This window comes from Actinoplanes lutulentus (assembly GCF_003259845.1).
Classification (GTDB): domain Bacteria; phylum Actinomycetota; class Actinomycetes; order Mycobacteriales; family Micromonosporaceae; genus Actinoplanes; species Actinoplanes lutulentus.
Genome location: NZ_QLMJ01000021.1, coordinates 115344 through 171480 on the forward strand (window position 1 = coordinate 115344; position 56137 = coordinate 171480).

The following is a 56137-nucleotide window of genomic DNA, read 5'->3' on the forward strand; positions in this document are numbered from 1 at the left end:
GCGCTGAACCCCGCCCACTCCCGGTTCGACGGAGACGCCGTGGTGGCCCTGGCGACCGGCGACGTCGAGGCGGACCTGGACCTGCTGAGAACCGTAGCCGCAAACGTGACAGCCGAGGCGATCCGATCCGCGGTGTCGCACTGATCGCGTCAAGACCAGACGGCGACGCGGGTGGACAATTTCGGAGAGCGCGAGAACTCGCGCCTCCGTGAACCCAATCCTCACGGCGATTTTGTATTTCTTGAGCGAATTTCTTCCGCACTCTTCCCCGTGAATGCGGCGCGTGTGAATCGACTCTTTGGAAAGTGGCGCGGTGTTTCGCATTCATTGGCCGTCGCCTGCTGGCAAGCGCCGGTTGCGCCACGCAATCCGGAGAGCCGCCGCGCCCAGGATCGACGGCTACGACCGGCAGGGAATCGTCCGGTTCGGAGCCGCCTGGCCCGGGGCCGGCTGGTTCAGGAGCAGCCAAGGCCGGGCCGGTCAAGGCCGGGCCAGCCGAAACGGGGCCAGCCAAGGCCGGGCCGGTCAAGGCCGGGCCAGCCGAAGCCGGGCCAGCCAAAGCCGGGCCGGCAAGAGCTGGGCCTACCGATGGAGGGCTAGCCGGTTGAGGTGCGGCGACTTGGTCGCCTGCGGGTTCTGGGCTTTGGCTTGCGGGCTGGGTTGTGGTCGGCGGGTCGGTGGGGGCGGCCTCGGGGTGGTCGCGCGCCTCGTGGATTTGTCGTAAGCGTTCGGCATGCCGGCGCTTGAGTCCCCACGCGCGGTGGCGCTCATGGCGGCGGCGGAATTCCTCAGCCTCGGCCGAATAATTGCGCCTCGCGGTACGGTCGCGCCACGATGCCAAATCGGCCCTGCTGAACAATCCCAACTGCCCCATACCCGCAATTGTTCCAGCCCTCGGAAGCGACAGATAAGCGTTCGATCACGCCAATCCGAAGCCCGAAATTTCAGCAGGTGAAGAAAAGAACTTGCCGACATTCTCCCTCGGCGAGGAACTCACGGGCGGGGCACCGGCCCCGACCGCGAAGGCCCGCGCACCCCGAGGCGGCAAGCAACCCGGACGGTGGGCACAAACAGGCGGGGGCGGCCTAGGCAAGCGGGGTGGCGCAGGCAGGGCAGGGTGGCGCAGGCAGGGCAGGGTGGCGCAGGCAGGGCGGCGAGGTGGCACAGACAAGCGGGGTGGCATAGGCAGGCGGTGGGTAGGGGCGGTGACCCGCCGCCGGAGCCGGCGGCGGGTCGCGCCGGGCCGGGATCGGCAGGGGCGGAGCAGGCGCCGGCGTTTTAGTTGTGGTTGGGGCGGCCTCGTGCGTACCCATGGTGGTAGTCATTAATGATGTTGGTTGACTTCGCCGCGCCGGTCGCGGCCTCACCGGCCGAGGCTGAAACCGCGGCCGTGTCGGCGGAGCAGGTCGGATATGACGGATTTCTGGCCGCTGAGACCCGGCATGACGTCTTCACCACGCTCGCCCTCGTCGCGCGCGCGACCTCGCAGATCAGTCTGCAGAGTGCGATCGCGGTGGCTTTCGCGCGGAACCCGATGAATGTCGCGATTCTCGCCAACGACCTTCAGCTGATCAGCGAGGGACGGTTCCGACTGGGGCTCGGGTCGCAGGTCAAGCCGCATATCGAGCGGCGGTTCGCGATGCCGTGGGGGCAGCCCGCGAAGCGGATGGAGGAGTTCGTCACCGCGATCCGCAAGATCTGGCAAACCTGGGCGACCGGGGAGCGGCTGATGTTTCGCGGGGAGTTCTACAAGCACACGCTGATGACCGATTTCTTCAACCCGGGGCCGAACCCGTTCGGCAATCCGCCGGTGGAGCTCGCGGCGGTCGGCGAGCGGATGATCGCGGTGGCCGGGCGGGCGGCGGACGGGCTGCTGGTGCACCCGCTGACCAGCGCGGATTATCTGCGCGAGCGGATCCTGCCGACTCTGATGACCGAACGAGGCAACCTCGACGGTTTCACCCTGCAGATGAGCGCCATGGTGGTGCTCGGCGCGGACCCGGCACAGCGGGCCCGCGCCGAACAGGCAGTGCGTGGTCAGATCGCCTTCTACGCGTCCACTCCCGCCTATCGACCCGTCCTTGACCTGCACGGATGGGGCGATCTGGCGGATCGGCTCAACGTGTTGTCGCGCCGGCAGCAGTGGACCGAGATGGCCGCGGAGATCACCGACGACGTGCTCGGTGCGTTCGCGGTCGCGGGAGACCCAGCGGCGGTCGCCGCCGGCTTGAAAGACCGATTCGGTACGGCAATCGACCGCATCTCGCTGTATGCGCCCTACGAGGCCGACCGCTATCAGCTGGCCGCCGTCCGATCCGCCTTGCGCACCTGACAAAGCGCGGGCAAAGCGGGCAAATCGCGGACAAAGCGCGGGCAAAGCACGGACGGCACCAGGATCAGGCGAGCGTGACCTCGATCGAATCCACCCGGTCCGGATAGAACGCGACATGGTTCACGATCGGAGCGACCGCGTCAAAGGGCGCGGTGTACTCCCAGAGCGCGTCGACCGATTTGTCCCCGCCGACCGGGATCGAGTAATACCCGGCGTCGCCCTTGTACGGGCAGTAGGACGACGTCTCGGAGCGAGACAGCAACGACTCGTCCACGTCGGTCAGCGGCAGATACCGCACCGGCGGATAGTTCGCCTCCTGCAGGACCAGCGCGTTGCGGGTGTCGGCGACCACCTTGCCGGCGACGGTCACGACAACCCGGTCGGTGCTGGCCTTGATCGTGATCGGGTGCTCCGGCCCCGGCAGCAGCCGTGGTTTCTCGGCCATGGAAAGGCCCCTCTCGTCGATATCCGCGAAGCTTATTACGCTGATCTTGTGACGACCCCAGCGATCGACGCGGTGACCGAGGCCGGAATCTCCTACGACGTTATCCGGCACGGGCCGGTCAGCAGCGTCGAAGAGGCGGCCCAGGTGCAGGGCGTCGAGGTTCGTGACCTGGTGAAGAGCCTGGTGGTACGCCGGGCCGAGGGCGAGTACCTGTTCGTGCTCGTCCCCGGCGACCGGTCGATCTCGTGGCCGAAGCTGCGTGCCCTGCTCGGGGTGAGCCGGCTGTCCATGCCGGACGCGGCCACCGCGAAGGAGGCCACCGGTTACGAGCGGGGGACGATCACCCCGTTCGGCTCGGCCACGGCCTGGCCGGTGATCGCCGACGAACGTACCCGGGGGCGGACCATCAGCCTGGGCGCGGGGGAGCGCGGCGTGGGCCTGAGGGTCGCGGCCGATGCCGCGGTCGCGGCCCTTAAGGGTACGTTCGCCGACGTCACTGATTAACCCTTCAAAACCGCCGCGACAGCGGAGGTCAGCGGCGTCACCGGCCGGCCGATCAGCTTCGCCAGAACCGCGCTGTCCGTGTCCAGGTGCCCGTCGACGATCTTGGCGTCGGTGTCGGCGAGCAGCCCCGCGTACCCCTCCGGCAGACCGACGCCGACCAGCACCTGCTGGTAATCGGCGACCGGCAGATCCGTGTACGCGACGTCCTTTCCGGACTGCTTGGCCACCTCGGCGGCCAGCTCGGCCATGGTGAACGCCTCGCCGCCCAGCTCGTAGACGCCGGCCTCGCCGGACAGCAGCACGGCGGCCGCGGCCTCGGCGTAATCGGCCCGGGCGGCGGCCGCGATCTTGCCCTCGCCGGCGCTGCCCGCGATCGCGCCGGTGTGCAGCGCGCCCGCGATGCTGCCGGCGTAGTTCTCGGTGTACCAGCCGTTGCGCAGCAGCGCGTGCGGGATCTCGGTCGCGGCGATGACCTGCTCGGTGGCGAGGTGCTCGGGCGCGAGGCCGATCGGCGTGCTGTCGGCGCGCAGGATGCTCGTGTACGCGATGAAGCCCACGCCGGCCGCCTTAGCGGCCTCGATCACGGCGGTGTGCTGGGGGAGACGCTTGCCGACCTCGTTGCCGGAGACCAGCAGGAGACGGTCGACGCCGGCGAAAGCAGCGGCCAGCGTCTCCGGGTGGTTGTAGTCGGCAACCCGGACCTGTACGCCGAGCGCCGCGAGGTCGGCGGCCTTCGCGGAGTCGCGGACCGTGGCGACGATCTCGCCGGGTGCGGCGCCCCGCGCGATCAGCGCGTCGACGACGAGGCGGCCCAGCTGGCCGGTGGCACCGGTGACGGCGATGGTGGTCATGATTCGGCTCCTGACGATGCGATGCAGTGAAGTGCTGCCCAGAAGACTGCACTAACTTTTCGAAAGTGCCAACCCCGAAGTGAGTGCCATCACGAAGCTCAGCGCTGTCAGGCTGGGTATTCTTCGATCCATGACGGAACCGGACGACGACCTGATACCGAGCGTCTTCGCCCGTGACTGCGCGTCCCGGGGCGTGCTCACCGACGTGACCGGCCGCTGGGGCACCCTCGCCCTGGCCGCGCTGCACGAGGGGTCGTTCCGGTTCAACGCGTTGCGCCGCAAGGTCGACGGGGTCAGCGAGAAGATGCTGGCCCAGACGCTGCAGTCGCTGGAGCGTGACGGCCTGGTCCGCCGCGAGGTGCAGGCGACGATCCCGCCCCGGGTGGAGTACAGCCTCACCGATCTCGGCCAGCGAGTCGCGACCCAGCTGGTAAACCTGATCGAACTCCTGGAGGGTGAGATCAACACCATGCGCGCGGCGCAGGAGGCGTACGACGACCTGAGATAGGTTTCGAGGCGTGACTGAGCCGATCCAGCCCGACGTCCCGCCCTCCGGCACCGGATGCGCCGAATGCCTCGAGACCAGCGGATGGTGGTTCCACTTGCGCCGGTGTGCCGAGTGCGGCCACATCGGATGCTGCGACACCTCCCCGTCGCAGCACGCGACCGCCCACTACAAGAGCACCGGCCACCCGGTCATCCAGTCGTTCGAGCCCGGTGAGGACTGGTTCTGGGACTTCTCGACCGAGCAGGCCGGCAACGGTCCGGAGCTGGCGCCGCCGTCCAGCCGGCCGGAGAGCCAGCCGGTTCCGGGTCCGTCGGGTGCGGTTCCGCCGGATTGGCGCAACAAGATCCACCGCTGACATAAACTCGATAGGTCAAACCGGAAGCGGATAATCCGCTTCCGGACTTCCTGTTGACTGAAACTTCAGTCCTCAGATGCATTCGTGTACGGCCGATGAAACGTGCGTCGGACCACGGATGGAGGGCAGGATGCGCGGCTTACAGAACATCGGCACAGCCAAGAGGCTGGGTGCCATCGTCGCTACGGGCGCCATCGCCCTCAGCGCGATGGCGGCTATCACGCTGACCGGGCAGGACAGCCTGGCGGACCAGGCGGAGGAGATCCGGCGCCTGGAAGCGGGGCTCGCCGCGCTCAACCACCTGAACAACCGCCAGAGCGAGCTCAAGGTCGACGCGTACCGGTCGGCTCTCGGGCACGACGTGAGCGGTGACGTCGTGGACGACGTCCAGTCGTCGGTCGACGCGGCGGACGCCGTGGTGTCCTCGGGCCTGCCGGCCTCGATCATCACCGAGTTCAACGGTTATCGGCCGGACTTCGAGGACTTCAACACCTTCATCACCGCGTTCGTCACGGCCGGTGTCGCCGACCCCTCCTCGGTGGTGAACCGCACCGACGAGATCTCGGAGCGCAACGACACCACTGATGGCGAGCTGGATACCCTCACCGAGACGGTGGAGTCCCAGATCGTGACGCAGAAGGCCGAGATGGCCAGCACCGTCACGTCGGTCCGCAACACCGCCATCGCGGTTGTACTGGCCGCGCTGGCGCTGCTGATCGGCATGGCGATCCCGATGGTCCGCTCGATCCTCGGCCCGATCCGCAAACTGGGCGTGGTGATCGACGCGCTGGACCGCGGCGACCTCACCGTGCGCAGCGGCATCACCAGCCGCGACGAGCTCGGCACGATGGCCGCCGGCCTGGACCGCTCGCTCGACAAGGTCCGCGCCTCGATGGAGACCATCGCGGCCGACGCCGACAAGCTGGCCGCCGCGTCGACCGAACTCGCCGCCGTCTCCAGCGAGATCGCCAACGCGGTCGACAACACCGACCGGCAGAGCAGCTCGGCCTCGATCGAGGCCGACGAGATCTCCCGCAACGTGCAGACCGTCGCGGCCGGCTCCGAGGAGATGGGCCTGTCGATCCGGGAGATCTCCCGCAACGCGGCCGACGCCGCGCAGGTCGCCTCGATCGCGGTCTCCGAGGCCGCCCGCGCCACCGACACCATCCGTCAGCTCGGCGAGTCGTCCGCCGAGATCGGCAACGTGATCAAGCTGATCACCAGCATTGCCGAGCAGACCAACCTGCTCGCCCTGAACGCCACCATCGAGGCTGCTCGGGCCGGCGACGCCGGCAAGGGCTTCGCCGTGGTCGCCAGCGAGGTCAAGGACCTCGCCCAGGAGACCGCCCGTGCCACCGAGGACATCGGCGCCCGGGTCAACGCGATCCAGCAGGACACCGGCGGCGCGGTCGAGGTCATCAACCGCATCTCCGAGGTCATCGCCCAGATCAACGACTTCCAGACCACCATCGCCTCGGCGGTGGAGGAGCAGACCGCCACCACCGGTGAGATGTCGCGCAGCATCGCCGAGGTCGCCGCCGGCTCCAGCCGGATCGCCACCAACATCAACGACGTCTCGTCGGCGAGCGCTTCCACGGTCAGCGGTGTCAACCAGACCCGCGAGGCCAGCGAAGAGGTCTCGCGTACCGCCGAGGAGCTGCGCAACCTGGTCGGCGCCTTCAAGTTCTGAGTTCTGCCAACAGGAAAGGCCGGTCGCCGATGGCGATCGGCCTTTCCTCATACCCGGGGCCGGCGTGCCGATGGTGAGCGTATGCAAACGGTGATCGACGACTCCCTGATGTCGCGTCGCCGTTCCATCGAGACGGCCGGGTTGATCTCCCGCAGCATCGGGATCCTCTCCACCGGGATCTATGCCAGTGGGCTCACCGATTACGCGCCGCACGACCTCAGCGCCGGCATGGAGCTGGCCTGCTGGTACGGCATCGTGGCGATGTTCCTGTCGAACCTGGTCGCCTACTTCGCCCGCCGCCGGCCCGGTTCCCGCTGGTACACCCCGTTCAGCGCCCTGCAGGTCGCCCTCGACACCGCGACCATCGTGGGGTTCGTGGTGATCTCATCGCTGGAGTACCCGCAGACGACCTGGCCGCTGCTCATCCTGACCATCGCGATCGCCGCGCTGCGGCACCGGCTCGTCGGCGCCCTCGCCGCGTTCACGCTGACCTCGACGGCTTTCCTGCTGATGGTGCCGGACTCACCCGATCACTCCTTCGTGATCGGGATCGGCTTCATGATCGCGGTGATCACCGGCGCCCAGTCGGCCGCGTACTCCAAGCAGCTGCTCACCCTCCAGGAAGCCCGTCAGGCGCTGCACCACCAGGCCAACCACGATTCGCTCACCGGCCTGCCCAACCGCGCTCAGCTGGCCGAATACGCCGCCGAGCGCACCGGCTCCACCCTGGCCGTGCTGCTGCTCGACCTCAACGGGTTCAAGCAGGTCAACGACGTCCACGGGCACGCCGCCGGCGACCTGCTGCTGCACGAGATGGGTGTCCGTCTCAACGGCGTGCTCAACCCCGGTGATCTTGCCGGGCGGCTCGGCGGTGACGAGTTCCTGGTCCTGCTGCCGGAGGCGGACGCCGCGAAGGCCGCGCAGATCGGCGACCGGATCCGCGACGTGATCCGCCGCCCGGTCGACATCGGCGACGGGCGGCAGGTCACTGTCGGTGTCAGCGTCGGCGTCGCCCTGCGCGCCGCCGGGTCCGATGCCACCCTCGACGCGCTCACCGCCGAGGCCGACACCGCGATGTACCAGGACAAACGCGCGCCCAAGCTCGCCGCCTGACGGTTCTTACTTCCAGAGAGCCAGGACTTCGGTCACGGTGGTCGCCTCAGGCGCGCTCGGCGCGCTTGCGGGGGTACGCGTGAAGCGAGGCGCCGGCCCCGGCTGACGTACCCCGCCGACCTCGACGAACGTCCCGCGGGCCCGGTTGTGCGGGTGCTCGGCCGCCTCGGCGGGGGAGAGCACCGGGCTCACGCAGGCGTCCAGCTCCGCGAACACGGCGGCCCACTCGTCCCGGGTCCGGCTGGCGAACCGCTCGGTGAAGATCCGCCGCAGTTCCGGCCACTCGGACCGGTTCATCTGGCCCGGCAGGCCGGCCGGGTCGAGGTCGAGACCCTGCAGCAGCGCCGCGTAGAACTGCGGCTCCAGGGAACCGACCGCCAGGTAGCCGCCGTCCTTGGCCCGGTAGGTGTCGTAGAACGGCGCCCCGCCGTCGAGCAGGTTCTCGCCGCGGCCACCCCGCCACATGCCGGCCGCGACCATGCCGTGCAGGAACGTCATGAGCAGCGCCGACCCGTCCACCATCGCGGCGTCGACGACCTGGCCGAGGCCGGAACGCTCCCGCTCGTGCAGCGCGGCGAGCACCCCGACGGCGAGCAGCATCCCGCCACCGGCGAAGTCGGCGAGCAGATTGATCGGGGCGTGCGGTGGCTGGCCGGGCCGGCCCAGCGGTTCCAGGGCTCCGGCGATCGCCAGGTAGTCGATGTCGTGACCGGCGGCGGCGGACAGCGGTCCTTCCTGACCCCAGCCGGTCATTCGTGCGTACACAAGCCTGGGGTTGATCTCCATGCAGGGAGCCGGACCGAAGCCGAGGCGCTCGGCCACGCCCGGGCGATAGCCCTCGACCAGGACGTCGGCCTGCGCCGTGAGGCGCAGCAGATCGCTGATGCCGTCCTCGGTCTTCAGATCGAGGGTGACCACCCGGCGGTTGCGTTGCAGCGGACCGGCCAGTCCGGTGCCGCCGGGGCGCTCGACGAGGATCACGTCGGCGCCGAGGTCGGCCAGGACCATGCAGCCGAACGGTCCCGGGGCGAGGCCGGCCAGTTCGACGACCTTGACGCCGGTCAGGGGCCCGCTCTTAGAGGACACGCGCGATCAGCTCCTTCATGATCTCGTTCGTGCCGCCGTAGATCTTCTGGACACGAGCGTCGGCGTACATCCGGGCGATCGGGTACTCGGTGGTGTAGCCGTAACCGCCGAAGATCTGCAGGCAGCGGTCGACGACCTCGCACTGACCCTCGGTGAGGTAGAGCTTCGCCATCGCCGCGGTCGCCACGTCCAGCTCACCACGGGTGTGCCGCTCGATGCAGTCATCCAGGAAGATCCGGGACACCCGGGCGCGGGTGGCGCACTCGGCGAGGACCATCCGGGTGTTCTGGTGGCCGATCAGCGGCTTGCCGAATGCGTGGCGCTCCTTCGCGTACGCGGTGGCGAGCTCGACCGCGCGTTGCATGGCGGCGACCGCGCCCACGCCGATGACCAGGCGTTCCTGGGGCAGCGACTGCATCATCTGGATGAAGCCGAGGTTCTCCGCGCCGCCGAGCAGGTTCTCTTTGCTCACCCGGAACTCGTCGAAGAACAGTTCCGCGGTGTCGTTGGAGTGCAGTCCGATCTTCTCGAGGTTGCGGCCCCGGTTGAAGCCCTCGGGGTTGTCCCGCAGGTCGCAGATCAGCAGGGAGATGCCGCGGGCTTTGGCCGAGAGGTCGGTCTTCACGGCCAGGATGATCAGGTCGGCGACGTAGCCGTTCGTGATGAAGGTCTTCGAGCCGCTGACCAGGTAGTCATCCCCATCCAGGATCGCTTTCGTCCGGATGGCCTGGACGTCCGAGCCGCCGTCCGGCTCGGTCATGCCGATCGCGCCGACCAGCTCGCCGGTGACCAGGCCGGGCAGCCATCGCTGCTTCTGCTCCTCGGTGCCGTAGTCGTTGATGTACCCGGTGACGATGCCGCTGTGCACCGCGAGGCCGAGGCTGCCCTCGCCGGTCAGGGTCTGCTCGTGCAGCAGCACGGCCTCGTGGGTGAAGTCACCGCCTCCGCCGCCGTACTGCTCCGGCACGGAGAGGCCGAGCAGGCCCAGCTCGCCGGCGCGCAGGTAGTGCTCGCGGTCGGGATGGCCCTGTTTCTCCAGGCGGGCGGCGTGCGGCAGCACCTCCTTGGTGAAGAAGGTGCGGGCCAGCTCGGCAAGATCGTCGTGTTCAGGCTTGCGCCACGGCTCGGCGTAGCCGTCCAGTCCAGGCGTTGGCATCGACACACTCTCGATCGCTATTGGCGATGTGTCAATAAGCGCCGTATGAATTTCCGCTATTCATCTGTACGGCTTATGTGTCCATCGATGCGACCCCGATCGCGGCTGCCGATAGATCGACGTGACGTAGGGTCACCATGTGCATGTCGAGGCGAGCCGCAGGCGGCGGATGGAACCGGACAGCCGGCGGGGTGAGATCCTCACGGTTGCTGTCCGGCTGTTCAGCCGGCGTCCGTACTCGGAGGTGTCGACCACGGACGTGGCGCACGCTGCCGGAGTGGCGCGGGGCCTGGTCAACCACTACTTCGGGACCAAGAAGGATCTATACCTGGAAGTGGTCCGGGTGATGCTGACCGTGCCGCGCGACGCCCTTGAGGGCATGCCGGCCGACGAGCCGCTCGAACGCCGGGTGGACGCCATCGTCAGCTGGTTCCTCGACGTGGTCTCCCGGCACAGCACGTCCTGGCTGGCGGCGATCAACGCCGGCGGGATGGCCGGTGACGCCCAGGTCGACGGAGTGATCGCCGAGGCGATCGACGTGGCCGCGGACAGCGTGCTGGACGCGGTCGGGCTGGGCGTCGAGCCGTCCGAGGCGCTGCGCGGGATGGCCCGGTCCTACGTTGGCCTGGCGGTCTTCACCGGCCGCGAGTGGCTGCAACGGGGTGTGCTGAGCCGCGAGCAGGTGCACGCCCTGCTGGCGGCGTCGCTGCTGGCGCTGGTGAGTGACGTCTTTCCGCAGGCGGGATAGAGCGTTTCGAACGGTGTGCGGCGCCGGTGATGACCGGGGCCGGCGCCGCACACCGGGTCAGTGGTTGGTGCCGTTCGGGCCGTACGCGTTCAGGAACTTGTCGCGGAAGTCGCTCATCGGCCAGACCGGGGCGTCGGTGGCCGGCTTGAGGCCGTCGGTCCAGCCCCAGCTCTTGATCTTGTCCAGCACCGCCGGGTCCTTGGCGATCACGGTGATCGGCACGTCGTGGCTGGCGTTCTCACCGGAGACCACCTTCGACGGCTGGTGGTCGCCGAGGTAGACCAGCACCAGGTTGTCGTCGCCGTACTTCTGCACCCACTCGATCAGCGAGGTGAGGGTGTACTGGATCGACTTGCCGTACTCGGCCCGGACCTTCGAGGTGCTGCCCCAGATGTCGGACTTCTTCGGGGCGTCCTTGACGATGTCGTTGTAGACCGATCCGTCACCGACCGCGTCCCAGTCCAGCATTGACGGGATCGGCGCCCACGGGGTGTGGCTGGAGACCAGGGGCATCTCCACCATGAGCGGCTGGCGGCCGGCCTTGCCGTACTCGACCTCGTTGAACTTCTTCAGCGTGTACTGGTCGGGCATCGGCGCCCAGCTGAACTTGGGACCCTGATAGCCGAGGTTGCGGCTGTCCCAGACCCGGTTGTACCCGTAGAACTTGCCTTCCGGCCAGGCCCGGGTGGCGCCCGGCATCACGCTGACGGTGTCCCACTGTGCGCGCTTGAACGCGCTGGTCAGGGTGAGCCGGTCGCTGGCCGTGAGGTTGCGGTACCGGCTCTGGTTGTTGATCCACAGCCCGGACAGCAGCGTCGAGTGCGCCAGCCAGCTGTTGCCGCCGAACGTCGGCGAGGTGAGCCAGCCGCTGCGTGCCGCGAACCCGGCCTGTGTCAGCGACGTGGTGCCCTTGTCCAGCACGGCGTCGACGCCGGGAGCGAGCTCGGGGGCCTCGACGGCGTTGCGGCCGTAACTCTCGACGAAGCTGAAGATCACGTCCTTACCGGCCAGCCCGGTCAGCAGCTGATCGCCGGGGGTGTCGGCGAACGGGTCGTTCTTGATCTCCTTCTTGAAGTTGATGTTGTTCCCGATGCCGGCTTTGGCCTGCCGGGCCCGGTCGTACGCGTAGGTGGCGCTGCTGCGCGCCGCGACCGGGATCTTCGGAACGACCTGGATGCCGGTCAGCAGGGCGACGAGCCAGAGCGCGGTGATGCCACCGGCGGTGTACGCCGAGACCCGCCGATGCCGCCCGATCAGCGAGCTGAGCCGCAGGACGGCCCAGGTGGTGAGGGCGAGGGCGGCGACCGCGAGCAGCACCGCACCGGCGGCGACGGCGTACGCCGAGGCCTGCCCGTACGACTCCCGGATGAATCCGTAGGTGTCGTCGAAGAGGATCCAGTCGAGAACCGGGTCGAACGGGCGGTTCAGGGTCTCGAACCAGCCCATGTCCAGGGACTTCTCGACGAGCAGCCAGCCGAGGCCCATCCCGGCGATGATCGCGACGACCTTGCGGGGGCGGCGCGGCAGCAGGATGAACACGGCGATCGCGACGGCCGCCTCGATCGGGATCCGGGCGAAGCCGCCGAGGGTCAGGCGCTTGAGCACGTTCGGGTAGACCAGCGCGGCGAAGACTATCACGCCGGCCAGGATGGTCAGGCCCAGCTGGAAACGCGGGTGCGAGACGAATCGGCGTACCCTGCCCGGCTCTTTCGGCGGCGACGCCGCCGCGACCTCGTCCTCGGGGGTCTCGTCGGGCTTCTCCTCGGTGGTCTCCGCAGGAGTGTCGACGGTTTCGTCGGCGGGCGGATCGGCAAGGTCTGTCGGCTGCACGACATGGGGAACGGACGTCCCGCCGAGATGGTTCACCTCCGCGTCAGATAGCTGCCCTACGGTGTAGATCCATGGGGGATCTAGTGCACGTGGTGGTCGCGGCGGGTGCGGTGGATCACTTGCGGGTGCCGCCGCTGTCGATCGTCGACGGCAGCCCGGACGTCGAGTGGGTGGGCCTGCCGAGCGGCTGGTGGCGTTACGCGCGGCGGCCGCTGCTGCGTCTGCCGCTGGATCCGGCCAGCGCCGCCCGGGAACGCCGGGCGGCGCGATTCTTCCCGGTCACCGTTCTCGTCGCCGTGGTGTGGATGCTGGCAGCCCTGGAGGGTTTCGTCTGGGCCGACCCCTTCCTCGGTATCAGCAGGGGCACCTGGATATGGATCCGGCTCGCCGCGTTGCTGGTCTTCTTCGCGTGGATGCAGGTCTACTTCCGGTGGCGCGTTGTTCAGCGGCCGGTCCGGGCGGCCGGTCATCTGATCAGGATCTCCGGGGTGCCCAGGGCGGTGGCGCAGCAGTGGGCCGAGCTCAACCCGGAATCGGTCCGGGTTGTCGAGCAGTGGGTGGCGGTGCGCCGGTTCCGCCCGCGCGTCTATGCGGCTTGGGGCTCGGCGTGCCTGGGCGGCGGCGCCGCGATGTTCATCGTCGGCGGGGATTCGCTCTGGTTTGTGTTCATCGGCCTCGGGCTGCTGGTCGCCGGCGTGGTCCTGCTGTTCAAGACGTTGCCGCCGCGATACATACGCTTCGAACCCGTTGAGTAACAGACGTCACCGGGCTCTTGCGCATCTCCTATCTGAACTATAGGAATGGTGGTAGAGGAGGTCGCCACCCATGCGCCGTACCCGTCTCGCCGCCGCCGTCGCCACCCTCGCCCTTCTGGGCGCCTGTTCGACCGGTTCCGCGAACGACACCGCCGACGCCGGTCAGCCGGTCTCGGGAGGCTCGCTGACCTGGGCCGTCGAGACCGAGCCGATCACCTTCAACCCCCATCTGTACGCGCAGGCCAAGGCCCGCCTGCTGGTCTGGAACACGTTCGAGTCGCTGCTCACCCACGACTCGCAGGGCGGTTACGTCCCCTGGCTGGCGACCGGTTACGAGGTCTCGCCGGACGGCAGGACGTACACGTTCAAACTCCGTACCGACGTGACGTTCTCCGACGGCACGAAGTTCGACGCCGCCGCGGTGAAGGCCAATGTGGACCAGCTGCTGGTGCCGAACTACGCGCCCGCTGTCGCCGCGGTCCAGCTGCGCAACCTGGACGCGGTCGAGGTCGTCGACGACGCCACCGTCGCGTTCAAGCTCAAGGCGCCGGACGTGCTGATCCTCGACTTCGCCTCCTCGCCGCAGGGTGCCCAGGTCTCGCCCAAGTCCCTGAAAGAGGCGAAGAACCTCAAGGCCGGCGGTCCGGAACTGGCCGGCACCGGCCCGTTCGTCCTGGACCGTTACATCCAGGGCCAGGAGGTGCACTTCGTCAAGAACCCCGCGTACAACTGGGCGCCCGCCAACGCCGGACACACCGGACCCGCCTACCTCGATGAGATCACCTACCGCTTTCTCAAAGAGTCTTCGGTACGCGTAGGCGCACTCACCTCCAACCAGGTGCACGTGATCGAGGGTGTGCCGGCCACCGACGAGGCCCTGATCACCGGCAACCCGGCGCTGTCGTTGCAGCGCGGGCTGAACTCCGGTTCGGCGTACTCGTACTACCTCAACGTCGCGAACGCTCCGTTCGACGACCTCAAGGTGCGCCAGGCGTTCCGCGCGGCGGTCGACGTGGACGCCGTCCTGACCGGCGTCTACCGCGGCACCGCCACCCGGGCCTGGAGCGTCGTCGGACCGACCAGCCCGTTCTACGACAAAACCCTCGAGGGTACGTTCGGCGGCGACCCTGAGCTGGCGAACAAACTGCTCGACGAGGCAGGCTGGACCACCCGCGACGCCGAGGGATATCGCACCAAGGCCGGCAAGCGCCTGACGGTACGCCTCGTGCAGAACGCCCCGTTCGTCCGTGACCGCCGCGACGTCCTGGCCCAGGCCGTGCAGGCCGCCGTGAAGCAGAGCGCCGGCATCGACCTGAACGTGGCCCTGGTCGACCAGGGCACCGCCACCAAGGCCCTCGCCGACGGCGAGTACGAGGTGTTCGACAACTCCCGCGCCGACACCGACGCGGGCGCCGCCCTCAACCTGCTGCTGCACTCGGCCGGCGCGATCAACCGGACCGGGTTCACCGACGCCGGCCTGGACGGGCTGCTCGACGACGCGCAGGCCAGCACCGACACGGCGGCCCGCACCGAGGCGTACCGGCAGGTGCAGAAACTCGTCAACGACCAGGCCCTGGTCCTGCCGCTGTACGCACCGGCCGACCAGATCGCGGCGTCGACGTCGGTCGGCGGGCTCGGGTTCGAACCGACCGCCGGGGTCCCGGTGAGCGCCTACCACCTCTGGCTGAGCAAGTGAGTGTGGCTTCTGCGGTGCTGCGCCGGGTCGCGGCCGGGATCGTCGTCCTCTGGGCGGCGGCCACGGCCGCGTACCTGGCGCTGCTCGCCGCCCCGGGTGACATGGTCGACAGCATCATCGGCGACGGCGCTGACACCCCGCAGATCCGCGCCGAGGTGATCGCCGAATGGCGCCTCGACCGGCCGGCGCTGGTGCAGTACCTCGACTATCTCTGGCGGGCCGTCCAGGGCGACCTGGGCCGCTCCTACCTCTTGCAGCGGCCGGTCGCCGACGTGGTCGGCGCGCAGGTCTGGCCGACGCTGAAACTGGCGATCGCCGCGGCCGTCTTCGGCAGCCTGCTCGCCGTGATCCTTGCCGTCGCCATCCGGCGGCCGTGGGCGCGGCGGTTCAGCTCCACCGCCGAGCTGGTGATGGTCTCCACGCCGCCGTTCCTGATCGGGATCGTGCTGCTGAGCGTCTTCTCGTTCCAATTCGGACTGTTCCCGGTCTCCGGCGACCGAGGCTTCGCCGCCTTGGTGCTGCCGGCGGTCACCCTGGGCCTGCCGATCGCCGGGCTGCTCGCCCAAGTGCTGCGCGACGGCCTGGACCGGGCTCTGGACGAGCCGTTCGCGGTCACCGCCCGGGCCCGGGGCCTGCGGGAACGCTCGGTGCTGGCCCGGCACGCGCTCCGGCACGCCCTGCTGCCGGCGGTCGCCCTGGCCGGCTGGACCTTCGGGGTGCTGATCGGCGGCTCGGTGATCATCGAGCAGGTGTTCGGCCGGCCCGGCCTCGGCCAGGTCGCCCTGCAGGCGGTCAGCGCCGGCGACATGCCCGTGGTGATCGCCGTCGTGGTCCTCGCCGCCACCGTCTTCGTCGTCGTCAACACCCTCGCCGACCTGGCCGGCCTGCTCATCGACCCGCGCCTGCGAAGGAGCTGAGCCCGATGCCGATCCGCCCGATGCCGATCCGCTCGATCCGCTCGATCTGCTCGATCTGCTCGATCTGCTCGATCTGCTCCCGCGAAAGGGCAGCGTCATGACCCTCGCGCTGACCCGGCCGGTCACCGGCCGGCTGCGGCTGCGAACCCGGCCCCGGCCCGGGCTCGCCGTGGCCGCCGTCTTCCTGGCGCTGATCCTGACCGCGGTGGCGTGGCCGTCGCTGTTCGGCGGCGACCCTCTCGCCGCCGATCCGCTCAACGTGCTGCAGGCCCCGTCGGCGCGGCACTGGTTCGGCACCGATCAGCTCGGCCGTGACGTCTTCGACCGGGTGGTGCACGGCGCCCGGCACAGCCTGAGCATCGGCGTGGCCGCCACCCTGATCGCCACCAGCACCGGCATCCTGCTCGGCCTGCTCGCCGGCCTCGGCCACCGGTACGCCGACGAGGCCTTCAGCCGCACGTTCGACGCCCTGTCGGCGTTCCCGATCGTGCTGCTCGCCCTGCTGTTCATCGCAGTCGCCGGCACCGGGACCACCAGCCTGATCGTGGCGATCGGGGTGGCGCTCACCCCGCACTACGCCCGGGTGGTGCGGGCACAGACGTTCGTGGTGCGCCGGGCCGCGTACGTGACCCACGCGGTCGCGTTCGGCGCCTCCCGTCCCCGGCTCGTCGTCCGGCATGTGCTGCCGAACGTGCTCGGCCCGATCCCGGTCATCGCGGTGATCGGGCTCGGCGAGGCGGTGCTGATCGCGGCCGGCCTCAGCTTCCTCGGCCTCGGGCCGCAACCTCCCTCACCCGAATGGGGCGCGATGCTCTCCGAAGGACGCGGCTACCTGCACATCGCCTGGTGGGCGTCGGTGCTGCCGGGCCTCGTGGTGACCGCCACGATCATCTCGCTGACGGCGCTCGGCCGGCACTTCCAGCGCCGCTTCGAAGGACGAACCGCATGATCGAGGTGGAAAACCTGCGGGTCAGTTTCAAGCTGCCCGGAAGGGTGGTCGAGGCGGTTCGTGGCGTCGACCTGCGCATCGCCGCCGGTGAGTGTGTGGCGATCGTGGGGGAGAGCGGCTCCGGTAAGAGCGTCACCGCCCGCAGCCTGGTCGGACTGGCCGGTCCGTCATCCACCGTCACCGCCGACAAGCTGGAGATCGACGGCGCCGACGCCCGCGGATACACGTCCCGGGACTGGCGCCGGGTGCGCGGCCGGTTCGCCGGGCTGATCCTGCAGGACGCCCTCGTCTCGCTCGACCCGCTGCGCACCGTCGGCGCCGAGATCGGCGAGGTGCTGCGGGTGCACGGCATCGGCGACCGCAGGGACCGGCCGCAGCGCATCCAGCAACTGCTCACCGACGTGCACCTGCCGGAACCGGAACGACGGGTCCGCCAGCACCCGCACCAGCTCTCCGGTGGGCTGCGGCAGCGGGCGCTGATCGCCTCCGCCATCGCCGGCGAGCCCCGGCTGCTGATCGCCGACGAGCCGACCACCGCCCTGGACACCACGGTCCAGGCGCAGATCCTCAAGCTGCTCGCCGAGCGCCGTACCGCCGGCGAGGCGCTCCTGCTGATCAGTCACGACCTGGCCGTCGTGTCCCGGCTCGCCGACCGGATCCTGGTGATGAAGGACGGCCGGGTTGTCGAGACCGGCACGACACGTCGGCTCCTGACCGCTTCTGGTCACCCGTACACCAAGGAGTTGATCGCGGCCGCGAGCGGCCGCAGAAGGGTGAGCGACACCGAGCCGGGCCCGGTGGTGGCCGAGGCCAGTGCGCTGCGCAAGGTGTACGCCGACCGCACCGTGGTCCGCGGCGTCGACCTGACGATCCACCGCGGCGAGATCGTCGGCCTGGTCGGCGAGTCCGGGTCGGGCAAGACGACGGTGGCGCAGCTGCTGTTCGGGCTGATCGAGCCGACATCCGGGCACGTCCGGTTCGAGGGGCAGCAGTTCAGCGGCGTCCCGGAGCGCGCCCGGCGGCCGCTGCGGCGCCGGCTGCAGTTCATCGCCCAGGACCCGCTGTCCGCTTTCGATCCGAGATGGACGGTACGCCGTATCGTCGGCGAAGCCCTCGGCCGAGGCGAACCGGTCGAACCCGTGCTGATCAGAGTCGGACTCGACCCGGACCTGCTCGACCGATACCCGCGGCAGCTCTCCGGCGGACAGCGGCAACGCGTCGCCATCGCCCGCGCTGTGGCACCGCGACCGAGTCTGATCATCTGCGACGAGCCGGTCAGCGCGCTCGACGTGTCGGTGCAGGCGCAGGTGCTCGACCTGCTCGCCGAGATCCGCCGGGACGACGGCACCGCGCTGCTGTTCATCTCCCACGACCTCGGCGTGATCCGTGACCTCGCCGATCGGGTGCTGGTCATGCACGACGGCCGGGTTGTCGAACAGGGCCCGGTCCAGGCCGTTTTTGATCACGCCGGCCATCACTACACGCGCACGCTGCTCGCGGCCGTGCCAAAACTGGAGGTACCCGCATGACACTACGGTTGGCCGTGGCCCTCGACTCGGCGTCGTTCGACGCCGGGGAGTGGGCCGGCTGGGTTCGCCGGGCCGACGAGGCGCGGCTGGATTTCGTCACCTTCGACGACCGGTTCGGTAAGCGCGGGCCGGATGCGGTGCTGACCGCTGCCCGGGTGGCGCCGCTGACCCGGCACGTCGGCCTGGTCCCGGTCGCCACCACCACGCACACCGAGCCGTTCCACCTGTCCACCGCCCTGGCGACGCTCGACTACGTGAGCAAGGGCCGGGCCGGGTGGCAGGTACGGGTCTCCGCTGACCCGGCCGAGGCCGCGTTGCTGGGCCGCCGCGATCCGCTGCAGGTGCCGGCTCTCTTCGAGGAAGCCGCCGACGCCGTTGAGGTGGTTCGGCGGCTCTGGGACAGCTGGCAGGACGACGCGATCATCAAGGACGTGCCGACCGGGCGATACATCGACCGGGATCGGTTGCATTACGTCGCTTTCGACGGGAAGTATTTCTCGGTGAAGGGCCCGTCGATCGTGCCCCGGCCGCCGCAGGGGCAGCCGGTGGTGGCGGCCCTGGCGCACTCGCCCGAGGCGCTGGTGTTCGCCGGGAAGTCCGCTGACCTGGTGTTCATTACGCCGTCCGACGTCTACTCCGCCGAGAAGATCAAGTCCAAGCTGGACCCGGCCCTGAAGGTCTATGCCGATATAGCGGTATTTATTGGTGATGACGCTTTGGTGAGACGCGGCTCAGCCACCTCGGACGCCGCCGTTTTCGCCGGCACCGCGGCCCAGCTCGCCGACCTGATCGCCGCGTGGGCGGCCTCCGGCATCGACGGCATCCGTCTGCGCCCCGGCGACCTGACCGAGGACCTGACGCGGATCACCGACGACCTGGTGCCCGAGCTGCGCCGCCGCGGCCTGTTCGAGCCGTCGTCCGCCACCACCCTGCGCGAGCGGCTGGGCCTGCCGGTCGCGGTGAACCGTTACGAAGGGGCCGTCCGTGCCTAAGCAGATCATCCTCGCCGCGCACTTCCCGGGCGTGAACAACACGACGGTCTGGAGCGACCCACGCGCCGGCAGCCAGATCGACTTCGACTCCTTCGAATACCTGGCCCGGACCGCCGAGCGTGGCCTGTTCGACTTCTTCTTCCTGGCCGAGGGGCTGCGGCTGCGCGAGCAGCGCGGCCTGATCCACGACCTCGACGTGGTCGGGCGGCCGGACACACTGACCGTGCTGGCCGCCCTGGCCGCGATCACCACGAACCTGGGGCTGGCCGGGACGCTCAACGCGACCTACCACGAGCCCTACGAGCTGGCCCGGCAGCTCGCCACCCTCGACCACTTCTCCGGTGGCCGGGCCGCGTGGAACGTGGTGACATCACCGGGGGCGTTCTTCGGCGAGAACTTCCGGCGGGGCGGGTTCCTGAACCACGAGGATCGGTACGTCCGGGCGGCCGAGTTCATCCAGGCCTCGCGGACACTGTGGGACAGCGACGGTAATGATTTTTCCGTTAAATCGTCGCAATTCGCCATCGAGGGTCGGTTCGGGGTGCCGAGGAGCCCGCAGGGCCACCCCGTCGTCCTCCAGGCCGGCGACTCCGTGGGCGGGCGCGAGCTCGCCTCCCAGCACGCTGACGCGATCTTCTCCCGGCACCACCAGCTGGAGGACGCCCAGGAGTTCTACCAGGACGTCAAACAGCGCGTGATCAAGCACGGCCGCGACCCGGGCAGCCTGAAGATCATCCCCGGCGTCTCGTACGTGCTCGGCGACAGCGACGCCGACGCGCAGGAGAAAGCGCACTACATCCGCCGGCAGCAGGTCAGCCCGCAGACCGCGATCCTGCTCCTCGAACAGCTGTGGAACACCGACCTGTCCGGCTACGACGCCGACGGGCCGCTCCCCGCGACCGACCCGGTCCTCGACGAGGACGACACGATCATCAAGGGCCGCGCCGGCATGTACCCGGACCGGCTCAGGACCGCGGCTGAGTGGCGGGCGACAGCCGAGGCCAAGAACCTGTCGATCCGCGACCTGATCATCGAGGTGACCGGGCGGCAGAACTTCATCGGCACCCCGTCGCGGATCGCCGAACAGCTCAACGAATACGTGCAGACCGACGCCTGCGACGGCTTCATCCTGGTCCCGCACCTGACCCCGGCCGGCCTCGACGACTTCGTGGACCAGGTGGTCCCGTTGCTGCAGGAACGCGGCGTCTTCCGGACCGAGTATTCCGGCGGGACCCTGCGCCAGAACCTGGGCCTGCGATGAAGTTCCTGCTGCTCAGCCTGATTACCTGGATCGACAAATCGAAGTCGCAGCAGCAGCGTCTGCGCGAGGTCGTCGACACCGCGGTGCTCGGCGAGGAGCTGGGATTCGACGGGTTCGCCGTGGGGGAGCGCCATGAGCGGCCGTTCCTGTCGTCGTCCCCGCCGGTGGTGCTCAGCCACATCGCCGCCAAGACCACGAAGATCCGGCTGTGGACCGGGGTGACCACGCTCAGCCTGCTCGACCCGGTACGCGCCTTCGAGGACTACAGCACCCTCGACAACCTGGCCGACGGGCGCCTCGAACTGATCATCGGGAAGGGCAACGGCGCCGCCCAGGCCCAACTCTTCCACGTGACCGTTGACGATCAATGGGATCGCCTGCGGGAGAGTTACGACCTATTCCGCCGGCTGTGGCGAGAAGAGAAGGTCACCTGGGAGGGCCGATATCGCCCGTCGCTGACCGAGGCCGAGACCTGGCCCCGGCCGGTGCAGCAGCCGATCACGGTCTGGCACGGCAGCGCCACGAGCAAGGCATCAGTGGATCTCGCGGCGTCGTACGGCGATCCGCTCTTCTCCGCCAACGTCACCAATCCGATCGACCCCTATGCCGAATTGATCGACTATTACCGGGAGCGGTGGGCTTTCTACGGCCACGATCCGGCGGATATTCGCATCGGAGCGGGGAGTGCCGGTTTTTATGCGGCGCCGACTTCACAAGAGGCGGTGAACGCCTACCGGCCGATTTATGAAGCGCGTTTGCAAGCCTTCCGCAACGTCGGCGTTCAACCCGTCTTCCCCACGATCGAAGACGCCGTCGAACGTAGCTCCATTCTCGTCGGCAGCCCGCAGCAGATCATCGACAAGGTCCACCGCTATCACGAGCGGTTCGGCCACGAGATCACCCACCTGAGCGCCGACACCGAAGGACTCACCGAGAAACAGAACCGGTCCAGTCTCGAACTGTTCGCCAGCGACATCGCCCCCGTGTTACGCCAGCTGAAAGGGCGGTAAACCACCATGTCCGTTCCCCTCTCCATCCTCGACCTCTCGCCGCTCGTCACCGGTGGCAGCGTTCAGGACGCGTTGCGCCGCACTCTGGACCTGGCCAGGAACGCCGAGCATTTCGGATACCACAGGTACTGGGTCGCCGAGCACCACTTCACCCCCGGTGTCGCCAGCTCCCAGCCGGCGCTGCTGCTCGGCCAGATCGCCGCCGTCACCGAGAACATCCGGCTCGGCTCCGGCGCCGTGCAGACCGGCCACCAGACAGCGCTGACCATCGTGGAACAGTTCGGTCTGCTCGACGCGCTTTATCCGGGCCGTTTCGACCTGGGAATCGGTCGTTCCGGCCAGGCCAAGAAAGAGGTCCTCCGTGAGGCGGCCAAGGTCGCTGAACCTCAGGAGGAACGTGTCGTCGACGGCCTGCTCATCCCGAAACCCTTCTCCTGGGCGCCGATCTTCGCCTCCAAGCGCACCGCCCTGGCCTCCAGTTACCTCACCCAGCCCGGCGCCGAACCGCTGCCGCTGAACGAGGTCCTCGACCAGATCTCCGGCCTGCTCGCCGGCCCGGTCAGCGACGGCGAAGGCAACGAGGTCGTCGCGGTTCCCGGCGCCGGCGCCGACCTCGAAGTCTGGCTGCTCGGCTCCAGCGGCGGCGAGAGCGCTCACACCGCGGGCGCACGAGGCCTGCCCTTCGCGGCCAACTATCACGTCGCTCCTGCGAAGATTCTCGAGGCCGTTTCCGCGTACCGGGAAAGCTTTGTGCCCTCAGCGACGCTGAGCGCGCCGCGCGTGATGGTCTCGGCCGACGTCCTGGTCGCGGAGGACGATGAGACGGCTCGGCGCCTGGCGGCGCCATTCGCCCTGTGGGTGCACAGCATCCGGACCGGGCTCGGCGCAGTGCCGTTCCCCAGCATCGAGCAGGCCCTTGGGTACGCGTGGACGGACGAAGCACGAGCGCTCGTGAAGGACCGGGTCGACACACAGTTCGTGGGCTCGCCGGCAACGGTGGCCGAGCGCTTGCGCACCCTGCAGAGGGTGACCGGTGCTGACGAGCTGCTGATCACGACGATCGCGTACGACCACGCGGATCGGGTCCGCTCCTACGAACTGCTGTCCAAGGAGTGGCACAGCTAAGCCCGCAGCGTGCGCGCCGCCCGGTCGCCGTCCTGCTTCCCGTGAATCTTGAGCGATTTTCAACCTCAGGAGGTGGAGAATCGCTCAAGATCGCGGAGTGCCGGGCCGGGGCCGCGCCGACTGATCTCCAAAGCCAGACAACGGTTCGTGCCGTGGCGACGCCAGCTTCGCAGTTCCGAGGGCCCACGGTGTGCCGCCATCCCGCCGGTTCAGGGGCTCACGGTGTGCCGCCGTCCATGCTGAGGCGAGACGGGAGCACACTGAATCGTTGCGTGTTCCCGGGTCAACGCTATGGCGTTGATGAGGTCACACGGAACGCTTACGTGCGTCCTGATCACCGCTTTCGGGGTTGACCGTGCGCCCCGATCACTGCGACAGGCGCTTTACGTGCGCCCGTGTCACTGTGGGCGCTGCCGACGGCATGATTCCGTCAGGACCGGCCACGGTCGGCAGTTGCTGTGAGCGAACACTCAAGCACTCCGCGTGCACTCGCGGCCACTACGGCGGCGGGTCAGCGCACACGCAACCAATCCGCGTGCGCTCGCCCACTCAACCCCATCGCGACCGCGGCAAGCGGCGTCAACATCCGGGGCCGAACTCGCCAATTTCACCAGCGATGGGCTCGCCTTCCGGGTCTCCTCGTGGATCTTGAGTGATTTCCGACCTCAGGAGGTGGAAAGTCGCTCAAGATCGCGGAATGCTTCCGCACCGGGCCCGCCTGAGCTGCCGGGCCCGCCTGAGCTGCCGGCCCCGCCGGGCTTGCCGGGATCGCCGGAGCCGCCGGAGCCGCCGGGATCGCCGGGATCTGACACGTCGGGGTGGTTGGGTCGCCCCGGCCGGCCGGCCATCTCCACCAGGTGGTGGCGGCAGGACTGCGCGGCCGGGCTCAGTGGCCGTTCGCGCGAATGCATGACACCGATCGGCGGGTGCACCGGCGCCGGATGCAGGGCACGAGCGGCGATCGCCGGGCCTCCGGGCACCTCCGCGACCGATTTTGACAGCAACCCCACGCCGAGCCCGGCAGCCACCAGATCCCGGATGCCGCCCGGGCCGGCCGTCTCGAACTCCACCCTCGGCGTGAACCCGGCCGACCGCGCCGCGTCCTCCAGAATCCATCGCAACCCGGTACCGGGCGCCGTCGACACAAACGCCTCGTCCCGGGCCTCACCCAACGTCAGCCGCCCGGCCCGAACCAGCGCGTGACCGATAGGGATCGCCAGCAGCAGGTGCTCGTCGGCCAGCGGCAGCGCATCGAACCGCGCCGGCAGATCCGCGTGCACCGGACCCACCACCAGATCGAGCTCACCCGTGTCGAGCGCGCCCAGCAGTCCGGTCACCACACCGCTGCGCAAGCGCAGCGCGATACCCGGGAATCGGTCACGGAAGCGGGCCATCGCCTGCGGGAGATCGTACGATCCCAGCGCGCTCGTGGCCCCGATGCTGACCCGTCCGCTGACCACCGCCGTGATCTCATGAATTTCGATACGAGCACCGTCGATCTCTGCCAGCACCCGCCGAGCCCGCGCGACGAACAACTCCCCGGCCGGCGTCAACGCCACCCGCCGCGTGGTCCGCGCGAACAACGCCAGCCCCAGCTCGTTCTCCAGCGCGCGAATCTGCGCGGAGACAGCCGACTGCGCCACGTGCAGGCGCTCGGCAGCCCGGGTGAACCCGCCGTACCGCGCCACCGCCTCGACATAGCTGAGCTGCCGCAACTCCACAAACCCCATCGTGAGGCACCACGATGGCCCGGCATGTCAGGATCCGGAACCGTCAATCCTCCGGGGGAAGGATCAGACCCGCGCCTCGTCCACATGCTCCTCGACCCACTGGCGCAGCGCCTTCAGCGGCACCGTGAGACTCCAGCCGACCTCGGTCAGCTCGTATTCGACGTGCAGCGGAACCGCCGGGTACACCGTCCGGCTGATCAGGTTGGCGTCCTCCAGGCGCCGCAGGGTCTGGGTGAGCACTTTCGGACTGACCCCCTCCAACTGGCGTTGCAGGGCGCCGAACCGCTGCGGCCCGGCCGCCAGTGCGCCCACCGCGAGGGCCGTCCACTTGTTGGCGATCAGTTCGAGGAGCCCGCGGCACGGGCACTGCTGGGCGTAGACGTCGTGGTGGTCGTGCTGGCCGGTCGCGCATACGGAGGTCACTTCCCAAAGGGTAGTAGTAACCCTTGCGGGTAACTAGGGCCCTGGAGATAGCGTCGCGGCGTTCCCAGAAGTCAGAGGAGAGTTGTGATGCGCGCGATCACCCAGCAGCGGTTCGGCGGCCCCGAGGTCCTGGAGGTGGCCGACGTGCCGCGTCCGGAACCGCTGCCCACCGAGGTTCTCGTCCGGGTCGTCGCGGCCGGTATCAATCCGGTCGACGCCAAGACCCGCGAGGGCTCAGGGATGGCCGGAGTACTCGGTGCGCCGCCGTTCATCCTCGGCTGGGACGTGTCCGGCGTGGTGGAGAAGACCGGCCACGGCGTGCACACACTCCAGCCCGGCGACGAGGTGTACGGCATGCCGTGGTTCCCCCGTCAGGCCGGCGCCTACGCCGAATACGTGACAGCCCCGTCCCGCCAGTTCGCCCGCCGACCGGTTTCGATCAGCCATGAGGCAGCCGCCGCGGTGCCGCTCGCCGGGCTGACGGCGTGGCAGTCGCTGACCGCCGCCACCACGATCAAGCCCGGTCAGCGGGTGCTGATCCACGCGGCGGCCGGCGGGGTCGGCCACTTCGCGGTGCAGATCGCCAAGCACCTGGGCGCGTACGTGATCGGGACCGCCCGGTCCGCCAAGCACGACTGGCTGCGCTCGCTCGGCGCGGACGAGCTGATCGACTACAGCACTGTCGCTTTCGACTCCGCGGTCAAAGACGTGGATGTCGTGCTCGACCTGGTCGGTGACGAGCAGACCGGGCTGCGGTCGCTGAGCACGCTGACACCGGGCGGATTGCTGATCGCGGTGCCGTCGGGTGTCGCACCGAGCGTCTTCGATGCCGCGCAACGGGACGGCAAGCGGGCCGTCGGGTTCCTGGTCGAGCCGGACGGCACCGCGCTGACCGAGATCGCCCAGCTGATCGACGCGGGCGCGGTGCACGTCGAGGTGGCCGAGGCGTTCCCGTTGGAGCGGGCCGCCGACGCCCACCGAGCCCTGGAGACGGGCCGGACCCGCGGCAAGCTCGTCCTGACGATCTAGAAAACCCCGAGAAACCCCGAGAAATCGTGAAATGACCGGTCACCGGTACGGCGCGGGTTCCGTCCGGTGACCGGCCACGTCTTCAGGCCAGCCTGCGATAGGCCGTGAAATCGGTCCTTTTACGAAGCTCGAACCCGATCGACTCGTACAGTCTGATCGCGTTCACGTTCGCCGCCGACGTGTGCAGGAACGGTGTCTCGCCGCGTTCCCGGATACCCGCCGCCACGGCCCGGACCAGCCGGGTGGCCAGCCCTTGACCGCGATGTGCCGGATCCGTGCAGACCGCGCTGATCTCGGTCCACCCCGCCGGATGCAACCGCTCACCAGCCATCGCGATCAGCGCGCCGGACGCGGAGCGCAGCCCCAGATAGGTGCCCAGCTCCACGGTCCGTTGCAGGAACGGGCCGGGCCGAGTCCGCTCGATCAGATCGAGGATCTCCGGCACGTCCGCCGCACCGAGACGCAGGGCCTCCGGATAAAAAGACGCGGCCAGCGACACGTCGACGAACTGCACGCCCGCGATGCTGCCGACGACCTCCCAGCCAGGAAAAGCAACGGCCCCCGCGCCGGCAATCGTCACGGACTCTCCCGGCGCCACCAACACGGCGAGGTCGTTCCACGCACCCGGGTCGGTGGGATCCTCGAGCGCGTGGAACGGCGCCACGTCGCTCTGATACCGGGCAGCCCGGCCGTGCCGGACCGCGAAACGCGCGTGCGCGCCCCGCAGTGCCGACCAGGCCGGGTTGTCCAGCACCGTCTCCGAGGTGAGTGAGCGGGTCACTTGCCCTCGATGGGCAGGCCCGGCGGGTTCACCTCAGCCTTGTCGACGGCCTCGTTGGTGAGGTTCCATCGCTCCAAGATCTTGGTGTAGTCACCGGAGGCGATCAGCTTGTCGAGCGCTGCGGCGTACGCCTTCACCAGGCCGTTGTCCTTCTTGGTGGTGAGCGCGATCAGGCCCTGCAGGGTGGCGCCGGCGCCGGAGTAGGTGCCGACGATCTCGGTCTGCCCGGTGGTGGCGACGTGGTAGGCCGCGGACGGGTTGGGCCCGAGGTGCACGTCGATCTGGCCCGAGCCGAGAGCCAGGTAGGTCGCCTGGTTGGTCTGGTAGTACTTGATCTCGACCGGGGCGAGACCCTGCTTCTTGACCTCTTCGGCCCACTCGACCAGGATCTTCTCCTGGTTCGTACCGGAGCTCACCGAGACCTTCTTGCCCGCGATGTCGGCCGGCTTGGTGATCGTGAGGCCGGAGCCCTTCTTCGCGAGCCAGCCCAGGTCGTCCTTGCGGTAACTGACGAAGTCGTACTTGAGCTTGCGCTCCTCGGTCACGGTGATGTTCGAGGCGCCGAGGTCGAACTTGCCCGAGTCCAGGCCGATGAACAGGTTCTCCCAGGAGGTGTTCTCCAGGACCGGTTCGAGGCCGAGCGTGCTGGCGATGGCGGCGGCGATGTCCGGCTCGTTGCCGATCAGCGTCTTGTTGTCGGTCGCGGCGAACGCGAGCGGCGGGAACCCGGAACCGGCCGCGCCGACGCCGATGACCAGCTTGCCCTTGGCGGCGATCGCGGGGGGAAGCAGCGCCGCGGCGGCGTCGTCCTTGGGCGGCAGGATCCGGTTCTGGTCCGGGCTGTCGTTGAACTTCACCGCGGCCGCGGAGGCGTCACCGGCCGCGGGTACCGCGGCGGCTTCTTCCTCCGGCGCCGCGCATGCGGTCAGGCTCAAGGTCACCGCGGCAAGAGCTAAGACCCATTTGGTACGCATGAAAGGCTCCGTTTCTTAAATGAGGACCTTGGACAGGAACGCCCGGGTCCGGTCGTGCTGGGGGTTGTCGAGGACTTGTGCGGGCGGTCCCTGCTCGACGATCTGGCCCTCGTCCATGAAGATCACGTTGTCGGCCGCCTCCCGGGCGAAGCCGATCTCGTGAGTCACCACGATCATCGTGGTGCCGGCCGCGGCCAGGTCACGAAGGACGTCGAGGACCTCACCGACGAGCTCCGGGTCGAGCGCGGAGGTCGGCTCGTCGAAGAGGATGAGCTGCGGTTCCAGCGCCAGGGCGCGGGCGATCGCGACCCGCTGCTGCTGACCGCCGGAGAGCTGACGGGGGTACGCGTCAGCCTTGTCGGACAGTCCGACGCGGTCGAGCAGCTCGCGCGCACGTTCGTACACCTGGGCCTTGGATTTTCGCTGCGCCGAGATCGGCGCTTCGGTGACGTTCTCGAGGGCCGTGAGGTGCGGGAAGAGGTTGAAGTTCTGGAAGACGAAGCCGATGCCGGCCCGCTGCTTGAGGATCTGGCGCTCGCTGAGCTCGTGCAGCTTGTTGCCGGCCTGGCGGTAACCGATCAGGTCGCCGCCGACGCGGACCAGGCCACGGTCGACCTTCTCCAGGTGGTTGAGCGAGCGCAGCAGGGTGGACTTGCCGGATCCGGACGGTCCGAGGATCACGGTGACCGTGCCGGCGTGGGCGACGAGATCGACGCCGCGCAGCACGTGCAATGCGCCGAACGACTTGTGGACGCCGGTCACCTCGACGACGGGAGTGCTCACTTCCTCAACACCGCCTTGAGCTTCTGGAACGGGGTGGGCGGCAGGGTGCGCACGGCGCCGCGGGCGAAGTAACGCTCGGTGTAGTACTGCAGGATCGACAGGGCGGCCGTGAGGATCACGTACCAGACGGTGGCGACCATCAGCAGCGGGACGACCCGGCCACTGCGCCCATAGATCACCTGGACCTGGTAGAACAGCTCGCCGATCGCCAGGACGTACACAATGGACGTGCTCTTCAAGAGATTGACCAGCAGGTTCGCGGCGTTCGGCAGGATCGCCCGCATCGCCTGCGGCACCACGATCTTGAAGAACTGCCGGTGGCGGGGGATGCCGAGCGCGGCGGCGGCCTCGTGCTGACCCTGGTCCACGGAGAGCAGGCCGGCCCGGATGATTTCGCCGGCGAACGCGGCCTCGTGCAGAGCGAGACCGAGCAGCGCCGCACCGAACGGGCTGACCAGGTCGGCGGTCGCGAACGACCAGCCCGGCCCGAACGGCACGCCGACCTGAAGGCGGTCGTAGAGGTATCCGAGGTTCGCCCAGAACAGCAGCTGCACGATGAGCGGCACACTGCGGAACACCCAGATGTACGCCCAGCTGACCGTGGAGAGTACCGGGTTCTTCGACAGCCGCATCGCCGCGAGCGGGATGCCACCGAGGAAGCCGAGGATGGCGCCGGCGACCGTGAGCTGCAACGTCGTCCCGAGCGCCTCGACGACCGACTTCTCCAGGAAGTAGCCGAAGAAGGTGTTCCAGTCCCAGCCCGGATTGGTGGCCAGGCCGTGCACGAACTGCGCGAGCAGCACGAGGACCAGCGCGGTTCCAGCCCAGCGCCACGGATGCCGGGCCGGGACCACGACCAGTTCTTCCGGTGGATCCGCGGTGGCGGATCGGGGTGGGGACAGGACGCTCACGAGACCTCCAAGCTCAGTGCCAAAACGCTAGGCAGCGTCCACCATCGCCCACAAGTCCTACCAGGAATATATGTTTAAACACATCGTTGCGAGTGGGACGGGGATTGCCAGTAACCCCATAGATGCGATAGGAATACCGGGTATTGACGCGTACCCCTGCCAGGGAGACCTCTCTTGACCACCTCCGTCGCACCCGCGCCGCCGACCGGGCGCCCCACCGAGGCCGCTTCCACGCGGCCCGGGGCGCTCGCGCCGAGCGGCGGCCTGCGCCGCCGCCTCGCGCTTCGCCTGCTGGCGCTGCTCGCGCTCTATCTCCTCTGGGAGATCACCGCGCGCGCCATGCGCAACCCGACCTTCATCCCCTCACCCGCAGCGGTCTGGCACCAGCTGGTCGTCACCTCGTCCGTGCACGATGGGGTACGCGGATACAGCGGCCACCTGCTCATCGAGCACCTGGGTGTCAGCCTGCGGCGCATCGTGATCGGATCGGCGATCGGCATCGCCGGCGGCCTGGTCCTCGGCCTGCTGATGGGCACGATCTCCTGGCTGCGAGTGATCACCGAGCCGGTGGTCACGTTCGTCCGGGCGCTGCCGCCGCTGGCGTACTTCAGCCTGTTCATCATCTGGTTCGGCATCGACGAGACCCCGAAGCTGTGGCTGCTCTCGATCGCCGCGCTGCCGCCCGTCGCGGTGGCCACCGCCGCTGCCGTGCACGGCGCGCCCACCGGCCTGGTCGAAGCGGCTCGTGCGCTCGGCGCCGGGAAGTGGCAGACGACCCGGGACGTGGTGCTGCCCAGCGCGTTGCCGGAGATCTTCACCGGTATCCGGCTCGCGGTCGGTGTCGCGTACTCGTCGGTGGTCGCCGCCGAGACGATCAACGGTGTGCCCGGCATCGGCGGCATGATCCGCGACGCCCAGCGTTACTCACAGACCGACGTGGTCGTCCTCGGCCTGTTCGCCATCGGCCTCTCCGGCCTGCTCATCGACGCCTTGCTGCGGGTAGCCGAAAACCGGCTGATCCCGTGGCGTGGCCGAATCTGATCCGCACTTTCAAAGGGATATCTGATGAAGAAGATTCTTGCCGTCGCCTCCGCCCTGCTGGTCGGTGCGAGCCTTGCCGCCTGCGGTGACGGCGCTGCCAGCGGTGGTGGCGACGCGTCCGAGAAGTCGATCCGGATCGCCTACCAGGCGTTCCCCAGTGGCGACCTGATCGTCAAGAACCAGGGGCTGCTGGAGAAGGCGCTGCCCGATTACAAGATCACGTGGACCAAGTTCGACTCCGGCGCCAGCATCAACACCGCGTTCGTCGCGAAGAGCCTGGACATCGCCGCGATCGGCTCCAGCCCGGTCGCGCGTGGACTGTCGGCGCCGTTGAATATCCCGTACCAGGTGGCCTTTGTTCTTGATGTTGCCGGTGACAACGAGGCGCTGGTGGCGCGCAACGGCAGTGGGGTCACGGACGTCGCGTCGCTGCGCGGCAAGAAGGTGGCCACCCCGTTCGCGTCGACCGCTCACTACAGCCTGCTCGCCGCGCTGAACGCCGCCGGCGTGAAGGAGTCCGAGCTGACCATCGTGGACCTGGAGCCGCAGGACATCCTGGCGGCCTGGACGCGGGGCGACATCGACGGTGCCTACAGCTGGCTGCCCTCGCTCGACGAGCTGAAGAAGACCGGCAAGGTCCTGATCACCAGCCGTGAGCTGGCCGCCGATGGCAAGCCCACCCTCGACCTGGGCGTCGTCTCCACCGACTTCGCGACCGCGCACCCGGAAGCGGTGGACGCGTGGCGCAAGGTCGAGGCCCAGGCGCTGGACATCATCGCGTCCGACCCCGACGCCGCCGGGAAGGCCGTCGGCGCCGAGCTGAACCTCACCCCTGAGGAGGCGAAGGCTCAGCTGTCGCAGGGCGTCTTCCTGAAGCCGGCCGAGCTCTCCTCGCCGGAGTGGCTGGGCACCGAGGCCGCCGTCGGCAAGCTGGCTGACAACCTGGTCAGCGCCGCCGAGTTCCTCAAGTCCCAGCAGAAGATCGACGCCGTCCCGACGCTGGCCGACGTCCAGAAGTCGATCTACGTGAAGGGTCTCCCCGGTGTCCTCGGCTGAACCCGCGGTACTCATCGACGACGTTTCGCACGCCTACGGCGACGTCACCGCGGTCGGGCCGGTCGACCTGACCGTGCCGGCCGGGGAGTTCCTGGTGCTGGTCGGGGCGTCCGGCTGCGGCAAGAGCACGCTGCTGCGCCTGATCGCCGGCTTCGAGCAGCCGACGTCGGGGAGTGTGCGGGTCGCGGGTGCGGCCCCGGTTCCCGGGCGTGGCGCCGGGCTGGTGTTCCAGCAGCCACGGCTGTTCCCGTGGAAGACGGTCGGCGGCAACGTCGCGCTGGCGCTCAAATATGCCGGCCTGCCGGTCACGGCTGAGCGAGTCGACGAGCTGCTCGCCCAGGTCGGTCTGCACGATGTCGCGAAGCGGCGGATCTGGCAGATCTCGGGTGGACAGCAACAGCGGGTCGCGATCGCTCGTGCTCTTGCGGTGGACAACCCGTTGCTGCTGCTGGACGAGCCGTTCGCGGCGCTCGACGCGCTGACCCGGGAACGGTTGCAGGAGGACCTGCGGCGGGTGAGCGCGGAGACCGGGCGTACGTCGATCTTCGTGACGCACAGCGTCGACGAGGCGGTGTTCCTGGGCAGCCGGGTGGTCGTGCTGACACCGCGGCCGGGCCAGATCGCCCTCGACCTGAAGATCGACCTGCCCCGGACCGGAATCGCCGCGGACGAGCTGCGGGGTTTGCCGGAGTTCGCAGCCCTGCGGGCCGAGGTGGGCCACGCGATCCGCGACCGGGCGCACGTGTAGCAGGAAAGCCGCACGCCGCTCAGTTCGCGCGGCGTGCGGCTTTCCTCGGTGCGCGTCAGGCCTTCTTGACGTTCACCTTCTTGCCGGAGGCCTTCACCGTGTAGGTGACTGTCGCCTTGGTCCACGGGTTCGTGGCGCTGATCTTCACGCCGCCGGTGACGTTCTTGACGGTGACCTTCACCGGGGAGGACTTGTTCCACGCGGTGACCTCGGTGCGGGCGGCCTTGCGCAGGTTCGCGACCTTCACCGTTTTGCCCTTGGCGCCCGAGCGGGTGTCGGCAGCCGCCGAGTTCGCGAGCATCTTCACCGAGGCCGGCATCTCGATGTACGCGACGCCCTTGGCCAGTGCGGCCGGCGTGATGGTCTCGGCGACGGACGGCAGGGTGACCGTCTGCGGGCCGTACGCGAACGTCATGTCGAGCGTGACCGAGCCGTCCTTCACGGCCAGGTCGGCGCCGGTGAGCACGCCGGTCGTACCGACGTGCAGGACGATGTTCGTGTTGTCCTCGTCGGTGGCCGTGATGTCCGCGCTGCCGTCGTCGTGGGTGACCTTCGTGCCGCCGCCATCGAAACCGGTGGTCAGCGCGACCGGGCTCGGCGCGCTCTCCTCGATGTACTCGTCGAGGTCGAACGAGGTGTCGGCGGCGAACTGGTACTTCACCGCGGATTTGCCCATCATCTTCAGGGCTTTCCGCTCGGTGGACTCCTGCACCTCGTCGTAGATGCCCTTGTGGTCCGCAGCGAAGACGTTCGCCGTGCCGAGGCCGGTGGCGCTGAACCGGTCCGAGTACAGCCCGTGCACCAGGTCGGCGGTGGTCGTGCCGTCCCCGTCGATCACCGTGCTGGTGCTGCTGAACGTGAACCTGTAGTCCGAGGTCGTCTTCCAGCCCTGTGCGCCGGCCGTTGCTGACTTGCTCGCGATCGCCTTCAGTTCGGCGGCCATCTGCGCGGCGGTCAGTGTCGTCGTGGTGTCGGCGGCGTACGCGGCGCCGGGTGCGACTAACAGACCGGCGGCGACCGACGCGGCGGCGAGCAGAACGGCGGGCCGGGTGAGAACGGACATGCGGCACCTTTGAGAGCGGCGGGATCAGGTGCCGTAGTGATCGGACGCCGGGTGGCCGGGTTAAGGCTTTCTCAGTCGCCTCCGCCGCCGCCGCCGCCGCCGTCGGAGCCGCCGCCGAATCCGGGGCTGTGGTAGCCGGCGTAGCCGGTGTTGCTGCCCGACCCGAGGTGGTCAGCCCGGGACGGCTTGCGTGACGCGCTGCGGCGCAGCCCCTGCCCGGCGGATCGGGCAGCAGCGAGTCGTTCGTCCCGGCTCAGCGGCCGGGCGGCGCGACGGCGCCGGGTGAGTGTCAGGAGGTAGACGAGGACGGACGCTACGGCCGCGATTCCAGCGGCCAGAAGAAACCACTGCATGTCAACGACCGTAGAAGACCACCGCCACCACGGATCAGGGCTTGCGGCCGACCGCGCCGTACTCATCGACCGGGCGGGACTCGTCGCCGGTCGCGCCGTCGGCCGGGCGCCACTGGGCGCACGGGACCAGGCCGGGCTCCAGGACCTCGAGGCCCTCCAGGAAACGGCTGATCTCGTCCGGGTGGCGCAGGTGGTAGCTGAGCGGCGCGTTCGCGTTCCACACGCCGATGGCGTCCTCGAAGGCCGGCCCGTCGATCACGTTGGTGCCGTCGGCGGTGACCAGGTAGCTGCCGGGCGCGAGCTTGCCGAGCAACGTCTGGACGATCTTCACGGCGTCGTCGAGGTTCGGCACGTGACCGAGAATGTTCATCAGGATCAGGCCGACCGGCTTGTCCAGGTCGAGCGTGCCCTTGGCCGCCTCGAGGATGGACAGCGGCTCGTGCAGGTTGGCGTCGACGTACTCGGTGCGGCCCTCGGGAGTGCCGGTCAGCAGCGCCCGGGCGTGCACGAGCACGAGCGGGTCGTTGTCCACGTACACGATCTTGGAGTCCGGCGCGGCGGCCTGCGCGACCTGGTGGGTGTTCTCCGCGGTCGGCATGCCGGTGCCGATGTCGAGGAACTGCCGGATGCCGGCGTCGGTGGCCAGGTGCGTGACGGCCCGCTTGAGGAAGGCGCGGGACTGACGGGCGACGACCGCGATGTCCGGGTACAGGTTCGCGAAGTCGTCGCCGACCGCGCGGTCCACCTGGTAGTTGTCCTTGCCGCCCAGCCAGTAGTTCCAGACCCTGGCGGAGTGCGGCACGGAGGTGTCGAGCTTGGCGTCGCTGTCGGTCATCGGGGGCTCCTGACGTTCGCGGTGACGCAGAGCATACGCGCGTCCGATGAGGACAGTGCCAGCACGGTCGGGTGAAGAAAGCCGGAATAGAGAGCGGGCGTGACACGTCCCCCCGTACGCGTCACGCCCGCTTCAACGACCCGCCCACCCCCACCGTCCTGGGGTGGCCGGGAAGGTCAATTCCTCAGATCGACCACCAGACGCAGGTGTCCGGGGGCAGCACCACGTTGTCCGGGGTGCCGTCCAGCGAGCCGCTGGTCAGCAGCAGCTCACCGGGACGGCCGATCGCGACCGGCTGGTCGCTCATGTTGACCGTGCAGCGGAACACCTGCTCGCCGGCCACCTCACGCTCGAAGGCGAGGACACCCTCGGACGCCGGCACCCAGCGCAGGTTGTCGGTCGGCGCCAGCGCCGGGTGGCTGCGGCGCACGGCGAGGGCCGCGCGGTACAGCTCCAGCGTCGAGCCTGGCACCCGCTCCTGGGCGGCCACGCTGAGCTGCGCCCACGAGTCCGGCTGCGGCAGCCAGCTGCCGCCGCCGTCCGGACCGAATCCGTACGGCGCCTCGGTGCCACTCCACGGGATCGGCACCCGGCAGCCGTCGCGGTAACCGTCCTGACCGGTGGCGCGGTGGAACGCCGGGTCCTGGCGTGCCTCCGGCGGCAGGTCGACGACCTCGGGCAGGCCGAGCTCCTCGCCCTGGTAGATGTAGGCCGAGCCGGGCAGCGCCAGCATCAGCGCGGACGCGGCGCGGGCGCGCTGCAGACCGGCGACCGGGTCGACCTCGGTGGGCCGGCGACCGGCCACCTCGCCGTCGCCGGACTGGAGAAGCCGGTTGGTGTGCCGGACCACGTCGTGGTTGGAGAGCGTCCAGGTGGTCGGCGCTCCGACCGCACGCATCGCGGCCAGCGACTCGTCGATCATCTGGCGCTGGGCGGCCACGTTCCACGCGGTGCCCAGGTAGCTGAAGTTGAACGCCTGGTGCAGCTCGTCACCACGGACGTAGTCGGCGACCCGGGACAGGTTCGGCGCCCATGCCTCGGCCACCGCGATCCGCTCACCCGGGTACTCGTCGAGGATCTTGCGCCACTCGCGGTAGATCTCGTGCACGCCGTCACGGTCGAAGCAGGGGCTCTCGCCGACACCGAGCAGGTGCCATTCGGCGTCGCCGCCGACGTCCGGCAGGCCGTCCTCCTTGACCAGGCCGTGCGCCACGTCGACACGGAAGCCGTCGACGCCGAGGTCGAGCCAGAACCGCAGGATCGTCTTGAACTCGTCGCGGACCGCCGGGTGCTCCCAGTTGAAGTCCGGCTGCTCGGAGGCGAAGAGGTGCAGGTACCAGTCGCCGAGCGTGCCATCCGGATCGGTGACCCGCGTCCAGGCCGGTCCGCCGAAGATCGACGGCCAGTCGTTGGGCGGCAGTTCGCCGTTCTCACCCTTGCCGGGGCGGAAGTGGTACCGGTCGCGGAACGGCGAGCCCGGGCCCTCGGCGAGCGCCCGCTTGAACCAGTCGTGCTGGTCGGAGGAGTGGTTCGGGACGAGGTCCACGATGATCCGCAGCCCGTGCTCGTGCGCGCCGGCGATCAGCTTCTCGGCGTCCGCGACGGTGCCGAAGATCGGGTCGACGGTCCGGTAGTCGGACACGTCGTAACCGGCGTCGGCCTGCGGCGAGGAATAGAACGGGGAGAGCCAGACCGCGTCGATGCCCAGGTCTCGCAGATATGGCAGACGACTCAGGATGCCGGGGATGTCGCCGATGCCATCACCGTTCGAGTCGGCGAAGCTGCGGGGATAGATCTGGTAGATGACCGCGTTGCGCCACCAGGATGCGGGCGGCGCCTCCACGGCGGGCGGTGCGATCAGTTGATCAGTCATGACAGCGAACGCTAGCAGGTGACTAACACGTGTTACATAGCCAAACGGTTGCTTTCTTGCAGCAAGTTCTTGCAGGCCTGTGATTTGCCGGATTTGTGGGCGTTACCCAGCGGTAAAGTTCGGCTTCCCGGTCGAGTCCCGAATGATCAACGAGGTGCCGAGCATCTGATGCGGGTGCTGGTCCTCGCCCCGGATCGCGGAGATCAGGAAGTCCGCCGCCATCCGTCCCTTGGTCACGATCGGTTGTCGCACGGTGGTCAGCCGGGGACGGAACCAGGCCGACTCGGCGAGGTCGTCGAACCCGGTCACGGAGACCTCTGAGGGCACATCGATCGCAAGTTCTTGCAAAGCATCCACGGCGCCGTAGGCGAGCACGTCGGAGAGCGCGATGATGGCCGTCGGCGGGTCCGGCAATGCCATCAATTCGACAGTGGCGCGGTATCCGTCGGTGCGGGTCACGGGCGCCTCGGCAAGGCGTACATCAGAGAGGGCGAGACCGAAATCGCCCAGCGCATCCCCGATCCCGGCCCATCGCCGGGCCAAAGGCCCGCGATAGCCGCGCTCCGCCGCGTCCGGACCGGGGTCGATGCTCAGCACCGCGAGCCGGCGATGACCGAGTTCGAGCAGGTAGCGCGCCACTTCGGCGGCGCCACCCCGGTCGTCGACCTCGACGCTGGGCGCACCCTCGTGCCGATCACTGTCGATCAGCACGAACGGAATCCCGCGCCGATCCAATTCGGCCACCTCGCCACGATCAACTTCGAGGCCGCAGACGATGAACCCGTCCACAGCGGCGTACGGAATCGCCTTGAGCACCGAATCCCGCAGCGGCGGCGTCAGCAGCAGCGTGTAACCCTCCTGGTCGCAGACCTGCCCGGCGCCCATCAGAAACCGCGAGTAATAAGGGTTCTCCAGCACCTGCGCCAGCCGCTGCGGCAGCAGCACCCCGATCGAATTCGTCGTGCCGGCCTGCAGCATCCGCCCCAGCGTGTTCGGCGTGTAACCGAGCTCCTCGGCCGCGTCCAGAATCCGCTGCCGCGTCGCCGCCGCGATCCGCTGCGGATTGTTGAACGCGAACGACACCGCCGATCGCGACACACCCGCGGCCGCCGCCACATCACTGGACGTCGGCTTCCTCGACCGCATGCGAGCTCCCTGGGTTGGGAGCCCACGATAACCGAGCGTGTCGCGCGATCCGGGCAGGCCCCGCCCGTGTAGCGGCCGGAACCTGCCTGGATCGCGAAAATCCGCGACAGCTACGCGGCGGTGACGGGCACCTTCACGACGGCATCGAAGAGGTAGCCGAGGGTGTTGTGGACCGTGACGTCGGGCTGGGTGTTGCCGTGGATGTCGGTGGCGCGGGCCAGCAGGGTGTGGGCGCCGGCCTCCGGCTTCCAGGTCAGCTCCCAGCGCTGCCACACACCGCCCGGTGTTGCGCCGTAGAACCGGGCGCGCTTCCAGGTGGCGCCGCCGTCGACGCTGACCTCGACCTTGCGGATCGGGCCGTGCGCCGACCAGGAACGGCCGGTCAGCGTCGTGCGTACGCCGGCTTCGAAGACCGTGCCGGCGTCCAGCTCGAACGCGCTCTTGACCACCTGTGTGTCGAACGGCTGCCCCTCGGCGGGGTAGGACGGGCCGAACAGCCGGTAGAACTGGGTGTTCCAGGGCGAGAACAGGGGAGTGGCAGACACCTCGATGCTGCCGACCCATTTGATCGACGCGATGCCGATCCAGCCCGGGACGATCACCCGTACCGGGTAGCCGTGGTCGGCCGGCAGCTCCTCGCCGTTCATCTCGTAGGCGAGGATGACGTCGTCGAAGGCCTTCTCGACCGGGAACGGGCGGCGGACCTGGCCGAGGTCGACGCCGCCGCTGACGAAGTTCGCGTCGAGGCCGGCCGGCTGCACGTCGACGGCGTGCCGGCTGATCCCGGCGCGGCGCAGCACGGTCGACAGCTTGACCCCGCGCCAGCGGGCCACGCCCACCGCGCCGAGGGTCCACGCGGTGCCGGAGACGGTCTGGCCCTGCTGCGAGGTGAAGAAGCTGCGGCCGTTGCCGGCGCACTCGACCGCGGCGGAAACCGTCACCGACGGGAGCTTGCGCAGGTCGGCCAGGCTGAACTGGACCGGGCCGCCCCGCAGCCCGGACCCGAACACCGACAGGCTCCAGGTGGCGCCGTCGATGATCGGCGTCGTCGTGTGGTTACGCACGAAGAACCGGTCGATCGGTACGTAGTAACCCTGGTCCTTCAGCGACGACCAGCGGGTCTCCGCGTTGGTGCCGAGCGCCCGGAACAGCTCCGGCGGAAGTGGCTTGACGATCGGGGTGGCCGCGGCGGCGGGGCTGGCGGAGATCCCGGCGAGGGCCGTGCCGACACCGGCGGCGGCGCTCAGGCGCAGCAGGTCACGGCGGGAGAAGCCGCGCGCCCGGCCGGCCACGAAGTCCTGCAATCGACGCTCATCGTATTCAACCTCGTTCATGTCTGGGGATCCTATCGATTAGATAGGACATGTGGGTAGCCTGATGCCCATGGACTTCCACTGGTTTCTTCCCACCAACGGCGACAGCCGCGACATCGTCGGTGGCGGCCACGGTGTGCCGGTCGGTGCGGCCGGCGGTGTGCGGCCGCTGACCATCGGATACCTCGGTCAGATCGCCCGCAGCGCCGAGCAGCTCGGCTTCGTCGGCGCGCTCACGCCGACCGGCGCCTGGTGTGAAGACGCGTGGCTGACCACCGCCATGCTGACCGAGGTGACCGAGCGGCTGAAGTTCCTCGTCGCGTTCCGCCCGGGGCTGATCTCGCCGACCCTGGCGGCGCAGATGTCGTCGACGTTCCAGCGGCTGTCCGGCGGCCGGCTGCTGCTCAACGTGGTGACCGGCGGCGAGTCGCACGAGCAGCGCCAGTTCGGCGACTTCCTGGACAAGGAGTCGCGCTATGCCCGGACCGGCGAGTTCCTGAGCATCATCAACCGGCTGCTCCGGGGTGAGACGGTCACCCATGAGGGCGAACACCTGCACGTGGAGAACGCCGCTCTGTCCCGGGTGCCCGAGCTGAAGCCGGCCATCTACTTCGGCGGCTCGTCCAAGGCCGCCGGACCGGTCGCCGCCGAGCACGCGGACGTCTACCTCACTTGGGGTGAGCCGCCGGCCCAGGTCGCCGAGAAACTGGCCTGGATCCGGACGCTCAAGCCGGACATGCGGTTCGGTATCCGGTTGCACGTGATCACCCGGGACACCGCGGAGCAGGCCTGGGCGGAGGCGGCCCGGCTGCTGCAGAACGTGTCGGAATCGGACATCGCCAAGGTTCAGGCCGGGCTCAAGAACAGCGAGTCCGAGGGCCAGAAGCGGATGCTGGACCTGCACGGCGGCAACCGCGACGGCCTGGTCGTCTCGCCGAACCTGTGGGCCGGCGTCGGCCTGGTCCGCGGCGGCGCCGGCACCGCGCTGGTCGGCAGCCACACCGAGGTCGCCGACCGGCTCGAGGAGTACGCCGCTCTCGGCATCGACGAGTTCATCCTCTCCGGGTACCCGCACCTGGAGGAGGCGTACTGGTTCGGCGAGGGAGTGCTGCCCGAGCTGCGCCGCCGTGGGCTGTGGCGTCACCCGGCCGGCGAGCGTGGCACCGCCCCGGCCGCCATCCCCTTCGCGGGCGTCCCGTTGGAGACTTCGCGGCCGTCTTGACGTACCCAAGAAGGAAGCGCAAGCAGCGACGGCCCGGACCAGAAGGTCCGGGCCGTCGCTCTTGAGAATGTCAGCTGTCGGCGGGCGTGGTGAGCTTGCTGCGGTTCACCGAGTCCCAGTCGGTGCGCTCGCGGGAGCCACCCGCATCGACCGGCGGCGTCTTGGCCTGCGGCTTGCCCGGCCACCAGAATCGGTCACCGGTCAGGGTCGCCAGAGCGGGGACCAGGACGGTACGCACGAGCAGGGTGTCGAGCAGCACCCCGATGCCGACGATGATGCCGATCTGGGTGAGCGTGACGACCGGCAGTACGCCGAGGACCGCGAAGACCGCCGCGAGCAGGATGCCCGCGCTCGTGATCACGGCGCCGGTGACGGCGAGTGCGTGCACCATGCCGTCCCGGGTGCCGCGCGCCGGCGTCTCCTCCTTGGCCCGGGTGACCAGGAAGATGTTGTAGTCGACGCCGAGTGCCACCAGGAACAGGAACGCGAACAGTGGCACCGAGTTGTCCAGCGCGGGGTAGTCGAACACGTGCCGGAACAGCCACGAGCCGGCGCCGAGCGAGGCCATGAAGCTGAGGACCACGGTCAGCATCAGCAGCACCGGAGCGACAAGGGCCCGCAGCAGCAGGACCAGCACCAGGAAGACCACACCGAGGATGACCGGAACGATCATCTTGAGGTCGTGGCGGGCGGCGTCGCGGGTGTCGAGGGCGGTCGCGACGGTTCCGCCGACCAGGGCTTCGCCGTTGAGGTTGTCGCGCATCGCGCGGATCGTGTCGAACGCCTCGGCGGTGTCCGGCGCGGCCTGCATGACGGCGCTGATGCTGGCCAGGTCGGTGTTCTGCTCGGCGATCCGGACCTGGACCACGCCGGGCGTGTCTTCCAGGATCTTGACGACCTGGTCGGCCTTGGCCGGTTCGGTGAGCACGGTGGCCGGTCCGGCGGCGCCGGCCGGGAAGTACTTGCTGAGCGTCTCCAGGCCGGCGACCGACTCGGCCTCGACGCGGAACTGCTCGGTCTGCGACAGGCCGACCTTGGTACCCAGCGCGCCGAGCGACAGGATGCCCAGCACGACCACGGCGAACGCGGTCACGGCGACCGGGCGGCGGACGACCGTGCGGCCGACCTTGCCCCAGAACCCGCGCTCGCTCTCCGCGCCGTCCTGGCCCACCTTCGGGATGAACGGCCAGAACAGCTTGCGGCCGCAGATGACCAGCGCGGCCGGGAGCACGACCAGCGCGAACAGCGAGGCGATCGCCACGCCGACGGCAGCGGTCACGCCGAGTGCGGCGTTGCTCTTCAGGCTGGCCAGCAGCAGGGTGAGCAGTGCCAGGACGACGGTGCCGGAGCTCGCCAGGATCGCCGGGCCGGCGCCGCGCAGCGCCTTGCGCATGGCTTCGAAGCGGTCCTCGTGCTTGTGCAGCTCCTCGCGGTACCGGGAGATCAGCAGCAGCGCGTAGTTGGTGCCGGCGCCGAAGACCAGGACCGTGACGATGCCCGTCGTGGAGCCGTTGATGGCCAGGTCGGTGTGCTGCGAGAAGATCGCGATGGCCTTCGCCGCGAGCTGGTCGGCGAGACCGACCACGAACAGCGGGACGATCCAGAGAATCGGGCTGCGGTACGTGATGAGCAGCAGCACGGTCACCACGATGACGGTGACGAGCAGCAGCCGGGTGTTGGCCCCGCTGAAGCTGTCGGAGAGGTCGGCGCTGAATCCGGCGCCGCCGGTGACCTGCGCGGTCACGCCGGCAGGTAGATCGGTCTTCAGCTGGTCGCGCAGTTCCTGGACCTTGGTGATCGTCTCGTCCGCGTTGCCGGTGGCGGCCAGCGGGACCGTGATGATCGCGGCCTTGCGGTCCTCGGACAGAATCGGCTCGCCCAGCTTCGTGACGCCGGCCAGGTCGGCGTCGGTGAGAGCCTCGCCACCCTTCGCGATCACGATCAGGGCCGGGTTGGTCCGTCCGGACGGCAGCTCTTTCTGCAGCTGGGCCACCTTGGTCGACTCAGCCGAGGACGGCAGCGACGCGGTGGGGTCGTTGTCCGTGGTCGTCGACCCGGCGAAGGCCAGAATGGCCCCGCCGATGACGAGGGCCAGCAACAGTGTTGCCCATGCCCTTCTCATGAAACCTCCAAGACTGAGAATCTTTACAATCGAGATTGTTCACGAGTGGGGCCGGATCTGCAACACTTACCCCCGTGGAGGGAACTGAGACCGCCGAACGCCAGCGGTTACGCAGGGCGCTTGTCGACCTGCTGAACACGTACAGCAGCGAGGCGCAACACATCGGGCACGCATTCGCCAACCGCAACCATCTGCACGCTACCGACATGCACGCGCTGCTGGCCGTGATGCACGCCGAACGTCACGGCTCGCCGCTGACCCCGGGAAAGCTGGGGGAGGCGATAGGTCTCTCCTCGGGCGCGACCACTGCTCTGATCGACCGGTTGGAGAAGGGCGGCCACCTGCGCCGCTCCCGGGAGAGCACCGACCGCCGGGTGGTGCATCTGCGGTACGGCGACGCCGGCATGCACCTGGCGATGTCGTTCTTCGCGCCGCTGCGCCCGCACACCGACGCGGTGATGGAGGACTTCACCGTCGACGAACTTCTCGCCATCGAGAAGTTCCTGCGGGGGATGACCGGCGCGCTGGTGGAGTACCGCGACGAATTACGAGGGCGTTAGCTGGACAGGGCCGCATAGCGGCCGCCCTTGTCGAGCAACGACTCGTGGGTTCCCGACTCCAGGATCCGGCCGTGGTCTATCACCGCGATCTGGTCCGCGTTGCGCACCGTGGACAGGCGGTGCGCGATGGTCACCGTGGTGCGGCCGGCCGACAGCTCGTCGAAAGCGCGCTGTACGGCCCGCTCGGTGTCGTTGTCCAGAGCGCTCGTGGCCTCGTCCAGCACCAGGATCCGGGGATCGCGTAACAGGGTTCGGGCAATGGCGATCCGCTGTTTCTCACCACCGGAGAAACGGTGTCCCCGGGAGCCGACCATCGTGTCGTAACCGTCCGGCAGGCCCGCGATCAGATCGTGAATCTGCGCGGCACGGGCCGCCGCGACGATCTGCTCGTCGGTGGCGTCCGGTTTGGCGTACCGCAGGTTCTCCCGGATCGTCGTGTGCAGCAGATAGGTCTCCTGGCTGACGACGCCGACGATTTCCGCGAGCTGGGTGAGCGACAGGTCCTTGATGTCGACACCGTCGATGGTCACCCGGCCCGATGTCGCGTCGTGCAGACGGGCGATCAGCGAGGCGATCGTGCTCTTTCCCGACCCTGTCTCGCCGACGAGCGCCAATGACGAACCGGCCGGGACGTCCAGGCTCACTCCTGCCAATGCGGCGGTCTCGCTGTCTCCGTACACGAATGTCACGTCCTCGAAGCGCAAGTGGCCTCGCGGGTGATCGAGTCGCACGGGCGTCGCCGGTTCCTGAACCTCGACCGGCAGGTCGAGATATTCGAAGATGCGCTGGAAAAGCGCGAGCGACGCGGTCAGGGTGACGCCGACGTCGAGCAGGCTCATCAGCGGGCGGAACAGTCCGGCCTGCAAGCCGGTGAAGGCGACCAGGGTTCCGATGCTCATGGTGCTGAACGGCAGCCCGGCCGCCAGGTAAATGGTCGCCGGAATGGCTGCGAAGATGATGTTCATGGTGGCCATCCGCCAGCGTCCGGCCAGCTCGGAGCGGAGCTCCAGGTCGATGAGCCGGTGCGACGAATCGGTGAAACGCTCGATCTGCGCGTCGCCGGCGCCCATCGTCTTGCTCAGCTGAATGCCGCTGATCGAGAGGCCTTCGTCGATGATGACGTTGAGTTCCGCCAATTCGCGCTGGCGCTGGGCGGTGATGGCCTGCCGCATCCGCGCGACGCGCCTGGTCCAGTAGATGGCCGGCGGCAACGCCACCAGCGAGACCAGGGTCAGCTGCCAGGAAAGGGCGGCCATCGCGACGAGCGTGGCGATGACGGTGGTGAAATTCGAGGCGACCGAACTGGCGGTCGAGGTGACCACCTGCTGCATGCCGCCGATGTCGTTGGTGATGCGTGATTGCACTTCGCCGGTGCGGGTGCGGGTGAAGAAACCGACCGACTGGCGTTGCAGATGAGCGAAGACGTCGGTGCGCAGCCGGTGCATGACCCGCTGGCCGACTCGGGTGGAAATCCACGTCTGAATCACGCCGAGCGCGGAGGTGGCAGCGGCGACCGCGACCATTCCGGCGACCAGCCAGATCAGGAGCGTGAGATTACTGTCCGGCAGCGCGACGTCGATGACCTCACGCAGCAGGAATGGTGACACCATCGCGAGAATCGACGAGACCACGATGACGCCGACAACGACGGACAGATGCCGCCGGTGCCCGATGAACAGTGCGCCGATCCGGCGCAGGGAGACCGCGCGTGCTTGCGCCTTCTCCGCGGGGGTCACGGTCCGTGCCGAGCCCCGGCCTGGGCGTTCCGCCAAATTACGACCTTCTCTCATGCGACGTTTTACTGAGGTTACCTCAACATGAGGGTACAACCGCAACCGCTGCTACCTTGTTCCCGTGGATCGTGAGCCTCATGCGGCTGAGGAAGAAAGCCTGCTCGAAGCGTTCTGGGCGGTTGCCCGGCGGCTGCGGCACCGCACCCGGGTCGCGCTGGAACCGTGGAACGTCACACCGTCGCAGTCCCGCGCAATCGGCGTGCTGTCCCGGCACGGTGAGATGCGGCTCAGTGCGCTCGCCGAGCATCTGCGGATCGCGCCGCGCTCGGCCACCGAGGTCGTCGACGATCTGCAGCAGCAGGGTCTCGCGTTACGCAGCCCCGATCCGGCGGACCGGCGGGCCACGCTGGTGGCGCTGAGCGAGCAGGGTGTGGCCACGGCATCGGCGATCCATGCGGCTCGGACGGCCGAGGGGGAGCGGTTGTTCGCCGTGCTGGAGCCGGCCGACCGCGCTGAGCTGACGCGGTTGCTCCGGGTTCTGCGGGACTAGCTTTTCCGGAGACGCGAAGAGACCGCGAGGCGGGGGCCTCGCGGTCTCTTTTCCGGGGGGTGTCAGGAAAGTTTGGGTTTGGCGAGCCTCGCCACGATCGCGAATATGCCGGAGGCGCAGAGCAGCGTCATGTAGAGCCCGTCCGGCACCGTCACCAGACCCATCAGGTCGAACGCCCCGACGCCCAGCAACGCGGTGAAGAACCAGACGAACGAAACCCTCATCGCGTACGCGAAAGCGTCCCTGTTCTGGCTCTTCGGGGTTGCCGGACGCACCCGCAGCGACTCGGCGAACTCGTCGGCCGCCTGCGCCAGGGTCGGCGCGTCGACGACGGCACGCATCAGGTTCTCGAACCGGGACAGTGCCGCCTGCGCGCCGGCGTGCCGTGGGTCAAGGGTCAGCGCGCGGCCCAACTCCTCACGGGCGGTCAGTGGACGGCCCGCCGCGAACAGCGCGTGGGCGTAGGTGACGCGCAGGTCGGCGTCGTACCCGGCCAGCTCGACCGCGACCTGGAGGTTCGCGATCGCATCACCGATCCGGCCGTCGGCCAGCTGCGCCTCGCCGAGACGGTTGTGCAGGCGCGGGTTGCCCGGGTCCTGGCGGCAGGCCGAGGCGGCCGTCTCGATCGCCTCGGTGTGGTCGCCGGCCGCGGAGCAGGAACGGCTGATCCAGAACAGCGACTCGGGACCGTCCGGGTCCTGCTGCCATGCCGCCCACGCGGCGCGCATCGCGCCCTGCGGGTCACCGAGTTCGAGGCGGGCCTGTGCCATCCGGTGCCAGGCGCCGACGTGCTCCGGCTCCCGCCCGACGTGGGGTGCGAGCAGGTCCACGACGTCACCGGCCCGGCCACGGGCCAGGAGGGTGTCGGCCTGGTCCAGGATCGGGTGGCCGGCGGGCGGGGCGAGAAGAGGCTGCTGCGTCACGCCGGTTAGATCGGGCCCACCGGCGGCAACTTGCGAAGATGCCGGGTTGCGCGCCGGTAGCTGTTTTCCCTACCCGATTCCGTTTACCTCGTGCACCGTCGCAGTCTTCGGATAAGCGCCGGACGGTGCGGCGACCTCGAAGAGGTCGATCAGCAGGAACAGCGGATAGTCCGGGGACTGCGCGAGGCTGCGGACCACCTCGCCCGCGCAGCTGATGACAGTTCCGGACGGTCCCCACTCGGCCGTCCAGGTGTGCGGCGCGGCAGCGGAGAACGGCAGAGTCACCTCCGCCATGTCCGTTGTCAGACGGTCGTCGTGATGCGCCTTGATGCCGGTACGCGCCACCGTCGTCTCGGGGCCGATCGCGGCCGCGTCGATCTCGAACACACAGATCTCGCCGGAGTCACGCGGCGAAAGGTGTTCGGTGCCGACGAGCCAGACGGCCAGCATGCAGTTCTCGTCCACGCTGGCACTGACCGTCACGTCGACCCGGCCGGACGACGGCGCCCAGAACAACTCCGTCGCCACCGGATTGCGGATTTCCAGACCGTCCGGCCGGTGCCGATGGGTGCCCGCGTGATTGCCGGTCTGGATGTTGGACACCCGCAGCGGAGCGTCCTCCGGCCGCCAATCCAGCTGGTCAGCATCGATGCGCAGGCGCAGCCCGCCGGCACCGAAGTCGTACCGGGCCCGGGACCGCTCCGGAGTCGTCCAGTGCGGCAGATAGTGGTCGACCCAGAGGCCGGCGTTCAGCGCCGGCCCACGGAAGTCGTCCCTCACTGCTGGAAGCGCTCGAAGTGGACGACCTCGTCGAGCGGGCGGCGCTTCGGCTCGGCCCAGCGGCCCTTCGCCGGGTAACCGAGCGGGATCAGTGCCATCGTGAGCGCGTCCTCGGGAAGGCCGAGCAATTCACGGACGTCGGCCTCGTGACCGATGTGCAGGGTGGTCAGAGTCGCGCCGAGACCGTACGCGCGGGCCGCCAGGATCAGGTGCTGAATGGCACCGTAGATCGACGAGCCGAGACGCGGATTCTGCGACTTCGCGGCACCCAGCATCACCGGGAAAATCCAGACCGGAGCCTCTTCGAGGTGGTTCGCCAAATGGTCGGCGGCGAGGAAGCTGGCCTTGCTCATCGGGCCGTCCGACGCGTTCAGGATCTGCTCGCGGCGCGACCCGTAATGGCGCTCCCAGCCCTCGCGGTACCAGTCGGCGATCTGCCGCTTCGTGTCCGCGTCGCGGACCACGATCCACGTCCAGAACTGCCCGTTGCCGGCCGAAGGGCCGCGGATCGCCGCGTCGAGAATCGCGCGGATCACATCGTCGGCGATCGGCTCGGTGGAGAGGTAACGGCGGGCCGGCGTGGAGTGCAGGGCCTCCAGCAGTGACAGTTCTTCGGGCTTCGTCATGTCTCGAAGCCTACGATCTCGTGTTGCGGACCACGCGGTAGGCCGCGATCCCGGTGAGCCAGCCCAGCCCGGCCGCGAAGAACGGCGGCCAGAAGAACGTGCCGAACACGTAGAACACCACCATCGCCAACGGAATCCACGCGAGCCGCACCGGCCACCACGGCAACCACGGAATGAGCAGAAACAGCACCGCGGCGGTTGCGGCGGGTATGCCGTGCTTGACGCATTCGTGCACCAGAATCACGGCCAGGAAGAGCCCGAGCACTGCCCACCCGACCCGTGGCGCCTCCACCCTTCCGACGGTACCGACGTGCGCCGACCCCGCAGGTCACGTGGGCGTTTCGCCCGCGTATCGACCACTCGGACGGTACCGCAGTGGACGGTCCTCGTACTCCTCCAGCGCATGCGCGAGCCACCCCGCCGTCCGCGCCACCGCGAAGATCGCCTCGCCGGCGTCCGCCGGCATCCCGCAACTCAAGCTGAGTGCCGCGAGCGCAAGGTCGATGTTGGGTTCAACCCCCGATCGGGTACGCACAATCGACGCCAGTCGTTCCGCGGACTCCAGCACCGGACCGTCGAGCAGCTTGAACAGTGCGATAGCCCGCGGATCGCCACCGGGGTAGAGGTGGTGTCCGAACCCAGGAATCGTGCCGCTGCTCCCCGCCGTGCGCAGGCGATCGGAGACCGCGGCGAGCGGGTCCTCTCCGGACTTGGCCAACAGTGAGTAGGCAAGCGCGCTGGCCGCACCGTGCAACGGCCCGTCGAGCGCGGCGAGGCCGGCGCTGACCACGGCGTAGGGGTGCGCCCGGGTGGACGCCGCGACCCGTGCTGCCAGGGTGGACGCGGCGATGTCATGGTCGGCGAGCAGGATCAGTGCCGCGTTCAGCGCCCGTAGTGAGGCGTCGGTGGGTGGTTCCGCGGTGAGCCGAGACCAGAGGGACTCGGCAAGCGACACCGGCGTGACAGGCAGCGTGGTCCGCGGCGGCTGCGCGTCCGTGGTTCGCGCCGATCGTGCATTTGTGGTGCGTGCCGGGCGTGGGTTCTTCGTCCGCGTCGACCGGGCGTTGGTGGTTCGGGTGGGCAGGGCGTGCACCATCGTGGACAGCAGCTGCCGGCCGGTTGCGACGACCGCGGCCGGGCTGGTGTCGAACCGCATCGGATCGGCGGCGGCCACCGCGGCGACGGTGACCCGCAACCGGTCGGTGAGCCGCGCGGTGTCCGGCAACGGCTCGGTGACCTGCTCGGCCAGGCCGATGAGGTCCCGGTTGATCGGGAACGCGGTGCCGTCGAGCTCGTTGGTCCAGAGCAGCGACGCGACAGCCTCGAACTCCTCGGTGACGGCCAGAACGACAGCGTCTCGCCCCCGATAATAGAGATCGCCATCCTTGATCAAGGTAATGCCGGTCTGGATGGTCGGTGTCGTGGTGCGCCGCCTGCCGGCCTCGAACGCGTCGACGTCCGCCTTGGCGAACAGACTGTTCTTGCCGTCCGCGTTACGCAGACTGCGGAGCAACCCACGACTGACGTACGCATAAATGGTGGCCGGCTTGACACCGAGCCGCTCAGCGACCTGTTCGGTGGTGAGCAGTGGGCGGGACATGTTCATGGACGCAGGTTCTCTCGTCTCGTGGTGCCGCTGCCAGCCAAATCATCTGCCTGTGGATAGCCCATCCACAGGCTTGTGCGGATCCTCTCATGTTGACTGGATCAACATTGACATCAAGTCGTGTTGATTTCAGATTGATGTCATGTTGACTGTCAATCCAGGGCTTGCCGGTGTCGTTGCGTTCGACACTGAAATCGCTGAACCGGACCGTGATGGCGGCTCGCTGCGGTATCGCGGCGTCGACATCCAGTCGCTCGCCGGTCATGTCTCCTACGGCGACGTGTGGGGGCTGCTCGTTGACGGCGACGTCGAGCGCGGACTGCCGTCCGCCGAACCGTTGCCGATCCCGGTGCACACCGGCGACCTGCGTGTCGACGTGCAGGCTGCCGTCTCGATGCTGGCGCCGTACTGGCGTAACGGTCAGCTGATCGACATCACGGACGTGCAGGCGCGGGACGACTTGGCGCGTACGTCGGCAGCCGTTCTGTCGTACGTATCGCAAGCCGCGCGCGGCGGTGACCGTCCCGCGGTGCCGCAGCACGTCGTCGACGCGGGGCGCACCGCGACCGAACAGTTCTTGATCCGCTGGCAGGGCGACCCCGATCCGCGGCACGTCACCGCGATCGACCGGTACTGGATCTGTGCGGCCGAGCATGGAATGAACGCGTCCACGTTCACCGCTCGGGTCGTCGCCAGCACCGGCGCCGACGCCCCGGCCTGCCTGTCCGCCGCGGTCGCCGCACTCTCCGGCCCGCTGCACGGCGGCGCGCCGTCCCGCGCCCTCGGCATGATCGAGGCGGTCGAGAACGGAATCGACGCGCGCAAGTACGTGAAGCAGGTGCTCGACAGCGGGCAGCGCCTGATGGGATTCGGTCACGCGATCTACCGGGCCGAGGACCCACGCGCCCGGATCCTGCGTGATGCGGCCCGCGAGCTGAGCGCACCCCGGTACGAGGTAGCCCGCGAACTGGAACTCGCCGCCCTGGCCGAGCTGCGCGAACGCAAACCGGACCGGGTGCTGGAGACGAACGTCGAGTTCTGGGCCGCCGTCGTGCTCGACTTCGCGGGTGTGCCCGCCGAGATGTTCACCGCTATGTTCGCCTGCGCACGAACGGCCGGCTGGAGCGCCCACATCCTGGAGCAGAAGTCCCTCGCCAAAATCATCCGCCCGTCAGCGGACTACGTCGGCCCGGGGAAGCGCGAAGCCTCCACGGTCCAAGGGTGGCCCGAGGCCCTGCACCGCAACACAAACCGGACCCCGGCACGGTAATTCGTTCCCCCGGTGCGCCGGCTGACCCGAGGTGCTGCACCGCAGCGCAAACGCCAGCCCCGGTGACCAGCGTTCTCGGGCCGGCCTGGAAGCAGTACCGGTGAGGAGCGTGGCGAGGCGGCCAACGTCGTGAGTTTGTGGCTGCCATGGTGGCCGAACCTCACAAGATCTGTGGGAGGGCCTCGCCTTGCGTGATGCGTTCGCCGTCTCGCTTCCTCGACCTTGTGAGTTTCGGGCTGCTCGGCCGGCTGAAGCTCACAAGATCGCCACTCGGCTGCTCGGCTCGGCTCGGCTCGGCTCGGCTCGGGCTCGGGCTCGGCCGGGCTCGGCTCGGCTCGGCTCGGCTCGCAGATCTTGTGAGGTTGTTGCTGGTGGGGCGGTGCAACGTCACAAGGTCGCTGAGCTGCCGAAAGGCATCGTGTGGGGTGCGCACCTCTTCTGTGATCTTGAGAGGGCTCCGCGGTTGGCCACCGATAACGGTTGTGCGACATTTTGTCCGACATCGGCGTTTTGTGCCGCATCTTCAGTGGAGGCGGTTCGGTTATCGGGTGAAAGAAGCTGAATAGTCGCTCCGAGCGAGCGACCACGCGGAAGGCACTCGATGGCCGGCAAACCGCGGGTACCTCACGACCCGCAATCGACAATGGACGACGCTACCCGGCAGATTTCCTACGGAGATCTCGCCCTCGAAGCACAGCGGCAGGAGACACCGGCGGTGCCCGCTGAGCCGGACGTGCTGCCGGCGCACGCCGGGCAGACCCGCGGCGGGGCGGGGCATGCCGGGCCGTCACGCACTGGACAAGAGCCGCTTGACGCCACGCTGGTGATGCCCCGCCGGGAGCGGCCCGCCTGGCGCGCCACCGAGCCCGGTGAGACAGCGCGGCTCGCCAAAAGCACCAAAAACACCAGGAGCAACAAGAGCGGAAACGCCAGGAGCAACGAGAGCCTGAAGAAGACGCTCAGCATGGTGGCCGCTGCCACCAGTCTCGTTGCTGTCGTTTCGCTCGCCTGGACAGTGCTGGGATCGGAGCCCGGTGATCCCACGTTTGCCGGCGCCGTTCCGCCTATGCCCGCCGCCGTGACCAGCGCCGATGCGGGCGGCGTCGCGCCCCTGACCGAGCTTCCGGGCGACCCGATCGTGACTTCGCAGACCGATGGCGTCACGCCTACCGCAAGCCGGACGACTGGCGCGCCCCGCCAACGGGCGAGTGCCCAGGCCAGCGTGGACCCGGACCCGGTCAAGACTCGAGCCCGCGCGACGGTGAAGGTCACCACCGAGGCGCCGGAGACGACGACGAAGACGAAGACCACAACGAAGAAGAAGTCGGCGGCAGCCGCTGAGGAAGCCTCGGTCAGCATCGGCAGCCCGCAGAACGGCGAGTCCGTCGAGGAGAGCGTCACGGTCAGCGGCGAGGCCGATATTCCTGCCGGCAAGCAGGTCGTGCTCCGGATGCGGGCGACCGAGGGCGAGGACTACCGGACGGTGGGCACCTGCCAGGGCACCCGGAGCTTCGTCTGCGACCCGGTTTATCTGGACGCCGACGAGGAGTCTTATCAACTGGCGGTGATCGTCGCCGACGGTCTGGCCAGCGACGAGGTCACGGTTCACCGCGAAACCAGCTGAGCGCGGCGGCCAGGAGGGCGAGCCGTAGCTCAGCTACGTCATCGGACCCTCATAAGGCGCCTGGACGACGGCTGCGGGGCACGAGCCGTAGCTCAGACGTGTCATCGCAGCCCTATGACGTGTCTGAGCTACGGCTCGGCTCGACCGGATCCAAGATCTCCGGCGGGAGGCGGGAGGCGGGAGGCGGGAGGCGGGAGGCGGAAGGCGGAAGGAGTGCTGCGGGCGCCGGCTTGATCATGGAGAGATGTGGGCGCGAGCAGAGAAATGACGACAACCGGCCCGGGCGACACCCCCTCGATCCCGCCCGGGCCGAAAACCGCACTGCCAGCCGAGACCACGTCCCCACCCGAACGCCGCGCGCCTCAAGCTGAGGCCGCGCCACAAGCTGAGACCGTGACGCAAACTGCGACCGCGCCACCGCCCGGGAACCCGCGCCGTCACGCCAAGGAATCGCGCCCTCAGACCGACACCCGGGCCAGCACCGGCCGTACCAGCCTCGCGAACTCCTCGGCCCGCTCGATCTGCGGCATGTGCCCCGTACCGCCAAACAAATGCGACTGCGCGTGCGGGAACGCCACCCTGGCCGCCGCCAGATGCGCGCTCGGCAGGATCACATCGCGGTCGCCCCACACGAGCATTGTCGGCTTGGTGTGCCCGGACACTCGCTGCAGCAGCGCCGACCGCCACGGCGCCGCGATACCCCGGAACCCGCCCAGCTCCTTGGCGATCTCCAGGTAGACCGCGGCGAAATCCGGCTGCCGCGCGATCCTGATCGCCATCTCGACCCGCTCCGGCGTGACCAGCGCGCGATCGGCGAAGATCTGCCGCTCCATCCGGGGTGCCGTGCGCGCGTCCACCCGGGCCAGCAAGCGCCGGCCCAGCCCCGGAACGGCGAGCAGCCGCAGCGCGATCGTCACTTCCTTGCCGAATCCGGCACTGTTCACCAGCGTCAGCGTCGACACCCGATCAGGCTGCGAAGCCAGCATCGTCATCGAAACGGCGCCACCCAGCGAGTTGCCCATCAGGTGCACCGCGTTTAGGCCGAGCTCGGACAGAGCCGCCCACACCCCGTCGGCGAGGCCGTCGAGCGTGGTCGGGGCGGGCAGCCGCTGGGAAAGCCCGAATCCCGGCATGTCCAGGCTGATAACCCGGTATTCGTCGTCGAGCAACGAATGCTGCAACGACCAGTCCTCGAGGCTGCGCCCGATCCCGTGCAAAAGGACAACCGCGGGAGCCGAAACAGAACCGCTCTCGTGAACGCGAATGCGAATGCGCGTACCGCGTACCTCAATGAATTTCATCGGGTGACCGCCGGGGAGCGTGACGCTGACGCGGTGGTGAGCGCGCGCACGATCCGTGCGTGACCGACAGGAAAAAGCCTGGCCAGGATGTCCGGCGCCTTGGCGCTGGACGAGATCAGCAGTCGCGCCTGTCGCTTCGCGACGGCGCGCAGAATCAAGGCCGCGGCCTTGTCGGCGGGATAGCTCAGCAGCGCGGCGAAGAGCTTGCGATTGGGCTCGATCTCGCTCTCCGGTACGGAAATACCGACCAGCGCGCTCTCCGCGATCCGGGTACGAATACCGCCGGGATGAACCGTGGTGACACCGATCCCGTTCTCGGCGAGTTCCGCCCGCAACGCCTCGCTGAGACCGCGCAGTGCGAACTTGCTGGCGCTGTAGGCGGACTGGCCGGGCGGCGCGATCAGCCCGAACAGGCTTGACACATTGACCAGATGCGATCCGGACGACAATGCCGGCAACAGGGCGTGCGTGAGCAGCATCGGGGCGCGAAAATTCACGTTCATCACGGTTTCGAACTGCTCGACGGAGACCTGGTCGAAGCGGCCGCCCAGCGCGATGCCGGCGTTGTTGATCAGCAGGCCGATCGCGGGGTGCTCGGCGAGGATCCGGGCGCCGAGGCCTTCCACAGCGGACCGATCGGCGAGGTCGGCGATCACGGTCGTCACGGTGATGCCGGGATGGGAACCGCGGATCCGGTCGGCGACCGGCTTGAGCCGCGCCTCGTCGATGTCGACCAGGACGAGGTCGCTGCCGCGCTCGGCGAGTCCGTACGCGAGATGTTCGCCGATGCCGCTTGCCGCGCCGGTGAGCACCGCGGTCTGTCCGGCGAACCGATAGGGACTGCTCATGAGGCCACCTTCGAGGTCGTCAAAGCGGGAGTGAAGGTCATGTCGCGGGTGACGTCCGCGCGCGGGGTGCTGAACAGGTCACGCAGGTAGTTCTGCCGGACGACCCACGGATCCTTGTCGCCCTGGCGGGGGAACGTGTCGAGGGCGCGCTGGACATATCCGGACGAGAGGTCGATCAGCGGGCGCCCGGTGCGGGCCGGAGCGGTGGGGGTGGCGGTCGCGTACCCGTGCCGGGCCATGTGGTCGAGCAGCTTCAGCACGTACCGATGGGACAGGTCGGCCCGCAGCGTCCAGGACGCGTTGGTGTAGCCGATGCAGTAGGCGAGGTTGGGCACGCCACTGAGCATCAGACCTCGGTAGGCCGAGCGCTGTCCGATATCGATCGGGTCCCCGTCGACCGTGAGGGTGATGCCGCCGACCGGGAGCAGCTTCAGCCCGGTCGCCGAGACCACCACGTCGGCCTCGAGGATCTCGCCGGATTTCAGCCGGATGCCCTCCGGCACGAATGTGTCGATGTGGTCGGTCACCACCGACGCCCGGCCCTCGGCGATGACGGTGAACAGGTCGCCCGACGGGATCACGCAGAGCCGTTGATCCCACGGTTCGTAGCGGGGTTTGAAGTGCTCGTCGACGTACTCCGGGCTCTTCAGGTATCGCACGGCCATGCCGCGCAGCGCGCGCCGGACCAGCTTTGGCCGGCGCCGCGCCAGCTGGTAGAACGTCTGGGTCAGCGCGATGTTCTTGGCGCGGGCGACGCGGTTCGCCGCCGTCGGCGGCAGGAATCGGCGGGCCAGGTCGGCGATCACGTCACGGTTCGGCAGTGCGGTGACGTACGTGGGGGAGCGCTGCAGCATCGTGACATGCGACGCGTCGGCGGCCATCGCGGGGACGAGGGTGACCGCGGTGGCGCCGCTGCCGATGACGACGACGCGTCTGCCGGTGTAGTCGAGGGTTTCCGGCCAGAACTGCGGGTGGACGAGCGTGCCGGTGAAGTCAGAAATTCCGGGAAAATCCGGCTGGTGGCCCTCGGTGTAGCTGTAGTAGCCGGCGCAGCCATAAAGGAAATCGCAGGTCAAGACGGTGCCGTCGGCGGTGCGCACGGTCCACCGGGAGTCTGACGAAGACCAGTCGGCACGCATCACCCGCTGCCCAAACCGGATATTTCCCGTTATGCCAGCTTCCTCCGCCGTCTCTTCGATATACCGGCGGATCTTGTCGCCGGACGCCAGCGACTCCGGCTCACGCCACGGCCGGAACGGATAGCTCAGCGTGTACATGTCCGAATCAGATCGCACCCCGGGATAGCGGAAAAGATCCCACGTGCCGCCGATCGCGTCGCGCGCCTCCAGGATCGCGAAGGTGTCGCCGGGTCGCTGCTTGCGTAGCCGCCAGGCCGCCCCGATGCCGGACATGCCGGCGCCGACGATCAGGACGTCGAAGTGCTCGGTCATGCGGTCCTCCCGAACCAGGGCGGTGTGCCGGTGCCGGAGATCCGTACCCCGCCCCAGGGGTCGGGTTCGCTCAGCTTGACCGGGGTCTCGATGTCGGCGTCGTCACGGGTGATGACGATGGCGGCCTTGCGCAGCCCACCGCCGACGCGTTCGCGCAGCGTGTCGTCCGGTCCGGTGCGGCCGGCCCAGCGGAACCGGCCCTCGACCGGCTCGAAGTGGGCCGACATCCGGACCTCGACAGCGATCGGGCCGTCGTCCAGCCGCAGCGTGGCCGGGCCCCGGTATTCCTCTTCGTCGGTGCTCATTCACCCTCCGCTTTTTTAAGATCAAACGCGGCCAGCCCGCCCGGGATGTCCGCGGCGCGTTGCATGCCGGAGATGCCGCTCCAGAGGAACGTCGTCAGGTAGTCGCAGAGTGCGTCGCGGCTGATCGGCTGCTGCTGGCGGAGCCACCAGTCACCGACCGACTGGACGTAACCGACCACTCCGTACGCCCACGGCAGGGCGGCGCCGGAGTCGAGTCCTCGGGCCCGCAGCCGGTCGCCGAAGATCCGGGCGAGGCCGCTGGCCACGGTGTCCATCACGTCGGCGACCACGTCGCGGTGCCGGGC

At 68.8% G+C, this 56137-nt stretch carries 55 protein-coding genes (2 of these 55 only partly in view); 26 read left to right on the forward strand and 29 right to left on the reverse strand.

Features of this window, described 5'->3' with window-relative positions; genetic code table 11:
• Both B0I29_RS36045 and B0I29_RS36050 read left to right on the forward strand, forming a co-directional pair.
• On the forward strand, window positions 1–144 hold the end of the coding sequence (locus B0I29_RS36045; RefSeq protein WP_111653626.1) for a P1 family peptidase. The gene continues 873 nt to the left of window position 1, outside the view; the window shows 144 of its 1017 coding nt (coding positions 874–1017); the start codon falls outside the window, past its left edge; its stop codon occupies window positions 142–144.
• 1183 nt (window positions 145–1327) lie between these two features.
• On the forward strand, window positions 1328–2332 hold the full coding sequence (locus B0I29_RS36050) for a TIGR03617 family F420-dependent LLM class oxidoreductase (protein WP_111653627.1): 1005 nt from the start codon (window positions 1328–1330) through the stop codon (window positions 2330–2332).
• A 64-nt stretch (window positions 2333–2396) separates the two neighbouring features.
• Here B0I29_RS36050 and B0I29_RS36055 read toward each other — a convergent pair whose 3' ends face one another.
• A complete protein-coding gene (locus B0I29_RS36055; protein ID WP_111653628.1) occupies window positions 2397–2777 on the reverse strand; it encodes a DUF427 domain-containing protein in 381 nt (126 codons plus the stop codon).
• A 48-nt stretch (window positions 2778–2825) separates the two neighbouring features.
• Between B0I29_RS36055 and B0I29_RS36060 the strand changes: the two genes are divergently transcribed.
• Entirely contained in the window at window positions 2826–3281 is a 456-nt protein-coding gene (locus B0I29_RS36060) for an aminoacyl-tRNA deacylase (protein WP_111653629.1), read from the forward strand.
• On the opposite strand, the gene B0I29_RS36065 is transcribed toward B0I29_RS36060, so the two are convergent.
• Entirely contained in the window at window positions 3278–4132 is an 855-nt protein-coding gene (locus B0I29_RS36065; RefSeq protein ID WP_111653630.1) for an SDR family oxidoreductase, read from the reverse strand. The two genes, B0I29_RS36060 and B0I29_RS36065, sit on opposite strands and share 4 nt — an antisense overlap.
• Window positions 4133–4262: 130 nt before the next feature.
• Between B0I29_RS36065 and B0I29_RS36070 the strand changes: the two genes are divergently transcribed.
• The 4 genes from B0I29_RS36070 to B0I29_RS36085 all read left to right on the forward strand — a co-directional run bounded on the left by B0I29_RS36070 (window position 4263) and on the right by B0I29_RS36085 (window position 7798).
• Entirely contained in the window at window positions 4263–4640 is a 378-nt protein-coding gene (locus tag B0I29_RS36070; RefSeq protein WP_111653631.1) for a winged helix-turn-helix transcriptional regulator, read from the forward strand.
• 10 nt (window positions 4641–4650) lie between these two features.
• The gene (locus tag B0I29_RS36075; protein WP_111653632.1) at window positions 4651–4995 is read left to right on the forward strand and encodes a UBP-type zinc finger domain-containing protein; all 345 of its coding nucleotides are present in this window, start codon (window positions 4651–4653) and stop codon (window positions 4993–4995) included.
• 130 nt (window positions 4996–5125) lie between these two features.
• Window positions 5126–6685, forward strand: a complete 1560-nt coding sequence (locus B0I29_RS36080; RefSeq protein WP_181558152.1) for a methyl-accepting chemotaxis protein — start codon at window positions 5126–5128, stop codon at window positions 6683–6685.
• An 81-nt stretch (window positions 6686–6766) separates the two neighbouring features.
• Window positions 6767–7798, forward strand: a complete 1032-nt coding sequence (locus tag B0I29_RS36085) for a GGDEF domain-containing protein (RefSeq protein WP_111653634.1) — start codon at window positions 6767–6769, stop codon at window positions 7796–7798.
• 6 nt (window positions 7799–7804) lie between these two features.
• Here the strand turns inward: B0I29_RS36085 and B0I29_RS36090 are convergent, their stop codons facing one another.
• The gene (locus B0I29_RS36090; protein WP_111653635.1) at window positions 7805–8884 is read right to left on the reverse strand and encodes a CaiB/BaiF CoA transferase family protein; all 1080 of its coding nucleotides are present in this window, start codon (window positions 8882–8884) and stop codon (window positions 7805–7807) included.
• Window positions 8874–10040, reverse strand: coding sequence for an acyl-CoA dehydrogenase family protein (locus B0I29_RS36095; RefSeq protein ID WP_111653731.1), 1167 nt, complete (start codon window positions 10038–10040; stop codon window positions 8874–8876). The genes B0I29_RS36090 and B0I29_RS36095 overlap by 11 nt, the downstream gene beginning before the upstream one ends.
• 139 nt (window positions 10041–10179) lie before the next feature.
• Here B0I29_RS36095 and B0I29_RS36100 point away from each other — a divergent pair, with 139 nt between their 5' ends.
• Window positions 10180–10788 carry a TetR/AcrR family transcriptional regulator gene (locus tag B0I29_RS36100; protein WP_111653636.1) on the forward strand — a complete coding sequence of 203 codons (609 nt, stop codon included), beginning with the start codon at window positions 10180–10182 and terminating at the stop codon, window positions 10786–10788.
• Window positions 10789–10845: 57 nt separating this feature from the next.
• On the opposite strand, the gene B0I29_RS36105 is transcribed toward B0I29_RS36100, so the two are convergent.
• Window positions 10846–12618: a sulfatase-like hydrolase/transferase gene (locus B0I29_RS36105; protein WP_311733620.1), complete on the reverse strand. Its 1773-nt coding sequence runs from the start codon at window positions 12616–12618 to the stop codon at window positions 10846–10848.
• 71 nt (window positions 12619–12689) lie between these two features.
• On the opposite strand from B0I29_RS36105, the gene B0I29_RS36110 reads away from it, so the two are divergent.
• The 9 genes from B0I29_RS36110 (at window position 12690) to B0I29_RS36150 (ending at window position 22852) form a co-directional block, all read left to right on the forward strand.
• Complete coding sequence (locus B0I29_RS36110; RefSeq protein WP_146617007.1) at window positions 12690–13373, forward strand: hypothetical protein; 684 nt, start codon at window positions 12690–12692, stop codon at window positions 13371–13373.
• A 70-nt stretch (window positions 13374–13443) separates the two neighbouring features.
• Entirely contained in the window at window positions 13444–15069 is a 1626-nt protein-coding gene (locus B0I29_RS36115) for an ABC transporter substrate-binding protein (RefSeq protein WP_111653638.1), read from the forward strand.
• The gene (locus B0I29_RS36120; RefSeq protein ID WP_245973036.1) at window positions 15066–15986 is read left to right on the forward strand and encodes an ABC transporter permease; all 921 of its coding nucleotides are present in this window, start codon (window positions 15066–15068) and stop codon (window positions 15984–15986) included. Before B0I29_RS36115 ends, B0I29_RS36120 begins: the two co-directional genes overlap by 4 nt.
• A gap of 97 nt (window positions 15987–16083) precedes the next feature.
• Complete coding sequence (locus B0I29_RS36125) at window positions 16084–16935, forward strand: ABC transporter permease (protein ID WP_111653639.1); 852 nt, start codon at window positions 16084–16086, stop codon at window positions 16933–16935.
• On the forward strand, window positions 16932–18464 hold the full coding sequence (gene nikE, locus B0I29_RS36130) for a nickel ABC transporter ATP-binding protein NikE (RefSeq protein WP_111653640.1): 1533 nt from the start codon (window positions 16932–16934) through the stop codon (window positions 18462–18464). The genes B0I29_RS36125 and nikE overlap by 4 nt, the downstream gene beginning before the upstream one ends.
• Entirely contained in the window at window positions 18461–19456 is a 996-nt protein-coding gene (locus B0I29_RS36135) for an LLM class flavin-dependent oxidoreductase (RefSeq protein ID WP_111653641.1), read from the forward strand. Before nikE ends, B0I29_RS36135 begins: the two co-directional genes overlap by 4 nt.
• Window positions 19449–20717 (forward strand): LLM class flavin-dependent oxidoreductase, encoded by a 1269-nt coding sequence (locus B0I29_RS36140; protein ID WP_111653642.1) that lies wholly within the window; start codon window positions 19449–19451, stop codon window positions 20715–20717. Before B0I29_RS36135 ends, B0I29_RS36140 begins: the two co-directional genes overlap by 8 nt.
• Window positions 20714–21727: an LLM class flavin-dependent oxidoreductase gene (locus tag B0I29_RS36145; RefSeq protein ID WP_111653643.1), complete on the forward strand. Its 1014-nt coding sequence runs from the start codon at window positions 20714–20716 to the stop codon at window positions 21725–21727. Before B0I29_RS36140 ends, B0I29_RS36145 begins: the two co-directional genes overlap by 4 nt.
• A gap of 6 nt (window positions 21728–21733) precedes the next feature.
• On the forward strand, window positions 21734–22852 hold the full coding sequence (locus B0I29_RS36150) for an LLM class flavin-dependent oxidoreductase (protein ID WP_111653644.1): 1119 nt from the start codon (window positions 21734–21736) through the stop codon (window positions 22850–22852).
• A 665-nt stretch (window positions 22853–23517) separates the two neighbouring features.
• Here B0I29_RS36150 and B0I29_RS36155 read toward each other — a convergent pair.
• Together B0I29_RS36155 and B0I29_RS36160 are read right to left on the reverse strand one after the other, a co-directional pair.
• Entirely contained in the window at window positions 23518–24582 is a 1065-nt protein-coding gene (locus B0I29_RS36155; protein WP_221403151.1) for a LysR family transcriptional regulator, read from the reverse strand.
• Window positions 24583–24645: 63 nt separating this feature from the next.
• Window positions 24646–25005, reverse strand: a complete 360-nt coding sequence (locus B0I29_RS36160) for a winged helix-turn-helix transcriptional regulator (RefSeq protein WP_111653646.1) — start codon at window positions 25003–25005, stop codon at window positions 24646–24648.
• A gap of 87 nt (window positions 25006–25092) precedes the next feature.
• Between B0I29_RS36160 and B0I29_RS36165 the strand changes: the two genes are divergently transcribed.
• Window positions 25093–26034 (forward strand): NADP-dependent oxidoreductase, encoded by a 942-nt coding sequence (locus tag B0I29_RS36165; protein WP_111653734.1) that lies wholly within the window; start codon window positions 25093–25095, stop codon window positions 26032–26034.
• Window positions 26035–26116: 82 nt separating this feature from the next.
• Here B0I29_RS36165 and B0I29_RS36170 read toward each other — a convergent pair whose 3' ends face one another.
• From B0I29_RS36170 to B0I29_RS36185, 4 genes are read right to left on the reverse strand one after another with little or no spacing between them, the layout of a single operon-like run.
• Entirely contained in the window at window positions 26117–26815 is a 699-nt protein-coding gene (locus B0I29_RS36170) for a GNAT family N-acetyltransferase (protein WP_111653647.1), read from the reverse strand.
• Window positions 26812–27789 carry an ABC transporter substrate-binding protein gene (locus B0I29_RS36175; protein ID WP_111653648.1) on the reverse strand — a complete coding sequence of 326 codons (978 nt, stop codon included), beginning with the start codon at window positions 27787–27789 and terminating at the stop codon, window positions 26812–26814. Before B0I29_RS36175 ends, B0I29_RS36170 begins: the two co-directional genes overlap by 4 nt.
• A 15-nt stretch (window positions 27790–27804) precedes the next feature.
• A complete protein-coding gene (locus B0I29_RS36180) occupies window positions 27805–28572 on the reverse strand; it encodes an amino acid ABC transporter ATP-binding protein (RefSeq protein WP_111653649.1) in 768 nt (255 codons plus the stop codon).
• Complete coding sequence (locus B0I29_RS36185) at window positions 28569–29483, reverse strand: amino acid ABC transporter permease (RefSeq protein ID WP_111653650.1); 915 nt, start codon at window positions 29481–29483, stop codon at window positions 28569–28571. The genes B0I29_RS36180 and B0I29_RS36185 overlap by 4 nt, the downstream gene beginning before the upstream one ends.
• Window positions 29484–29657: 174 nt before the next feature.
• On the opposite strand from B0I29_RS36185, the gene B0I29_RS36190 reads away from it, so the two are divergent.
• The 3 genes from B0I29_RS36190 to B0I29_RS36200 are packed head-to-tail and all read left to right on the forward strand — an operon-like array spanning window position 29658 to window position 32328.
• Complete coding sequence (locus tag B0I29_RS36190) at window positions 29658–30524, forward strand: ABC transporter permease (protein ID WP_111653651.1); 867 nt, start codon at window positions 29658–29660, stop codon at window positions 30522–30524.
• A gap of 24 nt (window positions 30525–30548) precedes the next feature.
• On the forward strand, window positions 30549–31580 hold the full coding sequence (locus B0I29_RS36195) for a taurine ABC transporter substrate-binding protein (protein WP_111653652.1): 1032 nt from the start codon (window positions 30549–30551) through the stop codon (window positions 31578–31580).
• Complete coding sequence (locus B0I29_RS36200; protein WP_111653653.1) at window positions 31567–32328, forward strand: ABC transporter ATP-binding protein; 762 nt, start codon at window positions 31567–31569, stop codon at window positions 32326–32328. Before B0I29_RS36195 ends, B0I29_RS36200 begins: the two co-directional genes overlap by 14 nt.
• 55 nt (window positions 32329–32383) lie before the next feature.
• On the opposite strand, the gene B0I29_RS36205 is transcribed toward B0I29_RS36200, so the two are convergent.
• From B0I29_RS36205 to B0I29_RS36225, 6 genes are all read right to left on the reverse strand, one after another.
• Entirely contained in the window at window positions 32384–33391 is a 1008-nt protein-coding gene (locus tag B0I29_RS36205; RefSeq protein ID WP_111653654.1) for a hypothetical protein, read from the reverse strand.
• Window positions 33392–33462: 71 nt separating this feature from the next.
• On the reverse strand, window positions 33463–33744 hold the full coding sequence (locus tag B0I29_RS46090; protein ID WP_181558153.1) for a hypothetical protein: 282 nt from the start codon (window positions 33742–33744) through the stop codon (window positions 33463–33465).
• Window positions 33745–33778: 34 nt separating this feature from the next.
• Window positions 33779–34579, reverse strand: a complete 801-nt coding sequence (locus B0I29_RS36210; protein WP_111653655.1) for an SAM-dependent methyltransferase — start codon at window positions 34577–34579, stop codon at window positions 33779–33781.
• Between the two features lie 184 nt (window positions 34580–34763).
• A complete protein-coding gene (locus tag B0I29_RS36215) occupies window positions 34764–36452 on the reverse strand; it encodes a glycoside hydrolase family 13 protein (RefSeq protein WP_111653656.1) in 1689 nt (562 codons plus the stop codon).
• 102 nt (window positions 36453–36554) lie between these two features.
• Window positions 36555–37598, reverse strand: a complete 1044-nt coding sequence (locus B0I29_RS36220) for a LacI family DNA-binding transcriptional regulator (protein WP_111653657.1) — start codon at window positions 37596–37598, stop codon at window positions 36555–36557.
• Between the two features lie 110 nt (window positions 37599–37708).
• On the reverse strand, window positions 37709–38932 hold the full coding sequence (locus B0I29_RS36225) for a sulfite oxidase (protein ID WP_111653658.1): 1224 nt from the start codon (window positions 38930–38932) through the stop codon (window positions 37709–37711).
• Window positions 38933–38975: 43 nt separating this feature from the next.
• Here B0I29_RS36225 and B0I29_RS36230 point away from each other — a divergent pair, with 43 nt between their 5' ends.
• Window positions 38976–40133 (forward strand): LLM class flavin-dependent oxidoreductase, encoded by a 1158-nt coding sequence (locus B0I29_RS36230; protein WP_111653659.1) that lies wholly within the window; start codon window positions 38976–38978, stop codon window positions 40131–40133.
• Between the two features lie 70 nt (window positions 40134–40203).
• On the opposite strand, the gene B0I29_RS36235 is transcribed toward B0I29_RS36230, so the two are convergent.
• Window positions 40204–42255, reverse strand: coding sequence for an MMPL family transporter (locus B0I29_RS36235; RefSeq protein ID WP_111653660.1), 2052 nt, complete (start codon window positions 42253–42255; stop codon window positions 40204–40206).
• Between the two features lie 74 nt (window positions 42256–42329).
• Between B0I29_RS36235 and B0I29_RS36240 the strand changes: the two genes are divergently transcribed.
• Window positions 42330–42815, forward strand: coding sequence for a MarR family winged helix-turn-helix transcriptional regulator (locus B0I29_RS36240; protein WP_111653661.1), 486 nt, complete (start codon window positions 42330–42332; stop codon window positions 42813–42815).
• On the opposite strand, the gene B0I29_RS36245 is transcribed toward B0I29_RS36240, so the two are convergent.
• The gene (locus B0I29_RS36245) at window positions 42812–44551 is read right to left on the reverse strand and encodes an ABC transporter ATP-binding protein (RefSeq protein ID WP_220091525.1); all 1740 of its coding nucleotides are present in this window, start codon (window positions 44549–44551) and stop codon (window positions 42812–42814) included. The two genes, B0I29_RS36240 and B0I29_RS36245, sit on opposite strands and share 4 nt — an antisense overlap.
• A gap of 118 nt (window positions 44552–44669) precedes the next feature.
• Between B0I29_RS36245 and B0I29_RS36250 the strand changes: the two genes are divergently transcribed.
• The gene (locus B0I29_RS36250) at window positions 44670–45098 is read left to right on the forward strand and encodes a MarR family winged helix-turn-helix transcriptional regulator (protein WP_111653663.1); all 429 of its coding nucleotides are present in this window, start codon (window positions 44670–44672) and stop codon (window positions 45096–45098) included.
• Window positions 45099–45160: 62 nt separating this feature from the next.
• On the opposite strand, the gene B0I29_RS36255 is transcribed toward B0I29_RS36250, so the two are convergent.
• The 5 genes from B0I29_RS36255 to B0I29_RS36275 form a co-directional block, all read right to left on the reverse strand.
• Window positions 45161–46021: a tetratricopeptide repeat protein gene (locus B0I29_RS36255; protein ID WP_111653664.1), complete on the reverse strand. Its 861-nt coding sequence runs from the start codon at window positions 46019–46021 to the stop codon at window positions 45161–45163.
• A 69-nt stretch (window positions 46022–46090) separates the two neighbouring features.
• Window positions 46091–46801 carry a glycoside hydrolase family 16 protein gene (locus B0I29_RS36260; protein ID WP_111653665.1) on the reverse strand — a complete coding sequence of 237 codons (711 nt, stop codon included), beginning with the start codon at window positions 46799–46801 and terminating at the stop codon, window positions 46091–46093.
• Window positions 46798–47427 (reverse strand): nitroreductase family protein, encoded by a 630-nt coding sequence (locus B0I29_RS36265; protein WP_111653666.1) that lies wholly within the window; start codon window positions 47425–47427, stop codon window positions 46798–46800. The genes B0I29_RS36260 and B0I29_RS36265 overlap by 4 nt, the downstream gene beginning before the upstream one ends.
• A gap of 10 nt (window positions 47428–47437) precedes the next feature.
• Window positions 47438–47719: a hypothetical protein gene (locus B0I29_RS36270; RefSeq protein WP_146617008.1), complete on the reverse strand. Its 282-nt coding sequence runs from the start codon at window positions 47717–47719 to the stop codon at window positions 47438–47440.
• A 36-nt stretch (window positions 47720–47755) separates the two neighbouring features.
• Window positions 47756–49033, reverse strand: a complete 1278-nt coding sequence (locus B0I29_RS36275) for a citrate synthase (protein WP_245973037.1) — start codon at window positions 49031–49033, stop codon at window positions 47756–47758.
• A gap of 142 nt (window positions 49034–49175) precedes the next feature.
• Here B0I29_RS36275 and B0I29_RS36280 point away from each other — a divergent pair, with 142 nt between their 5' ends.
• Complete coding sequence (locus B0I29_RS36280) at window positions 49176–50303, forward strand: citrate synthase 2 (RefSeq protein ID WP_111653669.1); 1128 nt, start codon at window positions 49176–49178, stop codon at window positions 50301–50303.
• A 643-nt stretch (window positions 50304–50946) separates the two neighbouring features.
• Entirely contained in the window at window positions 50947–51927 is a 981-nt protein-coding gene (locus B0I29_RS36290; protein ID WP_111653671.1) for a hypothetical protein, read from the forward strand.
• Between the two features lie 458 nt (window positions 51928–52385).
• On the opposite strand, the gene B0I29_RS36295 is transcribed toward B0I29_RS36290, so the two are convergent.
• The 5 genes in view from B0I29_RS36295 to B0I29_RS36315 are tightly spaced (each overlapping or abutting the next) and all read right to left on the reverse strand, a layout consistent with a single transcriptional unit that may run on beyond the window.
• Window positions 52386–53228: an alpha/beta fold hydrolase gene (locus B0I29_RS36295; RefSeq protein ID WP_111653672.1), complete on the reverse strand. Its 843-nt coding sequence runs from the start codon at window positions 53226–53228 to the stop codon at window positions 52386–52388.
• Window positions 53225–54076 (reverse strand): SDR family NAD(P)-dependent oxidoreductase, encoded by an 852-nt coding sequence (locus tag B0I29_RS36300; RefSeq protein WP_111653673.1) that lies wholly within the window; start codon window positions 54074–54076, stop codon window positions 53225–53227. The genes B0I29_RS36295 and B0I29_RS36300 overlap by 4 nt, the downstream gene beginning before the upstream one ends.
• Window positions 54073–55527 (reverse strand): flavin-containing monooxygenase, encoded by a 1455-nt coding sequence (locus B0I29_RS36305; protein ID WP_111653674.1) that lies wholly within the window; start codon window positions 55525–55527, stop codon window positions 54073–54075. Before B0I29_RS36305 ends, B0I29_RS36300 begins: the two co-directional genes overlap by 4 nt.
• The gene (locus tag B0I29_RS36310) at window positions 55524–55832 is read right to left on the reverse strand and encodes a DUF4873 domain-containing protein (protein ID WP_111653675.1); all 309 of its coding nucleotides are present in this window, start codon (window positions 55830–55832) and stop codon (window positions 55524–55526) included. Before B0I29_RS36310 ends, B0I29_RS36305 begins: the two co-directional genes overlap by 4 nt.
• On the reverse strand, window positions 55829–56137 hold the end of the coding sequence (locus B0I29_RS36315) for a TetR/AcrR family transcriptional regulator (RefSeq protein WP_111653676.1). The gene runs 387 nt beyond the window's last position; the window shows 309 of its 696 coding nt (coding positions 388–696); its start codon lies beyond the right edge, outside the window; it ends in the stop codon at window positions 55829–55831. Before B0I29_RS36315 ends, B0I29_RS36310 begins: the two co-directional genes overlap by 4 nt.

What these genes read in the sequence shown, in the direction of transcription:
- B0I29_RS36050 (WP_111653627.1), top strand. Translation starts at nt 1,328, where the DNA reads ATGATGTTGGTTGACTTCGCCGCGCCGGTCGCGGCCTCACCGGCCGAG.
- B0I29_RS36055 (WP_111653628.1), bottom strand. Translation starts at nt 2,777, where the DNA reads ATGGCCGAGAAACCACGGCTGCTGCCGGGGCCGGAGCACCCGATCACG.
- B0I29_RS36065 (WP_111653630.1), bottom strand. Translation starts at nt 4,132, where the DNA reads ATGACCACCATCGCCGTCACCGGTGCCACCGGCCAGCTGGGCCGCCTC.
- B0I29_RS36070 (WP_111653631.1), top strand. Translation starts at nt 4,263, where the DNA reads ATGACGGAACCGGACGACGACCTGATACCGAGCGTCTTCGCCCGTGAC.
- B0I29_RS36080 (WP_181558152.1), top strand. Translation starts at nt 5,126, where the DNA reads ATGCGCGGCTTACAGAACATCGGCACAGCCAAGAGGCTGGGTGCCATC.
- B0I29_RS36085 (WP_111653634.1), top strand. Translation starts at nt 6,767, where the DNA reads ATGCAAACGGTGATCGACGACTCCCTGATGTCGCGTCGCCGTTCCATC.
- B0I29_RS36095 (WP_111653731.1), bottom strand. Translation starts at nt 10,040, where the DNA reads ATGCCAACGCCTGGACTGGACGGCTACGCCGAGCCGTGGCGCAAGCCT.
- B0I29_RS36110 (WP_146617007.1), top strand. Translation starts at nt 12,690, where the DNA reads ATGGGGGATCTAGTGCACGTGGTGGTCGCGGCGGGTGCGGTGGATCAC.
- B0I29_RS36115 (WP_111653638.1), top strand. Translation starts at nt 13,444, where the DNA reads ATGCGCCGTACCCGTCTCGCCGCCGCCGTCGCCACCCTCGCCCTTCTG.
- B0I29_RS36125 (WP_111653639.1), top strand. Translation starts at nt 16,084, where the DNA reads ATGACCCTCGCGCTGACCCGGCCGGTCACCGGCCGGCTGCGGCTGCGA.
- nikE (WP_111653640.1), top strand. Translation starts at nt 16,932, where the DNA reads ATGATCGAGGTGGAAAACCTGCGGGTCAGTTTCAAGCTGCCCGGAAGG.
- B0I29_RS36135 (WP_111653641.1), top strand. Translation starts at nt 18,461, where the DNA reads ATGACACTACGGTTGGCCGTGGCCCTCGACTCGGCGTCGTTCGACGCC.
- B0I29_RS36145 (WP_111653643.1), top strand. Translation starts at nt 20,714, where the DNA reads ATGAAGTTCCTGCTGCTCAGCCTGATTACCTGGATCGACAAATCGAAG.
- B0I29_RS36150 (WP_111653644.1), top strand. Translation starts at nt 21,734, where the DNA reads ATGTCCGTTCCCCTCTCCATCCTCGACCTCTCGCCGCTCGTCACCGGT.
- B0I29_RS36155 (WP_221403151.1), bottom strand. Translation starts at nt 24,582, where the DNA reads ATGGGGTTTGTGGAGTTGCGGCAGCTCAGCTATGTCGAGGCGGTGGCG.
- B0I29_RS36165 (WP_111653734.1), top strand. Translation starts at nt 25,093, where the DNA reads ATGCGCGCGATCACCCAGCAGCGGTTCGGCGGCCCCGAGGTCCTGGAG.
- B0I29_RS36175 (WP_111653648.1), bottom strand. Translation starts at nt 27,789, where the DNA reads ATGCGTACCAAATGGGTCTTAGCTCTTGCCGCGGTGACCTTGAGCCTG.
- B0I29_RS36195 (WP_111653652.1), top strand. Translation starts at nt 30,549, where the DNA reads ATGAAGAAGATTCTTGCCGTCGCCTCCGCCCTGCTGGTCGGTGCGAGC.
- B0I29_RS36205 (WP_111653654.1), bottom strand. Translation starts at nt 33,391, where the DNA reads ATGTCCGTTCTCACCCGGCCCGCCGTTCTGCTCGCCGCCGCGTCGGTC.
- B0I29_RS46090 (WP_181558153.1), bottom strand. Translation starts at nt 33,744, where the DNA reads ATGCAGTGGTTTCTTCTGGCCGCTGGAATCGCGGCCGTAGCGTCCGTC.
- B0I29_RS36210 (WP_111653655.1), bottom strand. Translation starts at nt 34,579, where the DNA reads ATGACCGACAGCGACGCCAAGCTCGACACCTCCGTGCCGCACTCCGCC.
- B0I29_RS36215 (WP_111653656.1), bottom strand. Translation starts at nt 36,452, where the DNA reads ATGACTGATCAACTGATCGCACCGCCCGCCGTGGAGGCGCCGCCCGCA.
- B0I29_RS36220 (WP_111653657.1), bottom strand. Translation starts at nt 37,598, where the DNA reads ATGCGGTCGAGGAAGCCGACGTCCAGTGATGTGGCGGCGGCCGCGGGT.
- B0I29_RS36225 (WP_111653658.1), bottom strand. Translation starts at nt 38,932, where the DNA reads ATGAACGAGGTTGAATACGATGAGCGTCGATTGCAGGACTTCGTGGCC.
- B0I29_RS36230 (WP_111653659.1), top strand. Translation starts at nt 38,976, where the DNA reads ATGCCCATGGACTTCCACTGGTTTCTTCCCACCAACGGCGACAGCCGC.
- B0I29_RS36235 (WP_111653660.1), bottom strand. Translation starts at nt 42,255, where the DNA reads ATGAGAAGGGCATGGGCAACACTGTTGCTGGCCCTCGTCATCGGCGGG.
- B0I29_RS36265 (WP_111653666.1), bottom strand. Translation starts at nt 47,427, where the DNA reads ATGACGAAGCCCGAAGAACTGTCACTGCTGGAGGCCCTGCACTCCACG.
- B0I29_RS36275 (WP_245973037.1), bottom strand. Translation starts at nt 49,033, where the DNA reads ATGAACATGTCCCGCCCACTGCTCACCACCGAACAGGTCGCTGAGCGG.
- B0I29_RS36280 (WP_111653669.1), top strand. Translation starts at nt 49,176, where the DNA reads ATGTTGACTGTCAATCCAGGGCTTGCCGGTGTCGTTGCGTTCGACACT.
- B0I29_RS36290 (WP_111653671.1), top strand. Translation starts at nt 50,947, where the DNA reads ATGGACGACGCTACCCGGCAGATTTCCTACGGAGATCTCGCCCTCGAA.
- B0I29_RS36295 (WP_111653672.1), bottom strand. Translation starts at nt 53,228, where the DNA reads ATGAAATTCATTGAGGTACGCGGTACGCGCATTCGCATTCGCGTTCAC.
- B0I29_RS36300 (WP_111653673.1), bottom strand. Translation starts at nt 54,076, where the DNA reads ATGAGCAGTCCCTATCGGTTCGCCGGACAGACCGCGGTGCTCACCGGC.
- B0I29_RS36305 (WP_111653674.1), bottom strand. Translation starts at nt 55,527, where the DNA reads ATGACCGAGCACTTCGACGTCCTGATCGTCGGCGCCGGCATGTCCGGC.
- B0I29_RS36310 (WP_111653675.1), bottom strand. Translation starts at nt 55,832, where the DNA reads ATGAGCACCGACGAAGAGGAATACCGGGGCCCGGCCACGCTGCGGCTG.